56 protein-coding genes, 1 other RNA gene and 1 pseudogene (2 of these 58 cut by a window edge) are annotated in these 57,671 nt (G+C 40.3%); 28 read left to right on the top strand and 30 right to left on the bottom strand.

All coding sequences use genetic code 11. From position 1 onward, the window contains the following. The 6 genes from A9J31_RS12095 to A9J31_RS12070 form a co-directional block, all read left to right on the top strand. Positions 1-364, top strand: partial view of an acyltransferase gene (locus A9J31_RS12095; RefSeq protein ID WP_067766183.1) — the end only. 560 nt of this gene lie to the left of the window's left edge; 364 of the gene's 924 nt are visible here — the last part of the coding sequence; its start codon lies beyond the left edge, outside the window; it ends in the stop codon at positions 362-364. 17 nt (positions 365-381) lie between these two features. Next, on the top strand, positions 382-1,446 hold the full coding sequence (locus A9J31_RS12090; RefSeq protein ID WP_067766181.1) for a hypothetical protein: 1,065 nt from the start codon (positions 382-384) through the stop codon (positions 1,444-1,446). A 125-nt stretch (positions 1,447-1,571) separates the two neighbouring features. Beyond that, positions 1,572-2,288 carry a septum site-determining protein MinC gene (gene minC / locus A9J31_RS12085; RefSeq protein WP_067766172.1) on the top strand — a complete coding sequence of 239 codons (717 nt, stop codon included), beginning with the start codon at positions 1,572-1,574 and terminating at the stop codon, positions 2,286-2,288. 65 nt (positions 2,289-2,353) lie between these two features. After that, a complete protein-coding gene (gene minD / locus A9J31_RS12080) occupies positions 2,354-3,166 on the top strand; it encodes a septum site-determining protein MinD (protein ID WP_067766170.1) in 813 nt (270 codons plus the stop codon). Positions 3,167-3,168: 2 nt separating this feature from the next. Next, positions 3,169-3,441, top strand: coding sequence for a cell division topological specificity factor MinE (gene minE, locus A9J31_RS12075; RefSeq protein WP_067766168.1), 273 nt, complete (start codon positions 3,169-3,171; stop codon positions 3,439-3,441). Positions 3,442-3,788: 347 nt separating this feature from the next. Beyond that, positions 3,789-4,076: a PA4642 family protein gene (locus A9J31_RS12070; RefSeq protein ID WP_067766167.1), complete on the top strand. Its 288-nt coding sequence runs from the start codon at positions 3,789-3,791 to the stop codon at positions 4,074-4,076. Between the two features lie 85 nt (positions 4,077-4,161). Here the strand turns inward: A9J31_RS12070 and A9J31_RS12065 are convergent, their stop codons facing one another. Next, on the bottom strand, positions 4,162-5,064 hold the full coding sequence (locus A9J31_RS12065; RefSeq protein ID WP_067766165.1) for an AEC family transporter: 903 nt from the start codon (positions 5,062-5,064) through the stop codon (positions 4,162-4,164). Positions 5,065-5,170: 106 nt separating this feature from the next. On the opposite strand from A9J31_RS12065, the gene A9J31_RS12060 reads away from it, so the two are divergent. Beyond that, a complete protein-coding gene (locus A9J31_RS12060) occupies positions 5,171-6,058 on the top strand; it encodes a LysR family transcriptional regulator (RefSeq protein WP_067766326.1) in 888 nt (295 codons plus the stop codon). A gap of 56 nt (positions 6,059-6,114) precedes the next feature. On the opposite strand, the gene A9J31_RS12055 is transcribed toward A9J31_RS12060, so the two are convergent. Then, complete coding sequence (locus A9J31_RS12055) at positions 6,115-9,204, bottom strand: DNA translocase FtsK (protein ID WP_067766163.1); 3,090 nt, start codon at positions 9,202-9,204, stop codon at positions 6,115-6,117. Positions 9,205-9,458: 254 nt separating this feature from the next. On the opposite strand from A9J31_RS12055, the gene trxB reads away from it, so the two are divergent. The 3 genes from trxB (at position 9,459) to A9J31_RS12040 (ending at position 12,094) form a co-directional block, all read left to right on the top strand. Then, positions 9,459-10,412, top strand: coding sequence for a thioredoxin-disulfide reductase (gene trxB / locus A9J31_RS12050; protein ID WP_067766160.1), 954 nt, complete (start codon positions 9,459-9,461; stop codon positions 10,410-10,412). A gap of 113 nt (positions 10,413-10,525) precedes the next feature. Further along, entirely contained in the window at positions 10,526-11,257 is a 732-nt protein-coding gene (aat, locus tag A9J31_RS12045) for a leucyl/phenylalanyl-tRNA--protein transferase (RefSeq protein WP_067766157.1), read from the top strand. A gap of 21 nt (positions 11,258-11,278) precedes the next feature. After that, positions 11,279-12,094: an arginyltransferase gene (locus tag A9J31_RS12040; protein WP_067766154.1), complete on the top strand. Its 816-nt coding sequence runs from the start codon at positions 11,279-11,281 to the stop codon at positions 12,092-12,094. A 92-nt stretch (positions 12,095-12,186) separates the two neighbouring features. On the opposite strand, the gene rimI is transcribed toward A9J31_RS12040, so the two are convergent. The 7 genes from rimI to A9J31_RS12005 all read right to left on the bottom strand — a co-directional run bounded on the left by rimI (position 12,187) and on the right by A9J31_RS12005 (position 20,055). Next, positions 12,187-12,645, bottom strand: a complete 459-nt coding sequence (rimI, locus tag A9J31_RS12035; protein ID WP_067766151.1) for a ribosomal protein S18-alanine N-acetyltransferase — start codon at positions 12,643-12,645, stop codon at positions 12,187-12,189. Positions 12,646-12,762: 117 nt separating this feature from the next. Next, positions 12,763-13,644, bottom strand: coding sequence for a metal-dependent hydrolase (locus A9J31_RS12030; RefSeq protein ID WP_067766148.1), 882 nt, complete (start codon positions 13,642-13,644; stop codon positions 12,763-12,765). A gap of 217 nt (positions 13,645-13,861) precedes the next feature. Then, the gene (tuf, locus tag A9J31_RS12025; protein WP_067761367.1) at positions 13,862-15,052 is read right to left on the bottom strand and encodes an elongation factor Tu; all 1,191 of its coding nucleotides are present in this window, start codon (positions 15,050-15,052) and stop codon (positions 13,862-13,864) included. A 93-nt stretch (positions 15,053-15,145) separates the two neighbouring features. Next, positions 15,146-17,281: an elongation factor G gene (gene fusA / locus A9J31_RS12020; protein ID WP_067766323.1), complete on the bottom strand. Its 2,136-nt coding sequence runs from the start codon at positions 17,279-17,281 to the stop codon at positions 15,146-15,148. Positions 17,282-17,411: 130 nt separating this feature from the next. Next, positions 17,412-17,882, bottom strand: coding sequence for a 30S ribosomal protein S7 (rpsG, locus tag A9J31_RS12015; RefSeq protein ID WP_067728659.1), 471 nt, complete (start codon positions 17,880-17,882; stop codon positions 17,412-17,414). A 179-nt stretch (positions 17,883-18,061) separates the two neighbouring features. Continuing rightward, a complete protein-coding gene (gene rpsL, locus A9J31_RS12010) occupies positions 18,062-18,436 on the bottom strand; it encodes a 30S ribosomal protein S12 (RefSeq protein ID WP_004648013.1) in 375 nt (124 codons plus the stop codon). Between the two features lie 161 nt (positions 18,437-18,597). Continuing rightward, a complete protein-coding gene (locus A9J31_RS12005; protein ID WP_067766145.1) occupies positions 18,598-20,055 on the bottom strand; it encodes an EcsC family protein in 1,458 nt (485 codons plus the stop codon). Positions 20,056-20,328: 273 nt separating this feature from the next. On the opposite strand from A9J31_RS12005, the gene A9J31_RS12000 reads away from it, so the two are divergent. After that, positions 20,329-21,558, top strand: coding sequence for a beta-ketoacyl synthase N-terminal-like domain-containing protein (locus tag A9J31_RS12000; protein ID WP_067766142.1), 1,230 nt, complete (start codon positions 20,329-20,331; stop codon positions 21,556-21,558). Between the two features lie 23 nt (positions 21,559-21,581). Next, complete coding sequence (gene hemJ / locus A9J31_RS11995) at positions 21,582-22,034, top strand: protoporphyrinogen oxidase HemJ (RefSeq protein WP_067766139.1); 453 nt, start codon at positions 21,582-21,584, stop codon at positions 22,032-22,034. A 289-nt stretch (positions 22,035-22,323) separates the two neighbouring features. Here hemJ and lysM read toward each other — a convergent pair whose 3' ends face one another. The 6 genes from lysM to A9J31_RS11965 all read right to left on the bottom strand — a co-directional run bounded on the left by lysM (position 22,324) and on the right by A9J31_RS11965 (position 26,046). Further along, positions 22,324-22,797, bottom strand: coding sequence for a peptidoglycan-binding protein LysM (gene lysM / locus A9J31_RS11990; protein WP_067766136.1), 474 nt, complete (start codon positions 22,795-22,797; stop codon positions 22,324-22,326). Between the two features lie 199 nt (positions 22,798-22,996). Next, complete coding sequence (acpP, locus tag A9J31_RS11985) at positions 22,997-23,233, bottom strand: acyl carrier protein (protein WP_067766132.1); 237 nt, start codon at positions 23,231-23,233, stop codon at positions 22,997-22,999. Positions 23,234-23,318: 85 nt separating this feature from the next. Continuing rightward, entirely contained in the window at positions 23,319-24,053 is a 735-nt protein-coding gene (fabG, locus tag A9J31_RS11980) for a 3-oxoacyl-ACP reductase FabG (RefSeq protein WP_067766129.1), read from the bottom strand. Continuing rightward, the gene (gene fabD, locus A9J31_RS11975; RefSeq protein WP_067766126.1) at positions 24,050-25,024 is read right to left on the bottom strand and encodes an ACP S-malonyltransferase; all 975 of its coding nucleotides are present in this window, start codon (positions 25,022-25,024) and stop codon (positions 24,050-24,052) included. The genes fabG and fabD overlap by 4 nt, the downstream gene beginning before the upstream one ends. A gap of 204 nt (positions 25,025-25,228) precedes the next feature. Then, the gene (gene rpmF, locus A9J31_RS11970; protein ID WP_004279227.1) at positions 25,229-25,411 is read right to left on the bottom strand and encodes a 50S ribosomal protein L32; all 183 of its coding nucleotides are present in this window, start codon (positions 25,409-25,411) and stop codon (positions 25,229-25,231) included. A gap of 77 nt (positions 25,412-25,488) precedes the next feature. Continuing rightward, positions 25,489-26,046 carry a YceD family protein gene (locus tag A9J31_RS11965; protein WP_067766123.1) on the bottom strand — a complete coding sequence of 186 codons (558 nt, stop codon included), beginning with the start codon at positions 26,044-26,046 and terminating at the stop codon, positions 25,489-25,491. A 97-nt stretch (positions 26,047-26,143) separates the two neighbouring features. Between A9J31_RS11965 and A9J31_RS11960 the strand changes: the two genes are divergently transcribed. Both A9J31_RS11960 and A9J31_RS11955 read left to right on the top strand, forming a co-directional pair. Continuing rightward, positions 26,144-26,806: an elongation factor P hydroxylase gene (locus A9J31_RS11960; RefSeq protein WP_067766120.1), complete on the top strand. Its 663-nt coding sequence runs from the start codon at positions 26,144-26,146 to the stop codon at positions 26,804-26,806. Positions 26,807-26,895: 89 nt separating this feature from the next. Further along, entirely contained in the window at positions 26,896-27,513 is a 618-nt protein-coding gene (locus A9J31_RS11955; RefSeq protein WP_067766117.1) for an L-threonylcarbamoyladenylate synthase, read from the top strand. 21 nt (positions 27,514-27,534) lie between these two features. Here the strand turns inward: A9J31_RS11955 and A9J31_RS11950 are convergent, their stop codons facing one another. Then, a complete protein-coding gene (locus A9J31_RS11950; protein WP_067766320.1) occupies positions 27,535-28,260 on the bottom strand; it encodes a GNAT family N-acetyltransferase in 726 nt (241 codons plus the stop codon). A 302-nt stretch (positions 28,261-28,562) separates the two neighbouring features. Between A9J31_RS11950 and A9J31_RS11945 the strand changes: the two genes are divergently transcribed. The 3 genes and pseudogenes from A9J31_RS11945 to rluB all read left to right on the top strand — a co-directional run. Then, a complete protein-coding gene (locus A9J31_RS11945) occupies positions 28,563-29,357 on the top strand; it encodes a segregation and condensation protein A (RefSeq protein WP_067766113.1) in 795 nt (264 codons plus the stop codon). Beyond that, positions 29,354-29,950 carry an SMC-Scp complex subunit ScpB gene (gene scpB, locus A9J31_RS11940; RefSeq protein WP_067766111.1) on the top strand — a complete coding sequence of 199 codons (597 nt, stop codon included), beginning with the start codon at positions 29,354-29,356 and terminating at the stop codon, positions 29,948-29,950. The genes A9J31_RS11945 and scpB overlap by 4 nt, the downstream gene beginning before the upstream one ends. 41 nt (positions 29,951-29,991) lie before the next feature. Then, positions 29,992-30,894: pseudogene (gene rluB, locus A9J31_RS11935) on the top strand (23S rRNA pseudouridine(2605) synthase RluB); the annotation flags it as partial. 317 nt (positions 30,895-31,211) lie between these two features. Here the strand turns inward: rluB and A9J31_RS11930 are convergent. From A9J31_RS11930 to A9J31_RS11905, 6 genes are read right to left on the bottom strand one after another with little or no spacing between them, the layout of a single operon-like run. After that, complete coding sequence (locus A9J31_RS11930) at positions 31,212-32,951, bottom strand: ABC transporter ATP-binding protein (protein WP_067766108.1); 1,740 nt, start codon at positions 32,949-32,951, stop codon at positions 31,212-31,214. 10 nt (positions 32,952-32,961) lie between these two features. Beyond that, entirely contained in the window at positions 32,962-34,098 is a 1,137-nt protein-coding gene (locus tag A9J31_RS11925) for an ABC transporter permease (protein WP_067766104.1), read from the bottom strand. Positions 34,099-34,105: 7 nt separating this feature from the next. Then, entirely contained in the window at positions 34,106-35,044 is a 939-nt protein-coding gene (locus A9J31_RS11920; protein ID WP_067766101.1) for an ABC transporter permease, read from the bottom strand. Positions 35,045-35,055: 11 nt separating this feature from the next. Further along, on the bottom strand, positions 35,056-37,071 hold the full coding sequence (locus tag A9J31_RS11915; protein WP_067766098.1) for a M3 family metallopeptidase: 2,016 nt from the start codon (positions 37,069-37,071) through the stop codon (positions 35,056-35,058). Between the two features lie 23 nt (positions 37,072-37,094). Continuing rightward, positions 37,095-38,906 (bottom strand): ABC transporter substrate-binding protein, encoded by a 1,812-nt coding sequence (locus tag A9J31_RS11910; protein ID WP_067766095.1) that lies wholly within the window; start codon positions 38,904-38,906, stop codon positions 37,095-37,097. Positions 38,907-38,924: 18 nt separating this feature from the next. Then, the gene (locus tag A9J31_RS11905) at positions 38,925-40,646 is read right to left on the bottom strand and encodes an ABC transporter substrate-binding protein (RefSeq protein ID WP_067766092.1); all 1,722 of its coding nucleotides are present in this window, start codon (positions 40,644-40,646) and stop codon (positions 38,925-38,927) included. A 215-nt stretch (positions 40,647-40,861) separates the two neighbouring features. Here A9J31_RS11905 and A9J31_RS11900 point away from each other — a divergent pair, with 215 nt between their 5' ends. Then, on the top strand, positions 40,862-41,794 hold the full coding sequence (locus A9J31_RS11900; RefSeq protein ID WP_067766089.1) for an IS5 family transposase: 933 nt from the start codon (positions 40,862-40,864) through the stop codon (positions 41,792-41,794). A 135-nt stretch (positions 41,795-41,929) separates the two neighbouring features. Here A9J31_RS11900 and ssrS read toward each other — a convergent pair. The 3 genes from ssrS to A9J31_RS11885 form a co-directional block, all read right to left on the bottom strand. Further along, a non-coding RNA gene (gene ssrS / locus A9J31_RS11895) (6S RNA) lies at positions 41,930-42,112 on the bottom strand. Between the two features lie 99 nt (positions 42,113-42,211). Continuing rightward, positions 42,212-42,499: a cell division protein ZapA gene (locus A9J31_RS11890; RefSeq protein ID WP_067766086.1), complete on the bottom strand. Its 288-nt coding sequence runs from the start codon at positions 42,497-42,499 to the stop codon at positions 42,212-42,214. A 2-nt stretch (positions 42,500-42,501) separates the two neighbouring features. Beyond that, positions 42,502-43,053 (bottom strand): hypothetical protein, encoded by a 552-nt coding sequence (locus A9J31_RS11885; protein WP_067766083.1) that lies wholly within the window; start codon positions 43,051-43,053, stop codon positions 42,502-42,504. Between the two features lie 64 nt (positions 43,054-43,117). On the opposite strand from A9J31_RS11885, the gene A9J31_RS11880 reads away from it, so the two are divergent. The 6 genes from A9J31_RS11880 to A9J31_RS11855 all read left to right on the top strand — a co-directional run bounded on the left by A9J31_RS11880 (position 43,118) and on the right by A9J31_RS11855 (position 49,797). Beyond that, positions 43,118-43,738: a UPF0149 family protein gene (locus A9J31_RS11880; protein ID WP_067766080.1), complete on the top strand. Its 621-nt coding sequence runs from the start codon at positions 43,118-43,120 to the stop codon at positions 43,736-43,738. Positions 43,739-43,869: 131 nt separating this feature from the next. Beyond that, complete coding sequence (pepP, locus tag A9J31_RS11875) at positions 43,870-45,192, top strand: Xaa-Pro aminopeptidase (protein ID WP_067766077.1); 1,323 nt, start codon at positions 43,870-43,872, stop codon at positions 45,190-45,192. A 74-nt stretch (positions 45,193-45,266) separates the two neighbouring features. Beyond that, entirely contained in the window at positions 45,267-46,484 is a 1,218-nt protein-coding gene (locus A9J31_RS11870; protein WP_067766074.1) for a hypothetical protein, read from the top strand. Between the two features lie 440 nt (positions 46,485-46,924). Continuing rightward, positions 46,925-48,133 (top strand): 2-octaprenyl-6-methoxyphenyl hydroxylase, encoded by a 1,209-nt coding sequence (ubiH, locus tag A9J31_RS11865; RefSeq protein WP_067766071.1) that lies wholly within the window; start codon positions 46,925-46,927, stop codon positions 48,131-48,133. Then, complete coding sequence (locus tag A9J31_RS11860) at positions 48,130-49,371, top strand: FAD-dependent monooxygenase (RefSeq protein WP_067766068.1); 1,242 nt, start codon at positions 48,130-48,132, stop codon at positions 49,369-49,371. The genes ubiH and A9J31_RS11860 overlap by 4 nt, the downstream gene beginning before the upstream one ends. A 177-nt stretch (positions 49,372-49,548) precedes the next feature. Then, the gene (locus tag A9J31_RS11855) at positions 49,549-49,797 is read left to right on the top strand and encodes a hypothetical protein (RefSeq protein ID WP_067766065.1); all 249 of its coding nucleotides are present in this window, start codon (positions 49,549-49,551) and stop codon (positions 49,795-49,797) included. 103 nt (positions 49,798-49,900) lie between these two features. On the opposite strand, the gene A9J31_RS11850 is transcribed toward A9J31_RS11855, so the two are convergent. Beyond that, the gene (locus A9J31_RS11850) at positions 49,901-50,323 is read right to left on the bottom strand and encodes a hypothetical protein (protein ID WP_067766062.1); all 423 of its coding nucleotides are present in this window, start codon (positions 50,321-50,323) and stop codon (positions 49,901-49,903) included. Positions 50,324-50,428: 105 nt separating this feature from the next. After that, complete coding sequence (rsmI, locus tag A9J31_RS11845; protein ID WP_067766317.1) at positions 50,429-51,271, bottom strand: 16S rRNA (cytidine(1402)-2'-O)-methyltransferase; 843 nt, start codon at positions 51,269-51,271, stop codon at positions 50,429-50,431. A 10-nt stretch (positions 51,272-51,281) separates the two neighbouring features. Here rsmI and A9J31_RS11840 point away from each other — a divergent pair, with 10 nt between their 5' ends. From A9J31_RS11840 to A9J31_RS11825, 4 genes are all read left to right on the top strand, one after another. Next, entirely contained in the window at positions 51,282-52,226 is a 945-nt protein-coding gene (locus tag A9J31_RS11840; RefSeq protein ID WP_067766059.1) for a penicillin-binding protein activator, read from the top strand. A gap of 31 nt (positions 52,227-52,257) precedes the next feature. Beyond that, on the top strand, positions 52,258-52,665 hold the full coding sequence (locus A9J31_RS11835) for a YraN family protein (protein WP_067766314.1): 408 nt from the start codon (positions 52,258-52,260) through the stop codon (positions 52,663-52,665). A gap of 62 nt (positions 52,666-52,727) precedes the next feature. After that, positions 52,728-53,429 carry a BON domain-containing protein gene (locus tag A9J31_RS11830; protein ID WP_067766056.1) on the top strand — a complete coding sequence of 234 codons (702 nt, stop codon included), beginning with the start codon at positions 52,728-52,730 and terminating at the stop codon, positions 53,427-53,429. A 27-nt stretch (positions 53,430-53,456) separates the two neighbouring features. Further along, positions 53,457-54,344, top strand: coding sequence for an alpha/beta hydrolase (locus A9J31_RS11825; RefSeq protein WP_067766053.1), 888 nt, complete (start codon positions 53,457-53,459; stop codon positions 54,342-54,344). 74 nt (positions 54,345-54,418) lie between these two features. On the opposite strand, the gene nudC is transcribed toward A9J31_RS11825, so the two are convergent. From nudC to dnaQ, 3 genes are all read right to left on the bottom strand, one after another. Then, entirely contained in the window at positions 54,419-55,192 is a 774-nt protein-coding gene (gene nudC / locus A9J31_RS11820; protein WP_067766050.1) for an NAD(+) diphosphatase, read from the bottom strand. Further along, complete coding sequence (locus tag A9J31_RS11815; RefSeq protein ID WP_067766047.1) at positions 55,192-56,838, bottom strand: chemotaxis protein; 1,647 nt, start codon at positions 56,836-56,838, stop codon at positions 55,192-55,194. The genes nudC and A9J31_RS11815 overlap by 1 nt, the downstream gene beginning before the upstream one ends. A gap of 128 nt (positions 56,839-56,966) precedes the next feature. After that, positions 56,967-57,671 carry the 3' end of a DNA polymerase III subunit epsilon gene (gene dnaQ / locus A9J31_RS11810; protein ID WP_067766044.1) on the bottom strand. The gene runs 759 nt beyond the window's last position, so the window shows 705 of its 1,464 coding nt (coding positions 760-1,464); the start codon falls outside the window, past its right edge; it ends in the stop codon at positions 56,967-56,969.

The following is a 57,671-nucleotide window of genomic DNA, read 5'->3' as shown; positions in this document are numbered from 1 at the left end:
AGGTACGCGTTTTACGCCGGAAAAGCATGCTCAGCAACAATCTCCTTACAAAAATCTGCTTAAACCCAAAGCAGGTGGATTGGCACTTGCACTGAATATTTTAGGTGATCAAATTGATGCACTCGTTGATATGACCATCATCTATCCGAATGGTGCCCCAGGTTACGGTGAGTTTTGGCTTGGTGACGTCCCGCGTATTGCCGTTGATTTGCGAAAGATTGAAATCCCTGAGTGGGTACTTGGCGGTAATTATGAAGATGATGCTGAATTCCGTGAAAAATTCCAAAACTGGGTAGATCAACTTTGGACCGAAAAGGATCAGTTAATTGATCGTTTAAAAGCTCAGTATCAAGTGAATAAATAATTAAGAAGAAACTTTATATGACGCAGAACACACAGCAACAAAACAAAAAGTCGAAATACCATCGGGTCAATCCAAATAGCTGGTCGTTTAAGCTGTTCTTGGTCTATGACACTTTTATGGTGTTCATTATTGTTTTTAACTTGTTCTGCCTGTGCATGAACTTTTTCTTAATGAGCAATTTAGGCAGTTGGTTCTTTAATAGCATCCATCTGCCAGATGTGCTTAGTTTTTACCGCGAGCATTTACATCCTTGGGTTATAACCACTGAAGCGTGGTTTATCATCTTCTTGATTGTAGAATTAGTGGTGCGTTGGGCCTATGCCATTATCAACAAACATCATCAACGTTGGTTTTTCTTCCCATTTATTCATTGGTATGAAATTTTAGCCATTATCCCCCACCTACGCTTTTTACGATTATTCCGTGCAGGTGTCATCGCTTATCGTTTGTATGAAATGGGCTACCAAATCATCCCTTCGTCTATTCAAAAGAAAGCCTTATTTTATTATCGCGTGATTATGGAAGAACTCTCTGATCGTGTGGTATTAACGGTACTCGATGGGATTAAGCATGAGCTGAATACCAGTACCACACATAAAGATTTGATTAGCAATGTGGTACAGCACCATCGTGATTTGTTTACACAAGTTTTGGCCGAAATTTTACAAGAAAATTTAACCAAAGAATTACGTGCCGAGCGAGACCTAATTGCGAAAAATGTGGGACAAATTGTCAGTCAAGCAATTGAAGATACTCCAGAACTGACTCAGTTACTTCGACTCATTCCGATTGTGGGTAGTCGTATTGAACAGCAAATTCAAAGTATTGGTCAGCGTTTGGGAGAAAACATTACTGAAGGTTTGATTTCACCATTGGCTTATCCAAATCAATCGACGCAAAGTAAACCTAACTTTTATTTAGATATTTCGAATCGAATCACTCGTATTGAAATTGAAAATAATGAAAAATTAGATGAATTGGTTCGTTCAGCTGTTTTTGAAAGTTTAGAAGCCATTCGCAAACAAGTTAAAGTCAAACAATGGCAGCAAATTATGCAAGAACAAGACCAAGCTACAGAATAAACACTCAGTCAAAAATAATTAGCAACATCTCTAGAGTATTGCTGGAAATTGTTCTAGGATTTGCTCTATTTACAACATAACTACTTCGGCACAATAGCAATAGTTAGAAGTCTCAAGGATTCAATATGGCTGATATACGGATAAAAGGCAAAATGGTCAATGCGATTCGCATTCACCTCGATACCAATGATCATGATGCGATCCGCCAGCAACTCACTCCAATGTTCCAAAAAGCATTTCCACCTGGAACACTCGCTGTTATTGAAAGTACTGTTGATCAAGAGTTGATTGCGCTCATTCAGCTTTTAATTAGCCTAGATATACAGCCTATTGGTGTGACAGAAGGTCCTTTATCGGAACAAGCACGTGCGATTCAGTTCCCTGTTGTTCCAGCAGACCGTCAACTTCAACAAGTGAAGCCAACACGTGAACAAGTGGTTGAAGAACCTGTTGCTGCGCCTGTAACTGAAGATCAGCCGGTTGTTACCGCAGCACCTGCAATTCGTCATATCACCTCTTATCACAATGAAATATTGCGTACTGGTCAATGTATCGTTCAAGATCATGGCGATATCATTATCAATGCAGGTATAAACAGCGGCTCTGAAGCAATTGCTTCAGGAAATATACATATTTATGGTAGCGCGCGTGGTAGAGTCATTGCCGGAGCGGGTGGCAACCATGCGGCACGCATTTTCTGTCACTCTTTAGAAGCAGAATTAGTTTCTATTGCAGGGACATATTGCGTGGCAGATGATATTCCACCCCATGTGGTAAAACAGCCAGTTCATATTTATTTGAATGACCAGCAAGAGCTAGTATTTGAAGCTTTGCAATTTTAATGTATAAATAAGCACCAAACCCCTATTAAAAAAAGGGGATTTAAACCATAACAGGAGTGGATTCGGTGGCGAAAATTGTTGTCGTAACATCAGGTAAAGGTGGCGTAGGTAAAACAACTACAAGCGCATCTTTTGCAACAGGTCTTGCCCTACGTGGCCACAAAACTGTTGTGATCGACTTTGATGTGGGTTTACGTAACCTTGACTTAATCATGGGCTGTGAACGCCGCGTTGTATATGACTTTGTGAACGTATTAAATAACGAAGCTCGATTACAACAAGCGCTTATCCGCGATAAAGATATTGAAAATCTCTACATTCTTCCTGCATCACAAACACGTGACAAAGATGCGTTAACTGATGAAGGTGTAGCACGTGTAATGGACGAACTTTCTCAAGAGTTTGATTACATTATCTGTGACTCACCAGCAGGTATTGAGCGTGGTGCAATTTTGGCGATGTACCATGCCGATGAAGCAATCATTGTGACCAACCCTGAAATTTCTTCAGTACGTGACTCTGACCGTATCATTGGTATGCTTGATAGCAAAACCAAAAAAGTAGAAAACAACGAAGGTCGTATCCGTAAACACCTATGTATCACACGTTTCAACCCTGAACGTGCAGATAAGCAAGAAATGTTGACGATTGATGACATTTCAAAAGATATTTTACGCGTACCAACTTTGGGTGTAATTCCTGAATGTAAGAGCGTGCTTCAAGCATCAAACGAAGGTAAACCTGTAATTCTCTTTACTGAAGAGTCAGCGGGTCAAGCCTACGATGACTTAGTGGCTCGCTTCTTAGGTGAAGAGCGCCCTTACCGTCATATTACGGTAAAACCTAAAGGTTGGTTAGCACGTCTATTTGGAGCGTAATCATGGCAGGATTTTGGAGTAAACTTTTTAGCAACGACGAAAAACCGTCTAGTGCACAAACGGCAAAAGATCGTTTAAAAGTCATCGTAGCATCTGAAAATGGTTTAGGTAAACGCCTGAGCCCTGAAAAGATTGACATGATGAAAAAAGAAATCATGCAAGTGGTTAACCGCTATGTTCGTGGTGTAGATGAACAACATATTCAAATGTCTGTTCGTTCAGAAGCGAATATAGAAATGCTTGAAATGAATATCAATTTGCCTGAAGAACGTTAATCTGAATTCTGATTAGTCAAGCATATTGAATCAAGGCAAAATATGAGGCTGGATCAGTAAAGCGCTGCTTTACCCAGCCGTAAGACGAGAAGCTTTGCTTCGAAGTAGCTGAATCATTAGTTTCTACTTTACCCAGCCGCAAGACGAGAAGCTATCCTTCGAGTTGGCTGGATTAGTTTTATTCCTTTGTGAGATCAAAAGCTTTGCTTCGAGTAAACGGGATAACTAAGTATAACTTTTGATCCAACCCTAAAATGAGTCGCTTAACTTAGAGATGGCGAATAAAACCATTTTACTTGCGTACTCATTTTTGCCTTTTTTATGATTAAACCAGCAAGGAGATTGCGATGGCATTATCTCAGCCAGCAACGTTCAATGAAGAATGGTCAGACGAGCGTGTATTTGCCTACTTAACTCAGCTTCCTCCTGAAGGAGTGAATGGCGACTTTCACGTACTCTACCATGCATTCAAACATATGCGTCCGAATGACTATGAACGTCTTTTGACTCAGTTTGTTGCCGATGGCCGTGATGTAAATGCAACCAATCCTGAAGGTCAGCGCATCCATGATGTGATTGCACAGTACCCACGTCAAAGTGCGGGTTTCCTTGAAGTATTGGCAAAATTTGCTTAGCTGCGAATCTTGCAACAAGCCTGCATCATGCAGGCTTTTTTATTAACTCTTTTATTAAATCTAGCACTCTCTACCCTTTTTTCAGTTAATGCACAATCAACATTAAAACTGGGAAAATCAAGCCAAAACCAATAGTCTGCACGCTAATAATCGCAGCCATTAGTTGCGCATCCCCTTGATAGTAGCGCGTTAAAATATAGGATGATGATGCAGTCGGCAAAGCAAAAAATACCACTAAAATTATCCGTTCAAAATCAGTTAAACCCAGACAACTACTTATCACATAAGCCAAACTCGGCATTAAAACTAATCGCCCAATCGTATTTAAACTCAGACGACGTACATCTGCACGCATCTGCTGAAACTGTAATGCCGCTCCCACAGACAATAAACCCAAAGGCAAACTCATTCCCGCCAATATTTTTAGCAGCTCGGTTAAACCATTAAATAAGGTGAGACCTGATAAATTAAATAGAACACTGACTACACAACCTAGAATGAGCGGATTTTTCGCGATAGAAATACAGGTTTGTCCAAGCTGTTTAACGCTGATATTGGAAAAAGACAGGACAGAAATGATATTCACCAAAGGAACAGCCACAGCAATCAACATCGCAAACATTTGCATGCCTTCTGAGCCAAACAGCGCCCCCATTAATGACAAGCCAATATAGGTATTAAAACGAATATGACTTTGTACATAAACACCAAAACGTTGTACTGGGATATGTGTAAATTGCTTAATACCCCAAAGTACTGCACTTGCGATTAATGTACCTAGCACTAAAACAGTGAGCATGCGCGATACAGTTTGCATATCCAGTTGTACCGCAGATACATTTAAAAAAAGCAGCACAGGAAACATAATAAAATAATTCAGTTTCTCAGAATTGGCCCAAAATTCATCTTTAACAAACTGAGTCCTTTTTAGCACATGTCCCATCGCAATTAATGCCACCAAAGGGAATAATGCCACCACAATATTCATGCTTTTTTTGCCTTGAAATAGCGGATCTATTTCATCTTTAACCGTTCATGGTGCACAATATAATCCTCATCATAATTCATACCAAAATGAGTGATTCCTCATGGCAATGACATTCTCTCAACTCGAAATATTTGTCAAAGTCGCAGAGCAACATAGTTTTACGCTCGCGGCGCGCCAACTTGGTATTACTCAATCTGCGGTATCGCATGCTTTAAAATGCTTAGAGCAACATTGGAATGTCAGCTTATTTAGCCGTGAGCAAGGCGCTATTGCCCTAACACATATCGGCCAACAACTTCTACTACACGCAAAGGAAGTACTCAATACAACACAAATCATGCAGCAGGAAGTAAATGCCGCTCATGGTATCCAACAAGGAACTTTAAGAATTGGTTCTTTTGGCTCCTCTAGCTCAATCCACCTTTTACCTGAACTTTTAAAAGCCTATCGTGAACGCTATCCACATATTGAAATTTTTGTCGAGGAAGGCACCGATGCGGAAGTATCTCAGTGGATTGCGGAGCGACAAGTTGATGTCGGTTTTGCTGTTCTTCCAAAATCGCAACTGGTCACATTCCCACTGATAAAAGACATCTTTATTGCGCTCATTCCGGATTCATTTGAAGTCGCGCAACAAGCTAAACTGAATATTCAAGATATTCAAAACTACCCTTTTATTATGACCCGTGCAGGTAGTCAGTCTCATGTGGAAAAGTTACTGCAACAACATCAAATTCAACCCAAAATCACCTATCAAATGTCGCAACTTTTAACCATTTTAAATATGGTGAATTTACAAGAAGGTATCGCTATCGTTGCAGATATGGCTATGCCCAAAGAATTATTAGCTTTACATCCGCATGTGGTGAAACGTCCACTTTCACCTAATACGCAACGACAGATTGGACTCGCAGTTAAAAATCAACAATTAATAAGTCCAGCATGCAAAGCCTTCATTGAATTAGCTCAGCAAAAATTTTATCAATCAAATTAATTCAGTACTAAAAAACCTGCCGAAGCAGGTTTTAGAGAAAGATCTAATCCAATTGATTAAACCAAAATATCACGCTTACCATTTGGTCCCATACTACTTACGATACCATTTTCTTCCATTTGGTCGATGATACGTGCAGCACGGTTATAACCGAGGCTAAATTTACGTTGCAGCGAAGAAGTAGAAGCTTTACGAGTTTCCAGTACAAAGCTAACGCATTGGTCATACAAAGCATCTCGATCTGAGCCACCGTCCCCATCCTCAAAGCCGCGAGAAGTTGGTTCTTCGTCGTATGGCGTCAGAATCTCATCCACATAGTTTGGCTCGCCACGTTCACGCCATGCATCACAAATACGGTTTACTTCATCGTCTGAAATAAACGCACCGTGCACACGTTCTGGCTCAATCTTACCTGGCCCAAGGAATAACATATCCCCATGACCAAGTAAGTCCTCTGCACCGCCGGCATCCAAAATGGTCCGTGAATCCAATTTACTATTTACCCGCAAAGCTGCACGCGTTGGGATATTAGCTTTAATCAAACCTGTCACCACATCTACAGTTGGACGCTGTGTCGCTAACAACAAATGAATCCCTGCAGCACGTGATTTTTGAGCCAAACGCGTAATCATTTCTTCTGCTTTTTTACCCACTTGCATGATCATGTCAGCAAATTCGTCGGCAACAATCACAATCAACGGCATCGTTTGTAAACGAGGTGCACGACTTTGTGTAGCAGAATCATCTGGCTTCCACGTTGGATCAATCAGATCTTCACCATTGGCGATCGCTTCTTCAATCTTACGATTATAATCTGTCAGCTTACGCACTTTCATCAAAGACATGAGCTTATAACGACGCTCCATTTCATTCACACACCAATTCAATGCACTAACTGCATCTTTCATGTCGGTCACGACTGGTGTCAATAAATGTGGAATATCGTTATAGTTGGCAAGTTCTAATTGTTTTGGGTCAATCATAATCAAGCGCAGCTGCTCCGGCGTGTATTTCAACAGCATCGAAAGCAACATCGCATTTACAGCCACTGATTTACCAGAACCTGTTGTCCCTGCTACAAGCATATGTGGTGCTTTAGCTAAATCGGCCAAGACTGGATTACCCGAAATATCTTTACCCATTGCCATACTCAGTAAGGCATTTGGATCACGATAAGCAGGTGTTTCTAATAGTTCAATGAGGCGAACCATTTCACGTGAGCTATTCGGCACTTCAATCCCGATATAGGGTTTACCCGGAATGACCTCAACCACACGCACAGAAGCCATGGACATTGAACGTGCCAAATCACGCGAAATATTGGTGACTTTAGAGGCTTTCACACCCGGTGCTAAATCAAGTTCGAAACGTGTGACTACCGGCCCTGGCTGTGCTTCAACCACTTTGGCTTTGACGTTAAATTCTTGTAGTTTAATTTCTAAAAGTTCAGATAATCGAGCCAATTGTTCAGCGGTAAAATTCACTTTTTTATTTGGATCAACTTTATCCAGTATCTCGAGCCCCGGCAAAGTAGGTAAATCTAAACGTTTTTGCGCAACCTGCATAGCGCGTGACATCGGACGACCTGCTGCATCCGTTAATGGTGCATCTAGATCGAAATCTTCTTCAAGATCTAATTCGTCAGGCTTACCAGCAGTTTCTTGCCATACTTCACGGAATACATCTTTATTTGAACTGATTAGGGCTTTTTCATCTTCAGTGACAAAAGTTTGAGGCTGGGTATTAATTTCAGCACGTACTAATGGACTAGATTGAGCATAGCTGCTGGCTGTGCGTACAGGCTGTTCTGTAACTGGATTTGAACGTGCTGCTACCACATCATCTTCAACCAATAAATCATCTAAACCATCAAAATCAGTTTCTAAAGCGATATTCTTTGGTTGCGCTGAATTAAATGTTGCAGTTTGAGTCACTGCTGAAGCAGCTGCTACTGTACTTGTAGGCATATTAGGAGCTGACACATCCGCTTCAGAAATATTGAATGGACTATGCACATCAGTTGCTGTTTTACTATTCGGAACAGCAGCTAACAGCTCATCAAATATTTCATCATCATCCCAGTCCACCGCTTTTTGGTTTTGGACAGGCTTTTCAGCAAAAGATTGCTGTAAATTCGGCTGTGTTTCAACCACATTGTGAAAATGTGCGGTTTGTGACACAGGCTGCTCTTCTTCAGCAGCTTTTAGCAGTGCGTCGATATCTTGTTTATGACGTTGATCTTCATTTGAATTCAATGCACGCCAAACTTCACCTGAAGAGACAACACGCTTACTGTCTTGCTCTAGCTGATGAGCTTTCGCAATCGCTTGTTCTAATTCTTCATCATCTTGCTCATCAACAAAACTTTCTTGCTGTTGCTGTGCATTCAATTCTTTATCAGCAATATCATCAAATAATCGCTCTGCAACACGATCTCGCACAATCGGATCGACATCTACGCCATGATGTTCATTTGCTGCTGTTACCGATGCAACTGTTTGTTTTGGTGTACTTGTTACCACATCTTTTTTAGCCGTAGGAACAGTACGATCAAATGCTGTGTCCCCTTCAGGCACATTGCGATAGAACAAATCTTGCAAATATGCAGGCGTTGCTTTCAGCGTTACCCAAGTTTTGTTCCACTTAATACCAAAAGCAAGTGTGAACAGCATGATCCAAAATGCGATCAGGAAGATTGCAGCACCATAGACAGTGAGGATTTGCTCTAAACTTTGCCCAAGTTCATAGCCAATAATACCGCCAGAAGCATTTTCAAGCGTATCTTCAGGAACCGTCCAAAATAAGAACAATAAGCTTGACGTAGCTAACAGAATAAAGAATTGCGCAGCATAACGAAACGGTCGGTTTAGAAAGCTACGTGGCCACCACACTTGTATCGCTTCTATAAACAGATACAACGGAATCAACAGGCTGGCCCAGCCTAAAAATCCAAAGAGTAAATCAGCAATCCACGCCCCTGCGACACCACTGGCGTTGGACACTTGCTGAGTATCACTGGATAAATGCATCCAACCTGGATCAAATGGTGTGTATGTTACTGTTGCAAGGAACAGATATATCCCAAATGAGACAAGGAATAATGTCATTATTAAGCGCTGTGCATAAGCACCCGACACCGCTGTCATATACGATCCTGTAACCAATTCTTCATAAATGTTTTTGTCATTAGCCACAATATAAGTGGGCTGAATCTGAACCCAATATTATGCACCTGTTCAGTTAAAAAAGATGCAAGATAATTTAGGTATAGTTGTTAACTCTATTCTATATAGCTCAAAACGATTTCAATGATCAATAATATCGACTTTAATCGCACACAAACGTTCTAAACTTTGACGTATAATTCCACAAATTATCATATAAAAAAAGGATTCTACCGATGAGCGCTCGTCACTCACGTTTGATTATTTTAGGTTCTGGCCCTGCAGGTTACAGTGCTGCAGTATATGCTGCACGTGCTAACCTAAAACCGACTCTGATCGCGGGCATTCAATTGGGTGGTCAACTTACCACAACAACTGAAGTAGATAACTGGCCAGGTGGTGCAGAAGGCTTAACAGGTCCTGCCCTTATGGAACAGATGCAAGCGCACGCAGAACGTTTTGGTACTGAAATCGTATATGATCATATCAATGAAGTTGACTTAAATGTCCGTCCATTCGTCCTTAAAGGTGATATGGAAGAATTTACATGTGATGCTTTAATTATTTGTACTGGTGCAACTGCACAATATTTAGGTCTTGAATCTGAAGCTGCCTTTATGGGTCAAGGTGTAAGTGCTTGCGCAACTTGTGATGGTTTCTTCTACAAAAACCAAAAAGTAATGGTTGTTGGTGGTGGTAACACCGCGGTGGAAGAAGCACTCTATCTTTCCAATATCGCTTCACACGTAACTTTGGTTCACCGTCGTGACACATTACGTTCTGAAAAAATTCTTCAAGATCATCTTTTTGCTAAAGAAAAAGAAGGCAAAATCAGCATCATTTGGAATCACCAAGTGGATGAAGTGATTGGCGACAATACTGGTGTGACTTCTGTGCGTATCAAATCAACACAAGATGGCTCAACTCAAGATGTTGATGTGACTGGTATGTTTGTTGCAATTGGTCATAAGCCAAATAGCGGTATTTTTGAAGGCCAATTAAACTTACGTGATGGTTATATCCAAGTTCAAAGTGGCACAGCGGGTAACGCAACACAAACCTCAATTGAAGGTGTTTATGCTGCGGGTGACATTGCAGACAGTATTTACCGTCAAGCCATTACATCTGCAGGTTCTGGTTGTATGGCAGCATTGGATGCTGAGAAATATCTTGATGCTCTAGGCAAATAATTTCAGCATTAAGTTAATCTTTCGCAGATCAAACTTAAGACCAAGAAGCCGACCATCAGGTCGGCTTTTTTATGTATGATAAAAATACCTGTACACAACTGAGTAGAGTTTTCATGCAGATTCTCCCACCTTCAGAATTCATTTTTCCCGATCCCATTGACGTTGATCCCGAAGGTGAAGGTTTAATCTGCATTGGTGCTGACCTATCTCCTGCCACATTGTTTGAAGCCTATCGAAATGGTTTATTTCCTTGGTTTTCAGAAGGTGAACCCATTTGTTGGTGGAGCCCTGAACCACGCTGCATTATCCACCCCGAAGATTATTATCCGAGTAAATCACTGCTGCGTAACATGAAAAAGTTGGATTATAAAATTACTGTAAATCATGCGTTTGAAACAGTTATTCGTTCTTGTGCCTTACCACGCAGCTACGCCAATGAAACGTGGATATCAGAAGATATTATTCAAGGTTATTGCGCCATGTTTAAGGCAGGTTATGGCTACAGCATAGAAGTTTGGGAAAATGATATGGTCATTGGTGGCTTATATGGTATCAATATCGGCAAAGGATGTTTTGGCGAATCAATGTTCAGTACCCGAACAGATGTCTCTAAAATGGCATTTTATACGCTCATGTTGATCGGACAAGAAAATCAGTTGCCTTGGATTGACTGTCAATTGGTGAATGATCACCTATTAAGCTTAGGTGCGAGTACACTTTCTCGCCAACAGTACCTTAATTCGTTACAAGATGTTGTAAAACAACCTGCTATCGATTGGAAAAAGTATCAGGACAGTGTATTTTCAAGTAAAACAATAGCGCAATGGGCTCGGCTCAGCGAATGAAAATAAAAGAGGGATACTGCGATGAACTCATATCAGCCCAAATCCCTGCTGAATGAATTACAGTACTACATCACGCCTCCGCATGATTGTAGTTACCTTGAAAATAAATCGGCACGGATGGTTTTTCTTGACCCTGTCCATCGCATTGACGTGGTCACATTATCTGAATTATCCCGAATGGGCTTTCGTCGAAGTGGCGATTTTGTCTATCGTCCTGAATGTCATCTTTGTCGCCAATGCTTATCTTCTCGTGTTCCTGTAGATGAATTTGAAATGAACAGCGTGCAAAAAAAAGCATGGAAACGTAACCAAGATTTAACTGTAAAGATTAGCAAACCGAAAGATGCAAGTGATCTGCATTATGCTTTATATGAACGCTATATCAACGAGCGTCATGCCGATGGTGACATGTACCCACCTAGTCAAGATCAATTTGAAAAATTCCTGATTAACAGCTGTACAGACAGTTTCTTCTTGGAATTGTGGAAAGATGATCTTTTAATTAGTGTTTCAACCTGTGATCCTTTGGATGATGGCCTCTCTGCGGTATATACCTTTTTTGATCCCGATGAAGGTCGCCGCTCACTAGGTACATTTGCCATTCTCAAACAAATTGAGCATGCCAAAAAATTAGGCTTACAATATGTGTATCTCGGCTACTGGGTGCCCGATTCACAAAAAATGAATTACAAGTCGCAATACATTCCTTTAGAGCTTCTACTTGATGGGCAATGGCGTCGACTCAATCGCCCATTAACCCAAGACGAGATAAGTCAATTGGGGGATTCCCTGATGACGACCTTACCTTCAGGTTGGAATAACCCCATTATCAAGTAAAATGATTTTCATTTTAAGTTAAAAAAATCACGGCATGCTCAATACATGACCGTGATTTTTTTAACTTAACCCAATTAAGGCTTCTTCAATAATTATTTAAATAATGCGGCAAAGTCATCACTACAAGCCCGAACCATAATAATGGCATGCTCACGTGTTCCATCCGGATTGGGATAGTAATTCTTTCTTAGGTCGATCTGATGGAAATCAGATTTTTCATACAGTCTTACAGCTGCAACATTACTTTCACGTACTTCTAAAAATATCTGTACAGGATTATTTTTTAATAAAGCAATCGACTCATCCAGTAATTGATAACCTAGACCCTTCCCTTGCTGTGAAGGATGAATGGCCATTAGGAGCAAATTTGCTTCATCCACTACGGGTTGCAAAATACAAAATCCGACCACTTGACCTTGTCGTTCGATCACTGTGCTTTGATATGAATCAATCGATTCTTCAAACTGCTTCAATGTCCAAGGATGGCTCTGCACCAGCTTTTCTATTTCAAATACTTGCTGCACATCGCTATGCTGCATCAAACGAATCATCTTCGTTTATCTTTCATCAATTGCGGAAGTCGCATTATAGGAACTTTGTTCATAAAGTCGAATAAAAAAAAGAGCGATCTTCATCGCTCTTCACAAAAAGTTACCACAGCGCTGTGATTAAAGTCCCAAATATGCTTTCCATGTTTTTAGCAAACCATGTGTATCAATATCATTTGGGTGAAAACCAGGTTTAAAGTACATCAACATTTCTTTGCCCATACCCGTAATAATGCCTTTTGATGGACTATAACCATAGGTATAAATATCTTTCAAAGCAGCGAAATTTAGTTGCTTATCTTCTTTAAGCAAACGTGCCACAAAATAGCTCTGTACAAAGAATAACGTGACCATTGCGCCAACTAATGAACCCGTGCGTAAGGCATAAGCCTTGAAACCTTTACCAAATACGCCTTCAAAGACATCGTACGCAACAGCTTTATGTTCATTCTCTTCAATTGCATGCCATAACCACATATTTTTCATGGTTTCATCTGCCATCAATTCCTGGATGTGTTTATTCACCAATAATTGAGATGCAATCGTTGCTGTAAAATGCTCCAAAGCAGTGGTTGCTGTTAAATCCACCATTTCTTGGGTAATTCCAACGGGTTTACCAATACGTGCAAATACTTTACGTACACCTTGGATTACACGACCTGTGGCTTTATCAAGCGTTTCTACATCATGACCATATTTCTGAGCCGAAGCATTGAAGCCTTCATGTTCTTGTGTATGCATCGCTTCTTGACCAATGAACGCACTGATCTCTTTTTGCAATACCTCATTGTTTTTAATGGCTGGGTGCTGTCTCACAGCACGAACACTGTCAATAAAGAACATTTCACCCGCTGGAAATAATGCAGATAAAGCAGTCATAAAATGCGTTAAACCCGCAGACCCATTCATCCAATATTCAGGCACAGCATCGAAATCAAAATTCATACGACGAACTGGAAAGCTCGCACCTGCGCGATTGGTAATCTTTACTTTAGCATTCATGCAAAAACTCCTACTGAGTGAATACATCACTCATTTATTATTTGTTTTGATGTTTTTTATATTAAGGAATTATTGAATGTTTATTTGTGCAGATAAGGACAGTGAATTATCAGTTAAGGACAGCTTTTAGAATTATTGTTAGACAATCTTTATATTTAATTGAATTTGAATAAAAAAAAAGCGCCTCAAAGAGGCGCCTTTTTTACACAATCAGCGATTATGCAGTTACTTTAGCAACTACACCAGCACCAACTGTACGACCGCCTTCACGGATCGCAAAACGTAGACCTGGATCCATTGCGATTGGGTGGATAAGCTCTACTGACATTTCAACGTTGTCACCAGGCATTACCATTTCCACGCCTTCTTTAAGCGCGATCGCACCAGTTACGTCCGTAGTACGGAAGTAGAACTGTGGACGGTAACCGTTAAGGAATGGAGTATGACGACCACCTTCTTCTTTAGAAAGTACGTATACTTCAGCGTCGAATTTAGTATGCGGTTTGATTGCACCTGGTTTAGCAAGTACTTGACCACGTTGAACGTCTTCACGTTTAGTACCACGTAGAAGAACACCACAGTTCTCGCCCGCACGGCCTTCGTCAAGAAGTTTACGGAACATTTCTACGCCAGTTACAGTTGTTTTAACTGTATCTTTGATACCAACGATTTCAACTTCTTCGCCTACTTTAACGATACCAGTCTCAACACGGCCAGTTACTACTGTACCACGACCTGAGATAGAGAATACGTCTTCGATTGGCATAAGGAATGGAAGATCGATAGCTCGTTCTGGCTCTGGAATGTAAGAGTCAAGCGCTTCAACAAGAGCAACAACAGCTGGCTCGCCGTATTGACCTTGGTCACCGTTAAGAGCTGCAAGAGCAGAACCACGGATAACTGGAGTGTCATCACCTGGGAAGTCATAAGTAGAAAGAAGTTCACGAACTTCCATTTCTACTAATTCAAGAAGCTCTTCGTCGTCTACAAGGTCGCATTTGTTTAAGAATACAACGATGTAAGGTACACCTACCTGACGAGAAAGAAGGATGTGTTCACGAGTTTGTGGCATTGGACCATCAGTCGCAGCACATACAAGGATCGCGCCGTCCATCTGAGCAGCACCAGTAATCATGTTTTTAACATAATCGGCGTGGCCCGGGCAGTCTACGTGAGCGTAGTGACGAATAGTTGAATCGTATTCTACGTGTGAAGTATTAATTGTAATACCACGTGCTTTTTCTTCAGGTGCAGAGTCAATTGCAGCGTAGTCTTTCGCTTCGCCACCAAAAGTTTTTGCACATACAGTTGCAATTGCAGCTGTTAAAGTTGTTTTACCATGGTCGACGTGACCAATTGTACCCACGTTAACGTGTGGCTTATTACGTTCGAACTTAGCCTTAGCCATGAGATCTTCCTTTTTAAACTACTCATGCAGGGATACTGCATGAGCACTTGGTTTTTAACTATGAATTAGTTTGGGCTTATAGTAATCGAAAGATTACTCGTCGTCACCTTTTTTACCGCCAGCTTGGAACTTAGAAATGATGCCTTCAGCCACGTTACGTGGAGTTTCAGCATATTTAGCAAATTCCATAGAGTATGTCGCACGACCTTGAGACATAGAACGCATATGAGTTGCGTAACCAAACATCTCAGCAAGTGGAACTTCAGCACGGATCGCTTTAGTACCGCCAGGAAGATCGTCCATACCTTGAACCATACCACGACGACGGTTTAAGTCACCCATGATATCGCCCATGTAGTCTTCTGGAGTTTCTACTTCAACTTTCATGATTGGTTCAAGAAGGATAGGATCCGCTTTCATGAAACCGTCACGGAACGCGTAAGAACCTGCCATTTTGAACGACAATTCGTCAGAGTCGACATCATGGTAAGAACCGTCGAACAATGTCGCTTTAATGCCAACTACTGGGTAGCCAGCTAAAACGCCGTTCTTCATACGTTCTTGAATACCTTTGTCAACCGCGCCGAAGAATTCTTTAGGTACAACACCACCTACAACTTCTTCAACGAATTCGTAGTCTTTACCAGCATCTTCAGCAAGCGGTTCTAGACGTACGTATACGTGACCGAATTTACCTTTACCACCAGTTTGACGTACGAATTTACCTTCTTGCTCAACCGATTTTTTGATCGTTTCGCGGTAAGATACCATTGGTTTACCAATGTTCGCTTCAACACCGAATTCACGCTTCATACGGTCAACAATGATGTCAAGGTGAAGCTCACCCATACCAGCAATAATTGTTTGACCTGATTCTTCATCAGTACGTACACGGAATGATGGATCTTCTTTTGCCAAACGACCTAAAGCTACTGACATTTTTTCTTGGTCAGCTTTAGTCTTAGGTTCAACTGCAAGTGCAATTACTGGCTCAGGGAATTCCATACGCTCTAGTGTAATTACGTGGTTTTCATCACATAATGTATCACCAGTAGTCGTGTCTTTCAGACCTACACACGCCGCGATGTCGCCCGCACGAATCTCTTCGATATCTTTACGGTCATTCGCATGCATCTGTACGATACGGCCTACACGCTCACGCTTCATTTTCACTGGGTTATAACACGGGCTACCCGCTTTAAGAACACCAGAGTAAACACGTACGAAGGTTAAGTTACCTACGAATTTGTCGTTCATGATTTTGAACGCAAGTGCAGAGAACGGTGCATCATCAGACGCTTCACGCGAACCTTCAGATTCGTCTTTGTCGTCTAAGATACCTTTGATCGCTTCTACGTCAGTTGGCGCTGGTAAGAATTCAATAACCGCATCCAACATACGTTGAACACCTTTGTTTTTGAACGCAGAACCACAAAGCATTGGTTGAATTTCATTCAACAATGTACGTGAACGGATACCAGCAACGATTTCTTCTTTCGTTAACTCGCCTTCTTCTAGGTACTTGTCCATGAGTTCTTCTGATGCTTCCGCAGCAGCTTCAACCATGTTTGTACGCCATTCTTGAGCAAGCTCAACTAGGTCAGCTGGGATCTCACCGTATTCAAACTTCATACCTTGAGATGCTTCATCCCAGATAATCGCTTTCATTTCGATAAGGTCAACAACACCTTGGAAGTTTTCTTCAGCACCGATTGGAACAACGATTGGCACTGGATTACCGCCAAGACGTGTTTTAACTTGTTCAACAGCACGGAAGAAGTTAGCGCCAGTACGGTCCATTTTGTTAACGAACGCGATACGTGGAACTTTATATTTATTAGCTTGACGCCATACAGTTTCAGACTGAGGTTGTACACCACCTACAGCACAGTAAACCATGCACGCACCGTCAAGAACACGCATAGAACGCTCAACTTCAATCGTGAAGTCAACGTGTCCCGGTGTGTCAATTACGTTAATACGGTGTTGTTCGAACTGGTTGCCCATACCTTTCCAGAAGCATGTTACAGCTGCTGAGGTAATAGTAATACCACGTTCTTGCTCTTGTTCCATCCAGTCAGTTGTAGCTGAACCTTCGTGAGTTTCACCTAACTTGTGGCTCTCACCTGTGTAGAACAAAATACGTTCAGACGTAGTTGTTTTACCAGCATCAATGTGCGCTGAGATACCAATGTTACGGTAACGAGAAATTGGGGTTTGACGAGCCATGATTTCTTGCATTCCTAAATTTTGTTGTTTAAAACAGGACGCTTTAAGTTGCTAGCAACTTAAAGCGTTTTAATGACAAATTGGTGACAACCAACCTGTCAACTTCCTGATTAGGGCCTGTTTTATTTGCTTAGAAACGGTAGTGAGAGAATGCTTTGTTGGCTTCAGCCATACGATGCACGTCTTCACGTTTTTTAACCGCTGCGCCTTTACCTTCAGCTGCATCAAGCAACTCACCAGCAAGACGCAAAGCCATAGTTTTTTCAGAACGCTTAGCAGCAGCATCTACTAACCAACGCATAGCCAAGGCAGTACGACGGGATGGGCGCACTTCCATAGGAACTTGGTATGTAGCACCACCAACACGGCGTGCTTTTACTTCGACCATAGGACGAACTTTTTCAAGCGTAGCTTCAAAAAATTCAACTGGGTCTACTTTTGATTTTTCTTGAACGCGGTCTAAAGCACCGTAAACGATACTTTCAGCAATAGATTTTTTACCATCTTGCATTACGTGGTTCATGAATTTAGCGATTGTTTGGCTGCTGAATTTAGGATCCGGAAGGATTTCTCGAGCAGCGACTACGCGACGTCTTGGCATTTTAAACTACCTATAAATATGACACTTCAGGTTTATCCAGCATGAGTACAAAGTGTCGTGTACATTTCGCTGGCCTTACTACACGTCGCTTGAATTTCACAAAATTAAATGCAGAAATCAGACAAGCGAGACGATAAAGGATTGCGGTCTTGCGTTCTTAAGAAGTTAATCTAAAAAGATTATTTCTTAGGACGTTTAGTACCGTATTTAGAACGAGACTGGTTACGATCTTTAACACCAGCGCAGTCTAAAGAACCACGAACGGTATGGTAACGTACACCTGGTAAGTCTTTAACACGACCACCACGGATAAGAACAACACTGTGCTCTTGTAGGTTATGGCCTTCACCACCGATGTAGCTAGAAACTTCGAAACCTGAAGTTAAGCGAACACGGCAAACTTTACGCATTGCTGAGTTAGGTTTTTTAGGTGTAGTTGTGTAAACACGTGTACAAACACCACGACGTTGTGGACAAGCCTTCAACGCAGGAACTTTTGATTTTTCAATCAAAGTTGTACGACCCTTACGGATCAACTGATTTGTTGTTGCCATTTGGCAAATCTCCCGTTAATTAAAAGCCCCAAAAAATACTACTTTTTGAGGGCATGCAATTGTAAGCGAAGACTTAATTTTGGTCAACATTTCAGTGCCATTGAAATCTAAGTGTTTACACCTATTGCACACTTATTCGCCTGCAAATAAGTGGTTTAATTTTAAACAGGTTCATCTGGTTTTTTTGTAACTGAATCTTCTTGTTTCACTTTGGCTTTTTGTGCTTTTGCTTTAGGCTTTGGCTCAACCTCAGCTAACACTTGCTCTTCTTCAAGATCTAAATCCGCAGTAAATTCTTCACTTTCACTAAGAGCTGGCTTTTGCGCTGCAACAGGTTGATGCGGCTCAACCACTTTTTTTGCCAGTGCATCCAAACCTTCAAACACTCGATCTTCCTGATTCGACTGATCATCAACAGCTTTTATGTGGGTCTTTTTAGTGACTTTAACATTACGAATACTGTCATGCCCTTCTACTTCAACCACTTGATCCAATACAGGTTCAGCACCACCTAAGCTTTTCGCTTTAATAGTTTCGATACCTTCTAATAATTTAGGTGTCGCCTGTGCCAACAATTCAATTGAACGCTCATAGGCATGTAAAGGCGGAAGTGTCAGATCTTGGTGCTGAATAATGTACTGACGTGCATTCGAGAAAACTTGTTGTGCTTTTTGATTCACTTCATCAACCAAACGGCGACTATAAACCGCACTGATCCCCGCGCTTGCAACAGGCGATAATCGTGTAATTTGATTCAACAGTGAAACCTTAGGTAATTGGTTCAGCCATGCCCATTTGAATTGACCCTGCTCATCCAGCACGTACTTTTTCAGTGCCGCAGCATCAGTATCTGAACCCAACATTTGTTGCAATTGGCTAAGATCATTGGTTTGCAAGGTATTGGTTAATGCTTTAACAGCCATTAACAATGTTTGCTTTTCAGCAATTAAACTTAGATCAACCTGCTTAAAAATAAACTGCACAATGTCTTGATCTGTTTCTTTGCTCAAATCAAAGCCATAAGAACGTCCAACCTGATAGATCACCCGAAGTGTCATTAACAAAGATGCAGGGATATCAATTGTTGAACCCAGCAAACCTGTAGCACCCGTGATTGCACCTTGTATAGAAGCAATCCATTTGTTTTGTTCAGCCAGTGCCTGACTAATGCGATGAGAACGATCTACATCTTGGGTTAAGACTTCTAAGTCTCGTACACCCGCTTCATCAAGTACCGCATCCACAGAAGACAATTCAGAGCTAAAATGATTCAACTGATCAAATAAATAGTCAGAAATTTTATCGGTAAATTGTGGTGCGACAAAATTCGCTACATTATTAACAGTACTAAAATGACGACCAAGCAGTTGCCTAGAAACATTCGGCACATGTTCACGTAAAATTTGTTGCGGATTGTCATATTTTTTAACATCAAACAAGCCTGTTTGATGTGACTGCCCTTCTAAAGTTTGTCCATTTTTTTGCGGCTGTATAACCTTTGTTACCGACTCTGGTGCCACATGATTAATAATTGACACCCCTGTAGAACTGAGCTTTTTAGCCACTCCAAAGGCATTTGAGAGCAAACTATTGGTTGGTTTATTATTCGATTTCGCCATTCCCGACCCCATTCTAACTATTCTTGAAATTCTTGATAAATACTAGGTGTAGTCAAACTTTATCACAACTTGAATATGTATCTTTTAGTTAAGATTTTCATAACAGCACAGTAAAAGTACATAGACAAAAATTGGCATAGGATTTGCCATAAGAATTCAAAATGCTTTCTGCTATTATTATTCCATTCAAAATACATGAGTCAGACTGTGTAGATGCCCTCTCCTAAAGGCTATTCCACATCTCACTCACTACTCGCTATAAAGGATCTGTAGATGAAACGTGTTGTAATCACTGGTATGGGCATCAACTCATGCATTGGTAATACATTAGAAGATGTTACTCATTCTTTGCAAAACGGGATTTCTGGAACACGTTTCAACCCAACTTATGCAGAACTCAATTTTAAGAGCCACGTAAGCGCTGCAGCCGAACAAAATTTTGACGGAATTGACCGTCGTTTAAAACGTTTTATGGGCGTTTGCGCAATGTATGCATATAACGCGGCTGTTGCTGCTGTTGAAAATGCAGGCTTGACTGCTGAACAACTTGCAGGTAATCCACGTTATGGTATTACTGGGGGTTCAGGTGGTGGTTCAACCGCTTCTGTCATCGAAATGAATGAACTATTACAAACGAAAGGTGCACGTAAAGTTGGCCCTTTCTTTGTACCGCGTAACATGACAAACACGATCACTGCAAACGTGGGTGTAGCCTTTAAATTACAAGGTATTGCTCATACCATTACCAGTGCTTGTGCAACATCTGCTGATGCCATTGGTTATGCATACAATATGATTCAACTTGGCAAGCAAGATTTAATGCTTGCGGGTGGCGGTGAAGAAGATCATTGGTCTCAAAGCCTGCTGTTTGATGCAATGGGGGCATTGTGCTCTAAATACAATGAAACGCCGGAAACTGCATCACGCCCATACTCTGCTGACCGCGACGGTTTTGTGATTGCTGGTGGTGGTGGTTTTGTAGTGCTTGAATCACTTGAACACGCTCAAGCACGTGGCGCAAACATCCTTGCTGAAGTTGTCGGTTATGCTGCAAACTCCGATGGCGCAGACATGGTTGCACCAAGTGGCGAAGGCGCAACACGTTGCGTACTTATGGCGCTTGAAGAAGCAAAACAACATGGTGTAGACAAAATTGATTATGTAAACACCCACGGTACATCTACACCTGCTGGCGATATTACTGAACTTAAAGCAATGGAAAATGCGTTTGGTGTAGGTAATGTACCACCACTTAGCTCAACCAAATCTATGACAGGTCACAGCTTAGGTGCGGCAGGCGTACAAGAAGCCATTTATTCTGTATTGATGATGCAAAATGACTTCATTGCACCAAACATCAACGTAACTGAGCTTGATGAAGGTGCAAAACCTTTTGATATCGTACTTGAAAAACGTAACACAAAACTGAATACTGTGATGAGTAACAGTTTCGGTTTCGGCGGTGTAAATGCCTGCCTCGTTTTCAAAAAATGGGAAGGCTAATCCGCCCAAGATAGGGTGATTTAATGGATGCTCCTTCTGATGCTTTCTTGTGGTTAAAAGCATTACATATTATTGCTGTGGTGTGTTGGTTCGCTGCGTTGTTCTACCTACCACGGCTCTATGTTTATCATGCGATGAGTGATGATGCTACCAGTCACCAGCGCTTCCAGATTATGGAACGCAAGTTGTACCGAGGTATAATGTGGCCAGCGATGATCGCCACACTCATCACAGCCCATTTTTTAGTTGATTGGGGGGATGCAACCCGCCATTACCACGAAGCTTTATGGTTCTACCTTAAAGTTGGCTTAGTTGGTCTTTTAGTAATTTATCACTTTGTATGTGGTTATTACCGTAAAAAGCTGATCGAGAATGCACACTATAAGTCACATAAATTTTGGCGTTACTTTAATGAAATGCCAACATTAATTCTTTTTGCAGTTGTAATTTTAGTGGTTGTTAAACCTACCTTCTAAATTTATTCTCCGCAAAAAACCTCCAAATTGGAGGTTTTTTTATACCTATCAAGACTAAATTTATAAAAATTAAATTCAAGCTCTTTTCATATCGATTTCGCATTCCAATACATCAACATTAATACCCAATCAAGTCACTACGTTGAACACCCTAAAAAGCACAAAATTCAAGATCTTCAACTTTGATGATTATTTGTCATACCAATTACATGTTCACCGATTATGTCTATCACAAATTATTCATACAAAAAAAACCGCTGACTCAGCAGCGGTTTTCACTCACCAACAATTAAGCAGGAATACGAAGCACTTGACCTGGAAAAATGTCATCTGCATTCTTTAACAGCGGACGATTCGCTTCAAAAATTTTATTATATTGATTTGCATCACCATAAAATTCTTTTGAGATTTTCGATAAGCTATCACCTGATTTCACAGTATAAAATTTGCTTTCAGGCTCTGGACTTGCAACTGTGAGTTGATCATCAACTTGCGCCACATGATCAATATTACCCACCGCAAGAATAATTTTTTCACGATCGGCTTGGCTCTGCACTTGACCCTTAACCGTTGCCAAGTCAGATGTACCGTTATAACTCACAGATAAACCTGTAACAGGTAAACCTAAGCTCTTGACGTGCCCCAATAGCTTATTTGCGATTTCTTGAGCAGAAGGCTCTGATGGTGTTGCAGGAGCAGCTTGTGGCTCTGCTGGTGCTGTATTCTTTTTACCAATACCTTTTACAAAATCAAAAAGACCCATGTTTTTCTCCGTTGTTTTACTGTTTTTCAAGATTAAATTATTTATGAAACATTCTTTTTATAGCTAAAAAATAACCTGTTTTGAGTTGCCATTGGTGACATAAACGTAAGTTAATGTAAAAAAACATCTTAAAAAAATATAGGTATAAAAAAAGCTGCCAAATGGCAGCTTTTTAAATCAGCATCGCTGAAATCTTAAATTAACCTAGTTTTTTAGAAACGTAGTCAATTGCAGATTGCACAGTAGTGATTTCGTTTGAATCTTCATCAGGAATAGTAATGTCGAAATCGTTTTCGAAAGACATAACTAATTCAACTAGGTCAAGAGAATCTGCACCTAGATCATCCATGAAAGAAGCTTCGTTTTTGATCTCGTCTGCTTTAAGACCAAGTTGTTCAGCTACTGCTTGTTTTACGCGTAGTTCGATATCGCTCACAGGAATTCTCCTCATTGCTTGTGGCGTTTTTAATGCCGTTAGTTTAATTGAATCTAAATCGTTTTGAAAGTTTATACTTAAGCGCTTAGCTCATGTATAAACCACCATTTACATGTAATACAGTCCCAGTAATGTAACTTGCCTTTTCGGAAGCCAAGAAACTTACGGCATTTGCGATATCTTGCGGCTCACCCAAACGGTTTAAAGCCACTTGATCACTCATTTTTTTACGAATTTCTTCGCTCAACTGTTCTGTCATTTCTGTTGCAATAAAGCCCGGAGCCACTGCATTTACAGTGATTTGGCGGCTTCCCATTTCTTTTGCAAGACTGCGACCAAAGGCCTCAATCCCCGCTTTCGCAGCAGAATAATTTGCTTGCCCAGGGTTAGCAAAATGCGCAACCACAGAACTAATATTAATAATTCGGCCAAAACGTGCTTTAGTCATACCCTTTAAAACACGTTTAGAAAGTCGATAAACGGCTTTTAAATGAATATTGAGAATGTCATCCCAATCATCTTCCGACATACGAAGTAACAAATTATCTTTGGTTATACCCGCATTATTGACTAAAACCAGTACTGAACCATAGTTCTGCTCGATGTCAGACACAAGTGCATCAATCGCAGTTGCATCACGCACATCTAAAACTTTACCGGCACCATTTTCAGCAAAAGCAGCAGAGAGTTTTTCTGCACCTGCCTCTGAAGTAGCCGTACCAACAACAAAATAACCGTCTTGAATTAATTGCTGAGCAATTGCAGCCCCAATCCCTCGGCTCGCACCTGTGACTAAAGCAACTTTGCGTTCTTGTGTCATGCAATTTTCCCTTCTGCCACTAAAATGGCATTCAGCGCATCTTCCATACGAACTTTAGTGTCCAGTGGAAATGCTTTTTCAATATTTGGTAAACGTTTTGCGAGATTCGCAAGGACATTACCTGGACCACATTCAGCAATATACTGAATTCCCTGATCTTGCAGATACTGCATGGTCTTTGTCCACTGCACAGATTGATACAATTGTGCAGTTAACGCCTGACGTAATTGCGCTACATCTGTCGCGATTTCAGCGCCTACATTTTGTATTACAGGTATAGTCGGCATCTCAATGGCAGTTTGTTCCAATGCTGTTGCGAACTGTTCTGCAGCAGGCTTCATCAATGCGCAATGTGATGGCACTGAAACAGGAAGTGCAATTGCTTTACCCCCATTTTCCTTTGCCGATGCCATAACTGCCTCAACCGCATCTTTGTCGCCTGCAATAACCACTTGGCCTTGCGCATTATAATTTGCAGCATCAACAGAGCCTTCAACTTGGGCGCAAAGCTCAATCACTTTAGCATCTTCAAGTCCAAGAATGGCAGCCATTGCACCCTGACCTGCAGGGACAGCACTTTGCATCAACTGACCGCGCAAATGTACCAATTTCACTGCATCACCCAAGCTCATCGCACCTGATGCAACTAAAGCGCTGTATTCACCCAAAGAATGGCCTGCCAAGTACTTCGGCGCAACGCCGCCCAGCTCTAACCATACACGCCATAACGCAATACTTGCAGTTAATAATACGGGTTGAGTAAATTCAGTTTGATTTAAACCTTCGCCACTTTGTGCAATATGCCAAAGATCAAAACCGACAGCTTGAGATGCTTCTGCAAAAGTTTCTTGCACACCACTAAACTGTTCCGCAAGCTCTGCGAGCATGCCGACTTTTTGTGAACCCTGCCCTGGGAATACAAAGGCAGTTTTAGTAGCTTGAGCTGCTTGCTCGAGTTGTTTAGCAGACATAAAAAATCCTTTATCAAGATGGCTTATTTTGTGTCGTTTGGACATAAAACAAACACAATCTCATGTACGCTTATTTCAGGGACGGAAATTTAACACTTAATTTTTGACTTGGTAATTGCCAAATGCAACAAAAACACGATACAAAAAAAGGGAGCTTAACGCTCCCATTTTTTCTACTAAGCTTGACGCTTAATACATCATCAATTATTCAGCAGATGCTTTAGCGAATAATTGACGACCACGGTAGATACCATCTTTAGATACGTGGTGACGACGATGAGTTTCACCAGTAGCTTGGTCTACAGTTAATGCATTCTCAGTTAAAGCGTCATGTGAACGGCGCATGTCACGGCGAGAGCGACTTTTACGGTTTTGCTGAACGGCCATGATGGCTCCTTACAAATATCGAAAAAATGGATCAGAACAAATTCAGTTGTCTTATACTTCACAGTATAACACAAAAATTAGTTAAGTTTACCCTTCAAACCTGCCAAAACATCAAACGGGTTATCCCGTTTTTCTTCAACAAGCTCTTCTACGGCAGGTTGATGCTTATGTTCACAAAACTCATGTTTCGGAGACAACGGCATCAACAATAACAATTCATCTTCTATGAGTGCGAGTAAATTAGCAGTCGCAGGCGCATCAAAGCTTCCTTTAACTGTTGCTTCACTTTCACCTAGAACAATGAAATCAGCATCCTCATCCAAGCGCTCTATCAGTGACTCATCATCCACAAGAGCTAGATGAAAATCTGAAACAAGTTCAAGTTCTACAGTATCCAGACAACGCTGGCATTCTACAGGCACTTTTGTTTCAACGTGACCATCTAGCCATACAACGCGATGATATGCATCCATTGATAGCTTACAGTCTATGTTAATCAATTGATCATCAATTGATCCAACAGCTTCACGGGATATTCGAACAAAGCGTGATAATGGCAGTTGACCTGTCCATTTGAAGCCCTGTTCGGCCCATTTAAACGGCTCTATCTGTGCCGGAAAGGTATTTGCTGACATAATTAAGGCGGCAATTCTACAAATTCATCAGTACTCTGTCAAAGATTAAGATACAATTTTGTACTTATTTAGACAGACCTATTGGGTAAATTAAGTCATGCATCTGTTGCAGCCGCAAACAGAAGTGAATATTTCATCACTTGTTAGCACAATTTCAACCATCGATTCTGACATTTCAACCGACCAAGTGCAACTCTTGGACTGGGAGAAACTTTCTACAGAAGCAGAACAAGTTGATTGGCTCATCTTACACTTTAATTCTTGGTTTTCCCACCTGAATGTGACATTAGTCAAAGGTGATTTTGAACCCGAATATTTCCCAGCGAGTGAACACGCTCCTGCACGTATTCAATTTGCCCATGGCTTTTTCAATAGTGCCTTGCATGAGATTAGCCATTGGACCATTGCGGGTGATAAACGTCGCTTACTTCCAGATTTAGGCTATTGGTATGCACCCGATGGCCGTACAGCCGAACAACAAGCCTTATTTGAACAAGTTGAAATTAAACCGCAAGCCATTGAATGGTTATTCGCCCAAGCCTTTGGTAGAAAGTTTCGTGTTTCTTTAGATAACTTGACGGGTGAAGGTGGCAATGGCAGCAGTTTCAAAGACAATGTATATGCTCAACTTCAGCAATATTTTAGTGGTGAAGCAAAATTACCACGTGACGCACAACACTTCATTTCGTGTATTTGTGCTGCAACGCGCGCTGGCAAAATGTTACAAGCGAATGAATTTAAGCGTGAAATGCTTGATTAAATTATACAAATTGGCACTTTTTCAGATTGCACAATGCAGATCGACAAAGACATAATGGCATGAGCACCCAATAATAAGAGGAAAACGATATGTTACATTTGAGAATACATCCGGAAAATCCTCAACCACGCTTAATTACTCAAGCAGTGGAACGCATTCGCGCTGGCGATGTAGTGGTTTACCCTACCGATGCCGCTTATGCCATCGGTTGCCAAATTGGCAACAAGAGCGCTATGGAGCGCATTGCCCAAATTCGTCAACTTGATGCTAAACATCAATACGCCATTATTTGCGCCGATTTATCTGACATTGCCACTTATGCCAAAGTCGACAATGCCATGTATCGTTTATTGAAAAATAATACGCCTGCAGTGACCACGTTTATTTTGCCTGCGACCAGTGAAGTACCTCGCCGTTTAATGCATCCCAAAAAGAAAACCATTGGTTTGCGTATTCCAAGTAATCCGATATGCCAGTTGTTGCTGAAAGAGCTAGATGAACCACTTCTTACATCTACCCTCATCCTACCTGGGCAAAGTGAACCGATTGACGATCCTTATGAAATTGAAATGCAGATTGGTAAGCGTATTGATGTATTGATTGATGGCGGCTTAGGTACACTGAACACTACAAGCATTGTTAATTTGGCTGGCGATTACCCAGAAGTAATTCGTCGCGGTGTCGGTGATGTGAGTGCTTTTGAATAAGCACTCCACGTTTGCCTTACCTTATACAGCGTAAAGTTGCATAAAGTCTTTTAAATGAATTTTCTGTTGCCCATCACCATCGAAATTGTCGGGTTTTAGCCACGCCTGATAGGCTTGGAGAATATCATTCCACTGATGGTCGAGCATCGAAAACCATGCTGTATCGCGGTTTCGACCTTTCACGATCACATGTTGGCGAAATAAGCCTTCATATTCAAAACCGAAACGTAATGCTGCCTTTTTTGATGGCATATTTAAATCATCACATTTCCATTCTACCCGTCGATAACCCGCCGCAAAACACGCTGCAAGCAGAAGGTAAACGGTTTCAGTGGCAGCCGTTGAACGTTTCATAAAATTTGAAAAATAGACATTGCCAATTTCAACAACAGCGTGATGTGGTCGCAGATTTAACAAAGCGATCCAACCTACAACCTCATCATTAATCTGAATGACGTAATGAATCGCCCCTTCAAAATAAAATGCGTTTTGGAAATAATCTTGTAATTGCTGCAAATTTTGCATTTGTTCATATGGCAAATAAGTCCAGCAACTTGCATCTGGCTCCTTTTGCACGGATTGCCACAATTTCTTGATGAGCTGATTATCCAGTTGATTAGGCAACATTGGAATCAATTGCACCGTTCGCCCAACTTCAGGCTGAATCGTAAGCTGACAAGGCTCAATAAAATTTAGCGCTGCCCCCACTTCTTGTCCGAATTGATTTTGTTGTATAAATCTTTGCATCATTTTTCTTTCTATTCATTTTGCCATTTGAATGATTGTAGCCTGTAGATATTTAGATCTCTGTAATAAATCCCAAAGAAAAACTGAATAATTTTAAAGCAATAAAAACCCTCAAATGTTAACCCTGTCACTGTTCACAGATTATTTTTAGTTTTTTAAGCAATTCAACCGTTGAGTAATTTCTTTAAAGCCAAATTTCCTTTACACTATTCCCTATAAACTGTGTGCTTTTACTTTTCGATGTGAGATCGAAGCAAAAGCTGTCTGCATGCCTTTGAAAATTCGCGTGGCCTATAATTGCAATGAACCCTACTGTCCATAATTCTATGGAAGATGCCCCACACATTCGTGTTTTGGATGAGTGGCAAGAAGCTATTCCAGAAGATTTGTACATACCGCCTTCTGCATTTGAAATCCTGCTTGAGCATTTCGAAGGACCACTCGACTTCCTAATTTATCTAATCCAAAAAAACGGTTTTGACTTATTACAAGTTGATATAGCGCCAATTGCTGCTCAATATTTATCGTATATGGATGCGATGAAGTCATTGAATATCGAGCTAACAGCCGACTATATGGTCATGGCAGCTTTACTTGCAGATTTAAAATCACGCCTCCTGTTACCTAAACCTAAATCTGTCTCTGCGCATGAGCAAGACCCAAAACAAGAATTGATTGACCGTCTTGAAACCTATTTACGGATTAAACAAGCGGCCGAACGTTTAGGACAAATGTCTGTCCTTGACCGAGACACATTTGATACCAATGTCAGTTTAGGTACAGTCATTGAAAGTAATGATGGTTATGACATTAATTTGCTTCGTGATGCCATGCTCTGCGTGTTTAACCGACCAGAGCCTGTTACTCATCAAATCTTACAAGAGCCTGTGCTGCTTGAAGAGCGTATTGCATTTATTGAAAGTAGGCTTGAATCGGGCGAAGTTTTAGATTTTGCTGATTTGCTCAAGCCAAGCCAAGGTCGTATGGGTGTTGTGGTGACGTTTATGGCCATTTTAGAACTGACACGCCAACAAAAAGTACAGATTGTCGCATCAGGTGTAGAAGCACCGCTTGCAATTCAAGGAGCACGTGCATGAACACTGAATCGACTCAAATGACAGCCATGTCATCTGAAGATAATCTACATGAAATTTTGATGCAGCTTGAGGCTATTATTTTTGCGAGCGATGCTGCAGTAAGCATTGCACGCTTAAAAGAAGCCTTCCAAGACCGTTTTACCAAAACAGAATTACGCCAATACTTGCAACAACTATCCATGTTGCAACATGGCAGATCAATTGAACTTGTTGAAACCATTCAAGGTTTCCGTTTTCAAGTACGTGCAAAATATCGTAATATTATTGCACAAACCTGGCCTGAACGACCGACTCGTTTATCGCCATCCTTGCTCGAAACGCTTTCTGTCATTGCTTATCATCAACCGGTAACACGTGCAGATATTGAGCAAATTCGAGGAGTAACCAATAACAGTCAAATTTTACGTACTTTATTTGATTGGAACTGGATTAAAGAGTCTGGTTTTCGTGAACTCCCAGGAAGACCCGCGTTGTTAGTCACAACGTCACAATTTTTAAATGCTTTTGGTCTAACCACTTTAGGCCAATTGCCTCCCCTGCAGGATGCCAAGGAAGCTTTTATGACGCTCGATGCAAATGCACCGAAGTCATAAATAGGTGAACTGTTGATGATAATTTCTAAGGTTATGCTGTCATGAGTGAAAAATTGCAAAAGGTGCTTGCACGCGTTGGTTTGGGTTCTCGCCGTTATATGGAAGAAGTCATTGCCGCTGGTCGTGTAAGCGTAAATGGGCAAGTTGCCCAAGTGGGTGAACGTATCGAACCAACTGATGAGCTTCGCATCGACGGTCGTAAAGTTCAGTTCCAAATTGAAGATGAAATTCGTCGTCGTGTGTTGATTTACTATAAGCCAGAAGGTGAAATCTGCTCGCGTAACGATCCTGAAAATCGTCCAACTGTATTTGAACAATTACCACAAATTACTGGTGATCGTTGGGTGATGGTTGGTCGTCTAGACATTAACTCGACTGGTCTTTTGTTATTCACTAACGATGGTGAATTAGCAAACCGCCTAATGCATCCTTCTAGCGAAATTGAGCGTGAATATGCTGTTCGTGTTATGGGTGAAGTAACGCCTCAACTAAAAAACAACATGCTACAAGGTGTGGTGTTAGATGATGGCCCAGCGAAGTTTGAATCATTCTCTGAAATTGGCGGTGAAGGTATTAACCGTTGGTTCCAAGTCGTGGTAAAAGAAGGTCGTAACCGTGAAGTACGTCGTATCTTTGAATCACAAGGTTTAAAAGTAAGTCGCCTTCTACGTACTCGTTATGGTTCGGTTATTCTGCCACGTGAACTTCGTACAGGCCGCTGGATTGAACTTGATAAACAAGATATTGACAACTTAACCAAATCTGTAGAGCTAAAACCACGTCAAGGTACAGGCCTGTTTGGTATGGCAAAACGTCGTACTGAACGTATGCAAGACAAACCAATGGCTGCTCGTCGTGGTGGTTATTTACGTCAACAACGTCGTGATACCGATGAAAATCAACCACAAGTAACTGGTCAACAGTTCAACCGTGGTGAACGCCGTAATGATGGTGCTCAAGGCAATAGCTTCAATCGTGGTGAGCGCCGTGAAGGTTTCCAGGGCAATGGTTCTAACCGTAGCGAGCGTCGTAATGATAGCTTCCAAGGTAATAGCGCAAACCGTGGTGAACGTCGTAATGATGGCTTCCAAGGTAATAGCGCAAACCGTGGTGAACGTCGCAACGACAATTTTGGTAATCGTGAACGTCGTGAAGACTCAGTACCAAGCCGTGCATTTGGTGCAAATAAAGGCTTTAAGAAATTTTAATTTTAAGCCATAAAAAAAACCGCTCTTTTGAGCGGTTTTTTTATTTAAGACATTTAGGAAAATTGTTCTGTCGCCTGTGGAATTACATTTAACAAACGCTTGGTATATTCATGTTGCGGACTCTGATACAAGACATCAGAGTTAGCAATTTCAACAATATCACCATGATTCATTACCATAATTTGATCTGAAATATATTTCACTACAGATAAATCATGCGAGATAAATATATAACTTAAGCCAAATTCATCTTGTAAATCTTGCAGTAAATTCAAAACTTGCGCCTGTACTGATACATCAAGTGCAGAGACAGATTCATCACAAATCAAAATTTCAGGTTTTAAAGTTAAACAACGCGCAATCGCAATCCGCTGACGTTGCCCACCTGAAAATTCATGCGGATAACGATAAAAAGCTTGTGCTGGTAAACTCACACGTTCGAGTAAATCAAAAGCCATTCGCTCACGTTCAGCATCATCTTTACCAATGTTATGAACCAACATCGGCTCCATCAGTATTTGGCCCACTGTAAAGCGAGGGTTTAATGATGCATATGGATTTTGGAAGATAATTTGTATCTTGCGCTGATACTGATTAAATTCTTTCTCACTCATCGACAGAATATCTTTGCCTTCAAACAACGCCTGTCCACCTGTCGCTTCTTGCAAACGCATCAACAATAAGCCAATCGTAGTTTTTCCTGAACCAGACTCACCAACCAAACCTAGAGTTTTACCTTTCGCAAGCTGAAAAGAAACGCCTTTGACTGCTTGAAATTCGTCTTTACCAAACAGACCTTTACGACTATAAAACGATTTTTTTAGATCTTTAACATCTAAAATAATCTGCTCATCTCCTGTTAAACCACGACTGCGTTGACGTTTAGTATCATCTGAAAGATGCACATCTTCTATCAACTGATCACCATCTTGACGCATGAAATCACTAATCATCGGCAGCTTAAAAGGTCGTTCTGACATTTGTGGGCGGCACTTGAGTAAGGCACGAGTATAAATATCTTGTGGATTTTCTAACACTTCCGTGACAGTGCCTTGTTCACGAATTTCACCATGCCGCATTACAATGACTTGATCTGCAATTTCACCTACTAACGCCAAATCATGTGTAATGAACAGCATCGACATTTCACGCTTTTTTTGCAGGGTTTCAAGTAAATCTAAAATTTGTTTTTGGATTGTCACATCAAGTGCCGTGGTTGGTTCATCTGCAATGAGTAACTTCGGTTCACATGCAATTGCCATTGCAATCATGACACGCTGTTGCTGTCCTCCCGACATTTGACTTGGATAAGCATCAATTTTTGTTTCAGGTGAAGGAATACCCACTTCTTTTAACAGTTCTAAAGTTCGAGTACGTGCCTGCTTACGCCCCATACCCAAATGCAAACGTAGAACCTCTGCAATTTGATCACCAACCGTAAATACCGGATTTAATGAAGACATGGGTTCTTGGAAAATCATCGCAATATCCTTACCACAGATAGCGCGCATCTCACGTGGTGACAAACTCAGTAAATCTTTTCCCTCAAACAGAATTTTACTCGATTCATCAATACGGCTTTGCTCTTTGGGTAACAGACCCATTGTCGCCAAAGAAGTGACCGATTTACCACTACCTGACTCACCAACGAGCGCTACTGTGGTATTAGCAGGAATATCAAAAGAAATTCCTTTTACAGTCTCAATATAGGTTTTATTTTCGCCCTTAAAACTCACTTTGAGGTTTTTTACACTCAGGAGTGTCGGCTTAACAGATTGATTTTGCTCAGTCATCCTCTACCCCTTATTTTATTTTTGGATCCAATGCATCACGTAATGCATCAGTAAACATTGAAAAAGCGGTAACCAATACAGCCATCGCTACCGAAGCAGCAATCAATTGCCACCACTTACCTAAAATCAGCTCACTTTGGGCTTCATTGAGCATACTCCCCCAAGACACTACGCCTACAGGAACACCAAAACCCAAGAAGCTTAAAATGACTTCAGACTTAATAAATGCCACAACCAAAATTGAAATTTGTACTAATGCAATATGACTAACGTTCGGGAAAATATGCACAAAGATACGTCTAAAATGACTTACCCCAATAGCTTTCGCGGCAAGTACATATTCACGCGATGTGTGTTTCATGTACTCAGCGCGAATTAAACGATACACCCCAGTCCATCCAGTGAGTCCCAAAATCAACACAATCGACATAATGCCCTTCTGTTGTAGGACAGCTGCAATAGCCAATACCAACAGTAGATATGGAATAGACGTGAAAATGTTGTAAAACCAGTTCAATATGTCGTCGACCCAACCACCAAAATAACCGGAAATTGCACCAAGTATCGTCCCAATCACGACTGCCAATAACGCAGCAACAACCCCAACAATAATCGAGGTTTCAGCTCCTTTAATGGTCTTTTGTAGAACGTCTTGTCCCCACTTATCTGCACCAAAAGGTAACGTCTGCTTCAACTCACTTTGTTGATCTAATAAATGCCCACCCAGTTGCTGATCTATCGCTTTCATATCTTCAGCTAACGGGTCTACAACACCATAATAATCAATTGCTGATGATTCACCCTTTCCCGCAGCGATTTCAGCATTCAATTCGGCAATCACATCTTTCAATGGATCTACAGGGTTTTCAGGTAATGCCTGTGCTGCTGTTGTTTCAACTTTTTTTGCAGCTTCTTGCGGTGCTCCCATAAATGTTGGTGGTGCGTAACTCTCAGCAACTTCTTTATTCCAGTTCGATGCAACTAAACCTGTCATCGACAAAACCAAAACAACGAAATAGCACAGCACAACAAATAGTGAAATCATGGCAATTCGATCCGCTTTTAAGCGACGCATTGCCAATTTCCACAAGCCCGTAGATGATGAAGGTTTAGATACTTCTTTTCTTTTAATTAACGTCCCTAGCATATGTCACCTACTTCAACTGAACGCGAGGATCGACAATTTTATAAATCAAATCCGCTAGTAAGTTAAAAATCATGGTGGCTGCTGCAACATAAACCGTGATCGCTTTAATCACTGGGAAATCACTACGCTCTACCGCAATAATGACTTCACGACCAATTCCAGGAATACCAAAAAAACGTTCAATAAGAAAAGCACCAATCAATAATGCAGGCAAACTAGACATCACATCAGTGATAATTGGAATTGAGGCATTTCTTAAGACATGTACACCCAAGATGCGACTTTCACCTACACCTTTGGCTCGCGCTGTCCGTACATAATCTTGATTTACTTCATCCAAAACAAAACTACGGTACAAACGTAAGGTTGGCGCAATACTCACGACCAACATAATTAAAATTGGCAGCAAGGCGTACTTAAAGAGGTTTTCACCAAAATTATCGCTCCAACCCTGTACCGGAAACCAACTCAATTGATATGCAAATACATATTGAAAAACAATGATATAAACCAAAATACTAATGGACATACCAATGGTGCAAAGCATCATGATCATACGGTCAGTCAAACTGCCTCGTACCGATGCCACAGCTAAAGCTAAGCCAATTGAAATAATGGTTTGCAAAATAGTAAGTGGAATAAGAATCGTCAGTGAAGGACCCAATCGGGTCAGAATAATATCTGACACAGACTCGCCTGTACTCCAACTTAAACCATAGTCAAAAGTCAAAATTTGCTTAATAAAAATCCACAATTGCACGTAATAGGGTTGATCGACGCCCAATTGTTGACGGATATTTTCAATTTGTTCGGGGTTCGACATTTTACCTGCCAAAATATATGCAGGATCGCCCCCAACCCAGTTAAATAGGAAGAATATAAGCAGAACGACACCCAACATTGTTGGGATCATCTGCCATATCCGTCGAATAATATATGCCAGCATAAGCGTCGTCCCTACTTAACTCGTTGACCTGTAATTTCGTCAAAGAAAGCTTTGTTATCGGGTTTACGACCTAAGAAGTCATGTACGATTTTTTCAGCTTCATATTGGCCACCTTGGGATAAAATCGTCTTGCGATAACGCTGACCAACTTCTGGATTATTGAGGTTGTCACCAAATGCAGAAAGCATGTCTAGAGCCATCACCTCAGACCACATATAACCGTAGTAACCCACCTGATAGCCGCCCATAATGTGGTTAAATTGCCCAGGGAATTCAGTCGTAGGCACGTATCCTAAAGCAGTTGCACCTTCCATCTTTTTCCAAACTTCTAAAGGTTGAACTTTTAAAGCATCGGTAGAATGTAAAGCCATATCAAACTGTGCGTATAAAGTTTGACGGGCATAATGCAAACCACGACCATAACTATGCACTGCATTTAATTTACTGATTAAAGCGTCATCAACACGAGGACATGCGGGTTTACAGTAGTTTGCCAATGTCGATAATGTTTCTTTGCGGCGTGCCCACTCTTCATACATCTGAGATGGTGCTTCAACAAAATCACGCTCTACAGAGGTGCCTGATTGAGATGCAAAACGTGTATTTGACAAGATGCCATGCAGTGCGTGCCCAAATTCATGTACAAAAGTTTCCAACTCATCACTATTTAACCCTTTACGGTTAAAGTTGGTTACCAATGCAGAAATTGGTTTACGATTGGTTAGTGTACTGCCACCTTTAACACCCCAAACTGCAGCATGACCATATTTGCCTTTGCGTGGATATTTATCGATATACAACCCACCTAGCATTTCACCCGTTTTTTTGTCTTTTACATCATAATATTCAACTTCATCTTGCCAGACATCGACTTTCGCCGGTTGGAAATCAATACCATATAAGTCAGATGAAATTGCAAAAATCCATTCCTGTGAAGCTTGTGTTGGGAAATAGTCACGAAGTTTCTCTTGATCTACTTCATACTTTTCTTTGCGAAGCTTTTCACTCCAATATGCTTCGCTCCAACGATTAATTTCAGCCTTTTCTACAGGTATTTTTAAAGTCTTCGCTTTGAATTCACGTAAGGTTTGTACTTCTTTTTTCTCAAGTGGAGCAACCGTTGCATGTACTTCAGAAAGGAATTTATTTACCGTTGCAGGGTCTTTGGCCATGCGATGTTGTAACACCCACTCTGCATAGCTTTTCTTACCGAATAATTGTGCAATTTCATAGCGTAAATCCATCGCTTGTTTTAATAAGCCAAGATTTTTTTCAGTACCACGGCGTGTAAATGCTGTTTGATAACGCTTACGCGCATCATCACTTTCAGCCAGTTCCATAAAAGGACGGTATTCAGGATACTCAAATCCTAATAAGTAATTGCCTTTTTCATTTTTCTTTAAACCTGAGATATAACTGTCAGGTAAACCCTTTAATTCGGCAGGTGTAAATTCAAGTTTTTCAGCATTATCACGTACATTACGCGCATATTCTTGTTCAATTTTCGCTAATTCATCAAAAATCGCTTTTAAGCGAGCACGCTTTTCTGCTGTTAACTGAACGCCAGTATTTTCAAAACTATCTAAAATATCCTGACGATATTTTTTTTCAATTTCATCATTTGTTTTTAATTTTTTAATTTGCTCATAAAGCTTTGGATTTTGAAAAACTGATGTTTGGAATTCACTGATTTTAATTTCGCAATCTTCAGCGGCCTTACGTAAAGCTTCATCAGGATCAACATTACTATAAAGTCCAATCGGTCCGTAAAAATCTTCAAACTTTGAAAAGACTTGATCCCATTCGGCAAGAACTGGAGCCGCTTTTGCATTTTTCTTAATATTTTTTTGTTCAAAAGCACTTAAGTCATTTTGAATTTTTTTAATATTTGCATCACATAAAGCAGGAATATCTTTGGCTTGGAATTTTGGCAAAGTACTACGTGTTGTCTCTGCTGCATGAACGAGCTGACTACCACCCATCATTAACACACTCAGCGTGGTCAATTGCATAAAGTTGCTTTTCATAATTTCTCCAGTTTTATTCCATTTTATTTCTTAGGGTCAATATCGATGTACATCCATTCTGTTACTAGAACAGGATGCTTTTTATAGCCAATAACACGCGGTTGAGACAAAACTGTTCTGTAACGTGCATAGTTAATTTGTACAGGCATGTATACTTCTAAAATTCGAGACATTCTGCGATAAACAGCATCCCTTTCAGGGCCGGGCTTCATGCGCTGTGTTTGTTCATATAAACGATCGTATTCAGGTATTTTTGAACAACCATTGTTTGTCACGTTGATATTTTTGCCATAGAACAACTGCATAAAGTTGTCAGCATCAGGATAATCTGCAATCCAAGCCGAGGCTTTAAACATCGTTTTACATTGTTTTTCGGCTTTTAATGCTTCAGCAAAAGGCATAGATTTTGTGGTCATTTTGATGTTAATGCCATCTAATGTTTTCTTCCAAAACTCACCAAGTTGCTGACTACGACTACTATTTCCTGACAGCGTCATCTCGATAATCAATGGTTTACCATTCGGCAATGTCCGCCATCCATCAGCACCCACTTTGTAGTTATAACGGTCCAACAATAAATTTGCGGCTTTAACAGAATAAGGAATGCTCGACTTATAATGTGGATCAAAACCAGCAACGCCTAAAGGAATTGGCGCTTGTAATTTTTGTGCATCACCATTCATCAATACTTTAATTTGATTATCTGCCGAATAGGCCATTGCCATGGCACGACGTAAGGCAATTTTTTCTTTGCTGAAGCCACCAACAATCGGATTTTGCATATTCCAATAATGGTAATCAATGGATGGATCAGAGATTCGTGACATCTGGATGCCTTTCTTCTCTAACTCAGGCTTCAACTGCCCATCCTTTAAGGCTTGAACGGATAAATCTCCATCTAAAACAAGTAGGTCTGCCTCGTTTTTTGCAAAGGTTAACCATCGAGACTGGGATTCTTCCATGACTTGTATATCAACGACACCAATTTGAGGCATTTGCTTGCCTTTCATTGCATCGACAATTTTTTGGTCTTGTGCAGTTGATGCTTTAAAGTTCCAAACAAAACCACGATAGTTCGGGTTCGCTTTTAAAATGATCCGTGAGCCGGGTGTCCAACGCGTTAAAATATAAGGGCCTGTTCCAACTGGTCTCCCCATTACAAAGCCCGCTTTGTCTCGATATTTTTCAATAACTTCACGTGCCATAGCCGATGCAGGTTGATGCGCTAACAACATTGGAAAATTTTGATCTGGCGCCTTTAAACGAATAACCAATGTATAACGATCAGGGGTTTGAAGCCCAGAAACCGGAGCATCATAGTTAAACTTTCCTGTTTTTTTTGCTTGTTCGAGGACTGCATCCATCCCCTCAATACGCCCATCTAACAACCAACTGTTTGGAGAACGTAGATTAGGATCTAGTAAACGTTTAAATGAGTAAGCGTAGTCTGCGGCTGTTAATTCACGTTTTTTACCCTTAAAAACTGGATCGTCAGCAAAATAGATCCCTTTTTGTAAGCGAATGGTATAGGTCAGGCCATCTGCACTGACTTGTGGCATAGCTGTAGCAGTTTTGGGAACTAATTTTGCAGGCGATGCTAAATAGTCATACGTAAATAAAGTTTCAAAAATTGAAGTATTAACGTGCGCCGAATACAGGTCATGTACGCCTACTGGGTCAAAACCTGTTTCCGCCACTGGAAAGATATAGCGCAGAACTTTATTTGGATCAGCAGGATTTTTTGCTTGAGTAAAACTGGTCGCTGCAAGCAACATCCCCCCAACTAAAAATGTCGTACCGAACGCTTTTAAATTAAGTTTCAAATTTTGCTTCATTTTTATCCCGAAAAATTATTATTTAGTTGGCTGAATATCTAGATATTGCCAGCTCGTATTCATCATAGGATGTGTTTTATAGCCTTGTACTTCAGCATGAATAAGCCAATTGCGTAAACGGGTTGAATGAATAATCCAAGGATTATCTGCTTCAATTTGTCGATTCATCTTTTCATAAAGAGGTGTTCTTTGCTTTGGCTGTAATGCTGTCGCTTGCTTATATAAGGCATCATAAGCCTTAGATTGATAACAACTTAAATTACCTTGCCCTGAGTTCGGCCCATATAACAATTGGGCGAAATTCTCACCCTCAGGATAATCTGCAATCCAAGCACCGCCCCACATCATATATTTACACTGCATCGCTTCTTTTAAATTATCTGCAAAATTACTTACTTTAAATTCAACTCGAATCCCTATCGCATCTAAATTCTTTTTCCACAACTCAGACTGGATTACAGACTTTGAGCTATTTTCAGTATTAATTTTGAGGGTTAAAGGCTTGCCATTTGGCAAATTTCGGTATCCATCTGCGGCCTTCTTGTAACCAAAACGATCCAGTAACTTATTCGCTAACAATGGGTTATATCCAATACTGCTCTTATAATTTGGATTAAATCCACTGACCCCTTCAGGTAAGAACATTTCAGCTTTAACTGCTTGCCCTTGGTATAACTGTTTAATAGATTCTGCTTGGTTATAAGACATGCTAATTGCACGACGCAAAGCAATTTTTTCCAAACTTGTCCCACCTACAATAGGATCTTGCATATTGAACATGGTATAGGTGATTTCTGCATCTTTGTTTGGATAAAGTTTGATTCCCTGCTTTTGCATATCAGGTTTAAGCTTATTTCCATCTAAAGCCTGAGGTACTGCATTTGATGTCAATTTATCAAAATTTAGTTGGCCAGTTTTAAACGCCAACCAACGCGATTGCTCTTCCTCAATGATACTGACCGAAACTTTACCAATTTGTGGCATTTTTTTGCCTGACATTTCTTTGACTAATTGGTTATCCCATGCAGTACCGGTGGACTTAAAATTCCAAACAAAACCACGATAATTTGGATTGGCAATCAGCTCAATTTTGCTACGTGGTACATATTTACTGATTTGATAAGGCCCAGTACCTACAGGATGCTGCGCAATTTTATTGCCATAAAATGCAACGACTTCTTTCGCTGTCGCACCAAAAGTGACATAAGCTAAGATATATTGAAAATTATAATCAGGTCGTGTGAGTTTTATTTGTAAAGTATATGGATCTATCGCTTTAAGCCCAGCGATCTGAGCATCATAGTTAAACTTTCCAGTTTTTTTGGCATTAGCAACAGCTTCATCACCACCTAAAATTTTGCCATCAATGAATGAGTAAGTCGGTGATCGATTAGCTGGATCAAGTATACGTTGAATTGAATAAATATAGTCTTGCGCAACTAACTCGCGTTTCTTACCTTTAAATGCCGCATCATTGGAAAAGTGTATGCCACGCTTAATTTTAAAAGTATAAACCTTACCTTCCTGCTCAATTTTTGGCATAGCCTCAATTGTATTTGGCACAAGAACTACAGGTCTAGCAAGATAGTCATATTTAAGTAAAGGCTCAAAAATCGCCTCAGCGATATTACCGCTGTAGTAATTGTACGTTTTAACCATATCAAAGCCATCATCTGGAGCTTCGAAAGCAACATTTAAAACTTTGTTTGATTGTGCAGAAGCATTAACCTCCCCAATCATCCCTGTTGAAATTAATAATGCAAGGATCGCTATTTTAAATTTTCTAGTTTCCAAACCTTTTCCTTTCCGATGATTTTTTAATAATACAAAGCCGCAAGCTGACTTTAAACAAAGCCACCTTTACTAAAATAAATCTACCCAGTTTAAATTAAGTTTTAAACGGCTTTGTTGCACAAATCTATCTGTAAAGGCTTTTTCAGCGATATAATTTTCAAATGAAGAAGCCTACACACAAAATCTACCGCACAACCAATTGGCCCGCATATAACCGAGCACTCATGAGTCGCGGAAATATTGCCCTTTGGTTTGATCCTGCTACGCAATGGTATGCTCCATCAAAAGGCAAACAAGGGCGAAATCAAACCTACTCCGACGCAGCTATCCAATGCTGCTTAATGATTAAATCCTTATTCCGTCTGTCTTTACGTATGGTTACTGGCTTTGTGCAAAGTCTGATTAAACTTTGCGGATTAAATTGGACCGCACCAGATTACACCACGCTTTGTAGAAGACAAAAGCATATTGATATTGTAATCAGCTACCAAAAAAGTAGCGATGGGCTGCATCTACTCATGGACTCTACAGGCATGAAGTTTCTAGGTGAGGGCGAATGGAAACGCAAGAAACATGGACCTGAATATCGTCGCCAATGGCGTAAACTACATATTGGTATAGATGCCAAAACCCTACAAATACGAGCAGTTCAGCTTACAACCAATAATGTCAGTGATTCACAGGTGCTTGGTGATTTACTTAATCAGATTCCACAAGATGAGCAGATTGACTCTGTTTATACCGATGGAGCTTATGACACCAAGCAATGCCGTCAGGTCATTGCAGATCGGCAAGGGCATGCGGTGATTCCACCTAGAAAAAATGCGAAACCATGGAAAGATACAAAGAGTAGCTCGCTAGAGCGAAATGAATTACTTCGAACAGTTAAGCGTTTAGGCAGGACACTATGGAAAAAATGGTCAGGCTATCATCGGCGAAGTTTGGTTGAAACTAAGATGCATTGCATCAAATTATTAGGAGATAAACTCAGTGCAAGGAGTTTTGATAGCCAAGTGAATGAGATCCATGCACGTGTAGCAGTTCTTAACAGATTTACGGAATTAGGTCGACCACTTACCCAAGTTACGCCTTAAATTTGGCTCAATTAGGGGCGCTTTGCATTTCAAATCTTTGTGCAACAAAGCCAGTGAAAAAGGTAAAACTTAGAAAAAGAGATAAAAAGACAATTTAATTTTTTGATTATAGTTATTTAAATAAAAGAACAAATAAACACTCCGAAGATGCCGCTGCAAATGTCGTGACCCTGAACCCGATGAGTTCAAGGTGGACGCGACGTACACTCGCTGGGTTTCCCACACAAGGAGGGCATACGCTCAGAATATACAGAACACATCCATAAGTTTAAGTATCGGCAGGGGATTAGACCTAGCTGGCGAACACCTCAGAGATGTGCTCAGTATAACGAATTCAGTGTTTTTGGCAAATCACCAAACGCAGACAAAGCGTTTAAAATGAAGCAATCGGGCAAAGTATAATCACTAAACCACCGATTATTCAGTTAATTCTTCAACTTGTTCTAAAATATTTTGCAACAAAAGTTCGCAATTGGCATATTCCTGCAAGCTCTTATTCATCGACAGCACTTCTTGCATCAACTCAAGTGCGACCATAATGATGAGCTTGCTCGGTTCCATACGTGGTGCCTTACGGCGAAATTCATCGTACTTGTCATTTAGCAGTTGTGCAGCACGTTCTAAATCCGCTTGCTGATCTGAAGTGGTTGCAAGACGAAAGCTGTGGCCGAGTACTTTTAAATCTACTGCAATTTGTTCACTCATGCTCATGCTTCCTCATTGGTTTCAGTCGGATGCGCCAATTGCTGGATTTCCTGTGCGTGGTGATCCTGAGCGGTACCTAAAATGGCTAGACGCTGAATAATGGCTTCAACTTTTGCTTTTGCGTGTTCATTTTTTTGCAATAAACGTTCACGTTCTTGCTGCAAACCTTGAATTTCTTGTTGAGCATGACGCTGTTCGTTTTGCATCTTTTCTTTGATGATACGTAGCTCGTTACGTTCTGCCAAAATTTCCTGAAAACGATTTTTTAAATCTGTGCAGCTTTTTTCAAGGCGGCTATAACGATCTGCTAATGCGGTCGCATCAGTATTCAGTTGTTGAAGTTGAGCACGCGAATCAGTCAATTGCTCATTCAGGGTTTCAATTTCTTCTTGTTTCGAGGTGATAATGCCGTTCTTTTGCACAATTTGAGCATGATGCTGTTCATCTGATGAATTTTTTTGATCATTCAGAGCATCATTTTCACTTTCAAATTGCGCAAGTCGCGTTTTTAAAACGCTAATATGCGCCTGGAGACGCTGTAATTCTTCTAACATAACGTAGTCGCACAGTATTGCAAACAAAGGTAATATATACGAAGTATAGAGATTGGATAAACGAATGCAAGACGATATTTCAGGTTGGTCAGATTGGTCCCACAATTTTTCTAAAATTGAAGAAATTTCAAGCCCAAGTGAGTTACATGGATTACTCACAGGTATAGTTTGTGTGTCACAACCACCAAGCCGTGAAGAGTGGCAACAGATATTGGCGACACTCGATGTGCCAGAATTAAACGAAGAAGCGTTAGCTTTGTTAACTGAAGAAGCGGAAGATGTTGCTCACTCTCTTTCAGATGACGAATTAGACTATCTTCCTTTATTGCCAGACGATGAACACCTTTTACCAGAGCGTGTTGAGGCATTAGCGGACTGGTGTGCAGGTGTTGTGTTAGGTTTCGGTTTAGCTTCAGGTCATTTACGTGCCAATGAGCAAGAGTTAATTGAACACTTGCAAGATGTGGCAGCGGTTGAATTTGAAGATTCAGACAATGATGAAGAAGGTGAAGAAAGCTACCAAGAATTATACGAATTCGTTCGTTTAATCCCTGTGAGTTTGTCAATGGGCCGCACCAAAGTAGCTGTAGATGAAACACCTCTGCTACAAGTGGTGAGTAAAAAAGCCTCTGCGGTTGAGGCGAATAATGTGGTAGAAATGTTTACACCACATCGCCCAAGCTAAGGCATTAATTTTGCTTATATCTGTGTGAGGTATTAGGTGGTTTTATACATACCTCACATAGATTGACAGATTCATATTCAATTGAATCAAAATTTAAACAATATCAGCCAGCAGGTATAAGAAGTATTTAAATGAAGAAATTAACTCAAGCGGATTTTCAAGAACGTCGTGACATCCTTGCGGGTGAAATGGGACTACGTAGTATTGCAATTATTGCCACGAGCAAAGAAGCCATGCGTAACCGCGACGCAGATTATAAATTTCGAGCTGACAGTAGTTTCTTTTATTTAACAGGTTTTGCAGAACCTGAAGCGGTTGCTGTTATTGAAACATTTGATACGGAAGAAGAAGGATATAGCTACAGTTTATTCTGCCGTGAACGTGACCGTGAAATGGAAATTTGGAATGGTTATCGTGCGGGTGTAGATGGGGCAGTAGATGATTATGAAGCCGATGAAGCTTATGCAATTGATTTGCTTGATGAAGAAATTTTAGAAAAATTACAAAATAAAGATAAATTATTCTATCGAATAGGCCAGCAAGCTGATTTTGATGCACGGGTTGCTAAGTGGATTGCAACAGCGAGCGGTGAATCACGCAAAGGTGCGAGTGCGCCTGCACAAGTCATTCAACTCGATCGTATTATTGATGAAATGCGTCTGCATAAATCTGAAGACGAACTTGAAATGATGCAAATTGCATCGGATATTTCAGCAGAAGCACATACACGAGCTATGCAAACCGTTAAACCGGGCATGATGGAGTACGCTCTAGAAGCTGAATTGAATTATGTCTTTGGTAAAAATGGCTGTGTGCCGTCTTATAACAGCATTGTTGGCGGCGGTGAAAACGGCTGTATTTTACATTATGTTGAAAACAACAAAGAACTTAAAGATGGTGATTTAGTCTTAATTGATGCGGCTTGTGAATATCAGTTGTATGCGTCCGACATCACTCGTACTTTCCCTGTGAATGGCAAATTCAGTCCTGAACAAAAAGCTTTGTACAATGTGGTTTTAGATTCACAAATTGCTGCAATTAATGCAGTTCAAATTGGTAACTCTTATAAAGAACCACATAATGTTGCTGTACGTATTTTGGTTCAAGGTTTGCTTGATCTTGGCATTATGCAAGGCGATATTGACGAGATCATTGAAAAAGAAGCTTACCGTCAGTTTTATATGCACGGCACTGGTCACTGGTTGGGTATGGATGTGCATGATGTCGGTTCATACAAGCAAGACGGTGAATGGCGTGCCTATGAAGAAGGCATGGTCGTAACGGTTGAGCCGGGGCTTTATATTGCGCCAGATGATGAAACTGTAGATGAAAAATGGCGCGGTATTGGCATTCGTATTGAAGATGATGTGGTGGCAACGAAAAATGGCCCACGTGTGTTAACTGCTGCAGTGGTGAAGTCAGTTGAAGATATTGAAGCCTTGATGGCGCAGTAATTCGCAGTGAATAAAAAGCCGGTCAGATGATCGGCTTGTTTTAGAAAGAAAAATAAAAAAATAATGAGAAATTAATGAATATTAAAGAAATTTGGTTAGATAAAAATACACTATTTTATAAACAATTTGATCAGATCGAAACTGTGAATATAAGCTTGTTAAAATATGCTTATGTACAGATTTTAGGTAATGTCCCATTTCTATATATTTTTACAGATATGCAACATTATATATCGACAGAGTTGCTCGGCTTTGATTTGATATATCGTGAATTATCAAATATTTATAATTTTGATGATAAAGCATTTTTTGAGGCAAGTAAGGCCAATCTAGACGATACTAAAGTAAAAATTTGGGCAAAAAAGATTGGTCGAAACTATACAATTTTGGATGAGTATTTGGCTGATGGTGATTTAGGTTATGAAGTATATTCTGAACCTAAGCAGATGATATCTTGGGATACAACGTACGAGCAGTTAGAAAAACTAGGTTTGGTTGAAGCTTATTTTACTGAATATGGAACTCAATATTTACGGTTTATTTATAAAGTGAGAATAGAAGGAATTGTGGTTGATCAATTAGAGTTATATGCAGAAAATGTAATTTCTAATAGGCCAGTGCAAGAATTCTTTGTTGATTTATATGATAAAACTAATACCGATGCTAGTTATAAGGAACTACGTGAATTGTGGTTAGACGAGGATATTGATGTTGATCAGTATGGTTGGGAAAGGCAAGATCAATGTTATTTGAGATTTGTTTTTGCCAATGGTATCGATGCTTCAATTTGTTACACCTATGATGAAGAGTCTGGAGATGATGATGGCAGTACATCACTCCATTTTTACAATAATCGAACATATGAATATTTTTTAGAAAACAACGAATATGAAGAAAATATTGAGATTACTAAATTTATATTATTTAAAAAGAAAATTGATTTGAATGTGAATCATATTGAGCATGATGGAGTTAAGTATATTCCTAAGAAAGTAAAGGAGTTAATGGGTGAGAATAGTGGAATTTGGTTAGACTATTTGAATAAAAAAATAGGTTTTGTTGGTGTAGAACGTGCATTAATTTTAGATATTAATCAGATTAAAAACTTTTCATTTCAAAATATTTTACCAGCAAGAGGGCCTGGTTATTCTGATTTTATGGTCCAACTTAAAAAGGGTGATTATCTAACAGTTTTTATAGATGATACTTTTTATTTTGATCAATTTTCAGAGCAATTGAAAAAAATGACACAAAAAAACGTTCAAATACCGGAGGCATATCCTAACTGCTAGGCTAGGTTGTTTTATTGCATATTTTTTATATTTAAAGCTCACTTGTTCATCGAAAAGTCATGAACTCAGCAAAGTCATAAATACAATATGGTCGCAACGAATTGGATTAATCTATGTATTGGGTAATGGTGTAGATCTAGATTTAAAGATGGCAAAAAGGTGGTATCACTAGGCTGCAAATGCATTTAATGTCGATGCTCAAATACGCTTAGATAAATTAATCGAAGCTTTAAAAGCTTAAATTATTCACTTGAACAGAATGTATTCAAGAATTTGATTGTTCAGTTTTTTAGCTAATAGCATCATAGATATACGTATTAAAAGTAATGCTTAACAATGTAAAAATTCATAGCCTTGATGTAAGATAAAATCCATTACAGATTATACGTATTTCGAATGCCTCTCCTGAATTCGAATACAACATAAAAAAGGATCAAAGCATGCAGCAAGAAGTCATCATTGTGGGTGGTGGAATGGTCGGACTGAGTCTGGCTCTGATGTTGGCAAAAGCAAAGATTGGCGTAAAGCTACTCGAAGCAATCAAATACCCCAATTATGATGATGCAAACCTTGCCCCATATCACTCAAGTTTCGATGCGCGAAACAGTGCATTGTCACGCCGTACCGTGCAAATCTACCAAGAACTTGGCTTGTGGAGCGCTTTGCAAGAACATGCAACGCCTATTTTAGAAGTTAACATTACTGAACAGGGCAGCTTTGGTAAGGCGCGTTTAAAAGCAGATCAAGAAAAAGTCGAAAGCTTTGGGCAAGTGATTGAAAACGCATGGCTCGGTCGCGTATTGCTCACGGAAGTCAAAAAACAAACACTCATCGAGTTGATAGATGGTGTGCAAGTCACATCACTTACGCAAGATGCAGACCATGCCTATATCGAAGCACAGCGCGGTGAAGAACAACTCAAACTACAAGCAAAAATTGTGATTGCTGCAGATGGTCGTGATTCATTCTGCCGCAAAGCCTTAGGCATTGGCGCATCTGTGCATGACTATGACCAAGTTGCTATTGTGACCACAGTCCAAACCTCTAAACCGCATAATCATGTAGGTTTTGAACGCTTTAGCCATTTAGGGCCTCTGGCACTATTACCTTTACCGGGTGAATACCGTCGTTCTGTTGTTTGGCCTGTTGCTAAAGGGACTGAAGGAGAATGGTTGGGTGATGAAAATGATCAACATTTCCTTGATGCATTACAACAAACCTATGGCGACCGTGCAGGTAAGTTTCAAAAAACTGGTAAACGCTTTAGCTTTCCATTGTCACAAGTGCTTGCTGAGAAACAAGCAGTTGGACGTGTAGTGTTGATGGGTAATGCAGCACATACCATTCATCCAGTGGCAGGTCAGGGCTTCAATCTTTGTATGCGTGATGCCCATGTATTATTACGTTATTTAACAGAACAAGTGAGCAACAATGCAGATTTAGGCGATGCCGCAATGTTGTTAGATTACGAAAGATCACGTCTAACCGATCAACAGCGTGTGATCAAATTCTGTGATTCTGTCGTACGTGGTTTTAGCAATCGCAATCCATTGTTGAAGTTTATCCGTAATACTGGATTGGTGGCCTTTGATACCATTCCGGGCGTTAAACCACTGGTTGCTAACTACGCAATGGGGTTAAAAGCATGAGTGTAAATCAGTCTGATGTTTTAGATGTCGTAATTGTCGGTGGTGGCCTTGTTGGTGGTTTAACGGCTCTATTACTCGCTCAAGGTGGTGTGCAAGCGACGGTACTTGATGCAGCACCCATTTTAGATGCTGAAAAAACCAAAAGCGTCGCCAATCCACGTGTACTTGCTTTAAGCCAAGCGACGATTCACTTATTAAAAACAGTGCAAGTATGGGAAAAACTTGCACGTCAGCAGCCGTATACGGGTATGCAAGTTTGGAATAAAAATGGCTATGGTGAAATTAACTTTGGGCATGTTTCGGAGCAAACACCGAGTGTCGAGCAAGCTTTAGGCTCAATGGTCGAACCGAGTCTATTGAACTTGGCGATTCAACAACAATTGCTCGAACAATTGCAAGATTATCGTACCCAAGTCAAAGTGAATCGCGTTGAGCAAGGTGTAGGTGTGTGGATCATTCATCTTGCTGATGGCACGCAGCTGAAAACTAAATTAGTCATCGGTGCAGATGGCGCAAACTCCTTTGTACGTGAACAGGCTTTTATTGATTTAGATGTCCTAGATTACAAACAAGCAGGGGTGAGTTGTGCCATAAAAACCGCCCAACCGCATCAGCATGTGGCACGTCAAATTTTCTTGGAAACTGGGCCTTTGGCATTCTTGCCGATGGCAAGTTTAAAGCCGGAAGAAAGTGGTTATTGGCAGTCTATCGTTTGGACTTTGCCAGATGATTATGCCGATGAATATGTGGCTTTAAATGACACTGAATTCACTCAATTATTGACACGTGAAAGCCATCACATGTTAGGCGAAGTACTAGAAGCAACACCGCGTGCTAAGTTTCCGCTCAAAGCGCGTGCTGCACAGCAATACGTGCGTGATGGCTTGGCTTTAATTGGCGATGCTGCACATGTGATTCATCCATTAGCGGGGCAAGGTGTGAATATTGGTTGCTTAGATGCTGCGGTGTTATGTGATGTGCTCTTGAAGGATAAAAAGCGTGGTGTTTGGGCACATGAGCAAACTTTGAAACGTTATGAGCATCGTCGTAAAGGCCAAAATGATGCCATGATGCATAGCATGTCAGCAATTGGTTGGTTGGAAACCACGACTTTATCACCTGTGGTTTGGGCGCGTAATATTGGTCTCAAACAAGTTGAAAATCAGGCAGTTCTGAAAGATGCCTTCATGGCTCAGGCGAATGGCTTAAGTATTCTCAAAGACACGATCTATGCTTGATAATCGAAAAATAGATAATTTTTAAGCAATCGTTTATACAAGGTTACGATTTTGATTAAAAAAGATACGATTTTTTGATCTTAGGCACTATGCGAAAAGCTCAGAGATTGTTAAATTTCTTTTAATTTAAAACCAGCCATCCACTGGCAAACATAAGTCATTAGCGGGGAGAACACGATGACTGATATGAACGATTATGATGATGCTGAAGACTCAGTAGTCGACGAAGACGAAGCGCAAGCTGCTGAAAAAGGCGCGGGTGATGCAGCTGATTCTGCAACGGATGGCGACACTGCAGAAGCAGAAACGCTAACAGTGACTGCAAAGCTTAAACAGCGTCAAGCACTTGAAGATGAAGTTGCGGCATTCTTAGCTCGTGGTGGGCGTATTACTGAAGTACCTCCAGACGAGTCTGCAAAAGATTAAAATAAAAAACACCACATCAAGTGGTGTTTTTTTTGTGTTTTGCCCAAGAACTTGTTGTGACAGTTATTCTATTTTTGAACGTTCTCAATTTACTTATACAACTTTAATTTTTTTGCGGTTTCATATATTTTCGACTAATCGCATAGATTGGATAAAACACAAAATGTAGTAATAGTAGAAACATAGAATTGATAATAAATGCTGCCCAGTATGGCGGTGAATGCATAGCACCAATAAATGCAACAAAGCTTTGAAACATTAAAACAGTACTCAGAATCAAATAAGACAGGTAACGACGGCGCGGCCAGAATCCAGTGTACTTCATTATATTGCCAGCAATGAAATACAATGAAAGCAAGATCATGGTCATCAATACAGCATGCGGGTCAGCGCTGATCAGCTCTTCAAAGCGATAGTGACGATAAGGTTTTAGACCATAATAAAGAATATGCGCAAGCATGATGAACCAAACTAGATTAAATACAATCCACACAGCATTATTTTTGAGAGATTGTTTTATCGACATTTTATTCATCACTATTACATATTGTTTTTGAAGTTGTTTATTTAATTATATCGTTTATGGAATCCGAAGATTCCATAAGTTTATAAAGATGAAATAAATGTAAATTTAGTCGTTTGCTTGCGTTAACTCTAAAGCGCGTTGGTAAGCCACTTTCTTTTTAATACCTGTTAAATCTGCGGCCAATTGTGATGCAGCTTTGACTGATAAATCTTGAAGTAAGCGAGTTAATAATTTATCTAGCTTTTCCTGGTCTAAGTCTTTTTCAACCGTAGCACCACCAATCACCAGTACGATTTCACCTTTTTGTTGGTTGTGATCAGACTCTATAAACTGTACCAATTCACCCAAAGCCATTTTTTTAATGGTTTCAAATGTTTTGGTGATCTCACGTGCAAAACCGACAGGACGATCCGCACCAAAAACCTCAACCATATCTTTTAAGCTATCGACAATACGATGTGGCGCTTCATAGATAATCATGGTTTGAGTTTCATCTTTAAGTTTTTCTAGTGCCAATAAACGTTGTGATTGTTTAGAAGGTAAGAAACCTTCAAAACTAAAACGGTCACTAGGTAAGCCTACAGCACTCAGTGCGGCAATTGCGGCACATGCACCTGGAACTGGAATAACACGGATATTTTTTTCTTGTGCAGCACGGACTAATTTAAACCCTGGATCACTGATTAATGGCGTACCAGCATCACTGATTAACGCCATATTCTCACCATTTTCAAGACGTTCAATCAGTTGATCAATCTTGTTATTTTCATTGTGATCATGACATGCAGTTAAGGGGGTTGAGATACCAAAATGCTTAAGTAATTGTGCAGAAGTTCGTGTATCCTCAGCGGCAATAATTTTAACCGACTTCAAAACATCAATTGCACGATAACTAATATCATCTAAGTGCCCGATTGGAGTCGCAACAACAAATAACTGAGCACTCATAGGTTTCTCCATGTTGGATAATAAGAAAAAAATAATGGTTTTTTGCTTGCTAAGCAGTTTAATTTCAGCAGCACAAGCAAATGTATTGGTCATTCTACCCGAATCTGGCCCTATGGCGCGAGCCGCATCCAGTATTAAGCAAGGTTTCAACAGCGCATATAATTCATCCGACTATAAAGTACCCGTAAAATTTATTAATTCGGATCAAAAGCAGATAGCAGCTTTATTAAAAAAACACGTCAATAAAAAAACACAACTGGTCATTGGACCACTTGCACGTCAAGACGTCGAAGCCTTGGTCAAGGCCAAACCGAAAGTCCGTGTACTTGCATTAAATGAATCTTCAAATCAAATGGCCAATGTTTGGCAATATAGTTTGGCCAAACGTGATGATGCTGTAGCTTTAAAAAATGTTTTTGAAAAAGATCAATTAAAAGAAGTGATGGTGTTCAGGCAGCCAGGGACAGAGGATGAGCATGAACTGATGTTAATGGTGCTCATGAGTCAAACACCTCTGCCATTACATGTTATTGATCAATTGCCTGCAAAAATAAAGAAATATCAGGGGGTGTTATTGCTCGGTAATAATCAGTGGTTAAATAGTCAAAATAATTTACCTAAAAAGCAAATTTACACGTTGGCCAATGCAATTGAGGCCGATCAACCAGTACCAATGGGGGTGAAGTTTTGTGATGCACCAGCATTGTATGATGCGAAGTGGTCAGATGTAATGCGGGCTTATGAACATAATCCTGTTGCGATGCCATATCAACGTTTAATGGCTTTCGGTGGTGACGCGTGGCATATCGCGAAGCAATATTTACAAGAGCCCAAATTAAAAAGTTTAGAATTTCAGGGCAGGACAGGATTAATTAAAATCAGTGACAATCAAATTCACCGTATTCCACATTGCTATCAACGAACTAAAAAGGGTATTGAGCCGATTTCAATTTAATAGGAAAAGTTAGATTGAGGGTGTGGATATGATGAACTTAGGCCAGTGGGCAGAGCAGCAAGCGCTAACATGGGCACAGCAGCAAAATTATGTCTTGGTACAACGTAATTTACATAGTCGTTATGGCGAAATTGATTTGATCGTAGCTCGAGAAAAAGACTTGGTTTTTATTGAAGTTAAAGCGCGTTCAAATACCCAATATGCACAAGCGATAGAAACAATCTCGATTCACAAACAACGTAAAATGATGAAGACCGCGTTGCATTTTTTAAATGAACAGTCACATTTTTATGATTATTATTGTCGCTTTGATGTGATTTGTTTTGATTTTTATCAACACTTTGCAAAAACACTACAGCAAGACTTTTCAAAATACCCGTATGATCAGCAATGGATTGAAAATGCTTTTACTTTTGATCAAGAGTTGATTAATCTCTGATAAAAGAAACTGTGTAAATGCATAGAAAAATACCGGTGTAAAAATTTTAGGAGTTGTGCTGAGTGGTTAAGCGTATTGCAATGACGATGCTTTGTGTCGCGAGTTTATCAGGATGTGCGAGTTTTATTTCAAATGGTACAGGCTCAGCACCTGTAGGAACGGAAAGTGGTGCACGCTCTTTGGGGCAAGTATTTATTGACTCATCTATTGTTCGTACTGCAAAAATTAATTTATATAAATTAGACAGTCGTTTTAAACAATCTCGTGTCAATATTGAAAGCTTTCATGGCAATGTGTTGTTAACAGGCCAAGTGCCTGATAATCACTTAAAAGAATTGGCTGAAGAAAATGTTCGTTCAATGAGTGATGTTAAAAACGTACATAATTATATTACTGTGGGCAACCAAATTAGCTACAGCACTATTATGCAAGATACAGCTGTAACAGCTAATACCCGTGGGCTAATTATGAAAGCGCCTGTGGTATCTGACAGCAAAGTACACATTCATACTGAAGATGCTGTTCTTTATGTGATGGGCCGTTTAAACAGTGCGGAAATCACAGACTTAAATCAAATCTTGCAACAAGTGGGTAATGTAACGCGAATTGTCACTTTAATTGACAATGTTGAACAAAGCTCAAATCCACAAGAGCGTAGTATCAACTCGAGCTTTACCACACCAACTGTTAGTGATGTGCAACCTGAAGTACAAACGCCCGTTGCCATTGACCCAGATGCAGTTGATCCAAATTACGCACAATAAATCTCAATTATTTAGTATCGAAAATCTATGTCGAGCAAGTTTCAGCTTTGGTCACAACAGCTTCAACAAAAGGTGGAGCTGGCAAAATCACTTTATCGAGACTTTAGAATCTATGATTTTGGTAGTCTTGCACTCAATCGGCTCACACCTAAAAAAGGTTATAGCATCCAAAGTAATATTGCGTATGGCTTAAAAGCCCGTCATCGTTTGGATTTATATCGTACTGAGCAACCACGTCAAAAGCGCCCACTGATTGTATTTGTACATGGTGGCGCATGGATGCATGGTGATAAAAAAGACTATGGTTTTATTGGTGAAGCCTTTGCTAAAGAAGGTTTTGATGTTGCGGTTATAAACTATCAACTTGCACCAGAACATATTTTTCCTGCATCAATTGATGATTTGAGTCTAGCATTAAACTATTTGACGCAATCACAGCATAAGTTGCAGATCGAACTAGAAGATTTGGTGTTGATGGGGCATTCAGCAGGGGCATTTAATGTCATGTCTGCGCTGTACCATCCTCAGCCATATCAATTACAAATCCGTGAAAACATTCGTGCCATTGTCGGCTTGGCTGGGCCTTATCATTTTGACTATAAAGGTGACCCAATTTGTGCTGAGGCTTTCGATCAAGATGTCCCATATCAGCAAGTGATGCCGTATTATTTTGTTGAATCTAACAAAGTAAAACACTACTTATTTACTGCCGCGAATGACGATATTGTTGGGGTAAATAATAGTGAAGATTTAGACCGTCAATTAAAGGCATTGGGAAATCACAGTCAGTTAATAGAAATTCCTCGTGTCGGTCATATCACGATGATTGGGTCAGTATCGAGCTTATTTAGTCGTTTCTTTAAAACCAAAGCTGAAATTATGCGTGTTTTAGATGAAATTAGCCCGAAGGTTTAGAGAGCTGTTATTGGTATGAATAAACCGCAAATCTATTGCGGTTTATTTTTTTGTAAATACCTTTTGCTGCTTGATTAAAGCCAAGCCTCTGTATCATCAGCTACCGCTGTTCCATGTATCGCATGCATAATCATGGCGTGGGCAATACTACCTTTAAAGGGGATTTCTGGCAGATGATCAAACTTGAAAAATGCGGCATCCGCAATTTCTTCTTCTTGTAACTGTAATTCACCAGCTGCATATTCGGCTTTAAAAGCAATCATTAAATTACTCGGGAAAGGCCAAGGTTGGCTAGCTAAGTACTGGATATTTTTAACCTGTATGCCAACTTCTTCCAAGGTTTCGCGACGTACAGCTTCCTCTAAAGTTTCGCCAACTTCAACAAAACCGGCAATTAAGCCATACATTTGCCGTGCGTTACGCGCATTTTTTGCTAAGAGGATTTCGTCCTTGCCACGTGTAATAACGGTAATGACGCAGGGATTGACCCGTGGATATTGGTGATAGCCACAGGCAGGGCATACCATTGCATATTCAGTCGCGTGAACTTCAGTTGCTGTACCGCAATGGCTACAAAATTTATGATTACGACGCCATTCTAAAAGTTGAATTGCACGACTAGCTTGTTCAAACTCTTTGACATTCCAGAGTTGCAAAAGCTGACGTATTGGAATGAGTTGTAAGCCTTGAGGAATAGGCTCATCTTCGAGGAGGTCACGGGCAATCACTTGATCACCCGTACCTATATTTAAATCACTTGCGAGTTGCTCAACTTCTGGAAGTTGAAAGTTTTCATCGACCAACAATTGCTGTTGTTTAAAGATATAGGCAAGTGACAATTTAGACATTAGGCTGCTGCAGATTTCAGTTTTTCGCTACTGTCCAATGCTACCTTAAACATCGTGTGTAATACAGGTTGTTTGTTCTTTAAATTGTCAATGAGCATGTCAGCACTTGCGAGTGAATCGAGCGCTTGATTGATTTCCACTGCATTGATTGCAGTAGCTGTATCAACTCGAGCTTGAATAAATTTCGCTGTGGTATTTAATGCATTTTGTGCAGCATCCGCATTTAAGAACAACATTGCACCACCAATTTCACGTACTTGTGTCGCTGTGGTTGCAATATTTGTTACATCACCATCTTTCAAGTACTGCGCCAAAGATTGGCTGGCTGTATCAATTAAGACTTTGGTTTCGTTCAGCAATGCAGCATGGGCTTCATCTAAGCGATCAAGCGAGATGTTCATGTTATTCACACGCAGCTGCAGGCGGCTTGAGGTATGGTGACGCTCTAATACACCAATTGAGTTCATTGCTGAAAGAATGGTATTCATCAATTGCTGAGCAAAGTTTTCATCTTGCAGAATTGCAGTATTACCGAGAGAAGCTGCTTGACGTGATAAATCGTTATGCGCTTCATTCAGGTTGAGTACTTTGAAGATGTTCGCTAACTCATTCAATTTGGTTTGTAGTTCCTGAGTCTTTTCAGGTGTCATGTTTTGGTAGTTGAACTCAATGTCATTGCGAATTTGGGCCATCTCACTCGTCACTAACTCACCAATGGTATGCATGGTGTTAAAGTCAGGGCCATATAAATGACGGCTAAATACTTGTAGCTGTGTATCAGTTAATAGATCTTCGCCAATGTTGAGCTTGCCACGAATATGATGCGATATATCATCTTCTTGACTGATGCAAAGGCTCAGGACGTTGGCAAGATCTGCAATACTCGCTTTATAACGTTCTGGTGCATCAAAAAATTGAGCCATGTTGCGTTCAATGCTGATTAGCGTGCGTAAACGTGCATCGGTAATCAACAGTTGATCAATTTGATTGAGTGCAACAAAAACCAAGTTCCAATATTGTTTACTTGGGTGCTTTTCAGATAATCCAGCTAAATAAGCACCGACCAATTTCATCGCTTGTAGGTCAAGTTCGCTTTCTTCTTGCTTTATCAATTTATTCAGCGTGAGTTTGTATAAGCGATGAACATATTTAGATTTTTCTAAAGCAGGTGCTTGAGGTAATTCAAAATCAGGTGTAATGCAGTCGAGTAGTGACTCAATATGCTGACCTTCAGTTGTTACCGGCTTACCTAAAGCAAGTTCTAAGCGGTTTAAGCTGTCGAGCAGGAATTGTGGGATTTTAACTTCACGCAGACAGATAAATTCAATATAGCGTTTTAGCATGGTGGTGCCTTCGCTCAATGCGATGACATCTTGAGTATTAATTTGCGCTGGATTCCCCATGATCTTGCGCATTAATTCTGCTGAATATTGGGCAATCTTTGCCAAACTTGGCATATCGACCAATGCTAAAACTTGTGCACACTGTTCAAATTGAGTCAGTGCATCATCAATCCCGAAAGGTAATGTTTGATCTTCAACTAGGGTGCTGACTGCTGATTCGACTAATTTGATCGAGTTATCAACTTCATTTTTTATTATCAGCAAAGCCGTTGGATCAAAATGAATAGAGGTTTGGTAAGACATGTATCTGCACCTTTCCTTGATGTTATATCTTGTTTATAAACCGCCGGTTAAGGCGGTTCATGTTTATGGTTTTACTATAACGTATGTATGAATTGTTTAAATACAAAAAGTAACACGAAATTTAGTTTTTATTTGGCAAAAAGGCAAGGTGATCCATGTTTTTCTTCATATTGTTTGATCCATGTCTCATGTGCCTCAAGTTCATCTGCTGAAGGTAGAATGACAGGAAGTTCAATTTCTACTGCAGTTCGGGTTTGTGAACCATCAGCATTTTGGCTGTGGGTCAAGGCATCCATATCAAATGAAACCTGACCACCAGTCATCGCTAAGTAAACATCAGATAAAATTTCAGCATCGAGCAAGGCACCATGGAAGGTACGATCACGTTGTGGAATTTCATAACGACGCACTAAAGCATCAAGAGAGTTTTTCTGGCCAGGGTGTTTGGCTTTCGCCATTGCCAAGGTGTCAGTGACTTCACACACGTCCGAAAGCGCAACAAATCCTGCACGCTTGAACTCCATATTGAGGAAGTTCATATCGAAGGTAGCATTATGCGCAATAATTTCTGCCCCTTTTAAATAATCAAACAGCACATCGGCAATTTCACTATATAAGGGTTGGTCTTTAAGAAAGTCATCGCTGATACCATGGATATTTTCAGATTCACCGACGGGTTTTTGCGGATTGATATAAATGTGAATTGAGCTACCCGTCAATTTACGGTTAATCATTTCCACAGCGCCGACTTCAATAATTCGGTCACCATCTTGAAAATAGAAACCTGTCGTTTCCGTATCGAGAATCAGCTGACGTGGGCCTGTGACATCAAC

The sequence above is a fragment of the Acinetobacter gandensis genome (assembly GCF_001678755.1).
Lineage (GTDB): Bacteria > Pseudomonadota > Gammaproteobacteria > Pseudomonadales > Moraxellaceae > Acinetobacter > Acinetobacter gandensis.
The sequence above is the reverse complement of the archived record's forward strand: the minus strand, read 5'-3'. Positions and strand labels throughout refer to the sequence as shown.

Excerpts from the sequence above, each read along its gene's own strand:
- A9J31_RS12090 (WP_067766181.1), top strand. The coding sequence starts at position 382 with ATGACGCAGAACACACAGCAACAAAACAAAAAGTCGAAATACCATCGG.
- minC (WP_067766172.1), top strand. The coding sequence starts at position 1,572 with ATGGCTGATATACGGATAAAAGGCAAAATGGTCAATGCGATTCGCATT.
- minE (WP_067766168.1), top strand. The coding sequence starts at position 3,169 with ATGGCAGGATTTTGGAGTAAACTTTTTAGCAACGACGAAAAACCGTCT.
- A9J31_RS12070 (WP_067766167.1), top strand. The coding sequence starts at position 3,789 with ATGGCATTATCTCAGCCAGCAACGTTCAATGAAGAATGGTCAGACGAG.
- A9J31_RS12065 (WP_067766165.1), bottom strand. The coding sequence starts at position 5,064 with ATGAATATTGTGGTGGCATTATTCCCTTTGGTGGCATTAATTGCGATG.
- A9J31_RS12060 (WP_067766326.1), top strand. The coding sequence starts at position 5,171 with ATGACATTCTCTCAACTCGAAATATTTGTCAAAGTCGCAGAGCAACAT.
- A9J31_RS12055 (WP_067766163.1), bottom strand. The coding sequence starts at position 9,204 with ATGACAGCGGTGTCGGGTGCTTATGCACAGCGCTTAATAATGACATTA.
- trxB (WP_067766160.1), top strand. The coding sequence starts at position 9,459 with ATGAGCGCTCGTCACTCACGTTTGATTATTTTAGGTTCTGGCCCTGCA.
- aat (WP_067766157.1), top strand. The coding sequence starts at position 10,526 with ATGCAGATTCTCCCACCTTCAGAATTCATTTTTCCCGATCCCATTGAC.
- A9J31_RS12040 (WP_067766154.1), top strand. The coding sequence starts at position 11,279 with ATGAACTCATATCAGCCCAAATCCCTGCTGAATGAATTACAGTACTAC.
- rimI (WP_067766151.1), bottom strand. The coding sequence starts at position 12,645 with ATGATTCGTTTGATGCAGCATAGCGATGTGCAGCAAGTATTTGAAATA.
- A9J31_RS12030 (WP_067766148.1), bottom strand. The coding sequence starts at position 13,644 with ATGAATGCTAAAGTAAAGATTACCAATCGCGCAGGTGCGAGCTTTCCA.
- tuf (WP_067761367.1), bottom strand. The coding sequence starts at position 15,052 with ATGGCTAAGGCTAAGTTCGAACGTAATAAGCCACACGTTAACGTGGGT.
- fusA (WP_067766323.1), bottom strand. The coding sequence starts at position 17,281 with ATGGCTCGTCAAACCCCAATTTCTCGTTACCGTAACATTGGTATCTCA.
- rpsG (WP_067728659.1), bottom strand. The coding sequence starts at position 17,882 with ATGCCAAGACGTCGCGTAGTCGCTGCTCGAGAAATCCTTCCGGATCCT.
- rpsL (WP_004648013.1), bottom strand. The coding sequence starts at position 18,436 with ATGGCAACAACAAATCAGTTGATCCGTAAGGGTCGTACAACTTTGATT.
- A9J31_RS12005 (WP_067766145.1), bottom strand. The coding sequence starts at position 20,055 with ATGGCGAAATCGAATAATAAACCAACCAATAGTTTGCTCTCAAATGCC.
- A9J31_RS12000 (WP_067766142.1), top strand. The coding sequence starts at position 20,329 with ATGAAACGTGTTGTAATCACTGGTATGGGCATCAACTCATGCATTGGT.
- hemJ (WP_067766139.1), top strand. The coding sequence starts at position 21,582 with ATGGATGCTCCTTCTGATGCTTTCTTGTGGTTAAAAGCATTACATATT.
- lysM (WP_067766136.1), bottom strand. The coding sequence starts at position 22,797 with ATGGGTCTTTTTGATTTTGTAAAAGGTATTGGTAAAAAGAATACAGCA.
- fabG (WP_067766129.1), bottom strand. The coding sequence starts at position 24,053 with ATGACACAAGAACGCAAAGTTGCTTTAGTCACAGGTGCGAGCCGAGGG.
- fabD (WP_067766126.1), bottom strand. The coding sequence starts at position 25,024 with ATGTCTGCTAAACAACTCGAGCAAGCAGCTCAAGCTACTAAAACTGCC.
- rpmF (WP_004279227.1), bottom strand. The coding sequence starts at position 25,411 with ATGGCCGTTCAGCAAAACCGTAAAAGTCGCTCTCGCCGTGACATGCGC.
- A9J31_RS11965 (WP_067766123.1), bottom strand. The coding sequence starts at position 26,046 with ATGTCAGCAAATACCTTTCCGGCACAGATAGAGCCGTTTAAATGGGCC.
- A9J31_RS11960 (WP_067766120.1), top strand. The coding sequence starts at position 26,144 with ATGCATCTGTTGCAGCCGCAAACAGAAGTGAATATTTCATCACTTGTT.
- A9J31_RS11955 (WP_067766117.1), top strand. The coding sequence starts at position 26,896 with ATGTTACATTTGAGAATACATCCGGAAAATCCTCAACCACGCTTAATT.
- A9J31_RS11950 (WP_067766320.1), bottom strand. The coding sequence starts at position 28,260 with ATGCAAAGATTTATACAACAAAATCAATTCGGACAAGAAGTGGGGGCA.
- A9J31_RS11945 (WP_067766113.1), top strand. The coding sequence starts at position 28,563 with ATGAACCCTACTGTCCATAATTCTATGGAAGATGCCCCACACATTCGT.
- scpB (WP_067766111.1), top strand. The coding sequence starts at position 29,354 with ATGAACACTGAATCGACTCAAATGACAGCCATGTCATCTGAAGATAAT.
- A9J31_RS11930 (WP_067766108.1), bottom strand. The coding sequence starts at position 32,951 with ATGACTGAGCAAAATCAATCTGTTAAGCCGACACTCCTGAGTGTAAAA.
- A9J31_RS11925 (WP_067766104.1), bottom strand. The coding sequence starts at position 34,098 with ATGCTAGGGACGTTAATTAAAAGAAAAGAAGTATCTAAACCTTCATCA.
- A9J31_RS11920 (WP_067766101.1), bottom strand. The coding sequence starts at position 35,044 with ATGCTGGCATATATTATTCGACGGATATGGCAGATGATCCCAACAATG.
- A9J31_RS11915 (WP_067766098.1), bottom strand. The coding sequence starts at position 37,071 with ATGAAAAGCAACTTTATGCAATTGACCACGCTGAGTGTGTTAATGATG.
- A9J31_RS11910 (WP_067766095.1), bottom strand. The coding sequence starts at position 38,906 with ATGAAGCAAAATTTGAAACTTAATTTAAAAGCGTTCGGTACGACATTT.
- A9J31_RS11905 (WP_067766092.1), bottom strand. The coding sequence starts at position 40,646 with ATGATTGGGGAGGTTAATGCTTCTGCACAATCAAACAAAGTTTTAAAT.
- A9J31_RS11900 (WP_067766089.1), top strand. The coding sequence starts at position 40,862 with ATGAAGAAGCCTACACACAAAATCTACCGCACAACCAATTGGCCCGCA.
- A9J31_RS11890 (WP_067766086.1), bottom strand. The coding sequence starts at position 42,499 with ATGAGTGAACAAATTGCAGTAGATTTAAAAGTACTCGGCCACAGCTTT.
- A9J31_RS11885 (WP_067766083.1), bottom strand. The coding sequence starts at position 43,053 with ATGTTAGAAGAATTACAGCGTCTCCAGGCGCATATTAGCGTTTTAAAA.
- A9J31_RS11880 (WP_067766080.1), top strand. The coding sequence starts at position 43,118 with ATGCAAGACGATATTTCAGGTTGGTCAGATTGGTCCCACAATTTTTCT.
- pepP (WP_067766077.1), top strand. The coding sequence starts at position 43,870 with ATGAAGAAATTAACTCAAGCGGATTTTCAAGAACGTCGTGACATCCTT.
- A9J31_RS11870 (WP_067766074.1), top strand. The coding sequence starts at position 45,267 with ATGAATATTAAAGAAATTTGGTTAGATAAAAATACACTATTTTATAAA.
- ubiH (WP_067766071.1), top strand. The coding sequence starts at position 46,925 with ATGCAGCAAGAAGTCATCATTGTGGGTGGTGGAATGGTCGGACTGAGT.
- A9J31_RS11860 (WP_067766068.1), top strand. The coding sequence starts at position 48,130 with ATGAGTGTAAATCAGTCTGATGTTTTAGATGTCGTAATTGTCGGTGGT.
- A9J31_RS11855 (WP_067766065.1), top strand. The coding sequence starts at position 49,549 with ATGACTGATATGAACGATTATGATGATGCTGAAGACTCAGTAGTCGAC.
- A9J31_RS11850 (WP_067766062.1), bottom strand. The coding sequence starts at position 50,323 with ATGTCGATAAAACAATCTCTCAAAAATAATGCTGTGTGGATTGTATTT.
- rsmI (WP_067766317.1), bottom strand. The coding sequence starts at position 51,271 with ATGAGTGCTCAGTTATTTGTTGTTGCGACTCCAATCGGGCACTTAGAT.
- A9J31_RS11840 (WP_067766059.1), top strand. The coding sequence starts at position 51,282 with ATGTTGGATAATAAGAAAAAAATAATGGTTTTTTGCTTGCTAAGCAGT.
- A9J31_RS11835 (WP_067766314.1), top strand. The coding sequence starts at position 52,258 with ATGAACTTAGGCCAGTGGGCAGAGCAGCAAGCGCTAACATGGGCACAG.
- A9J31_RS11825 (WP_067766053.1), top strand. The coding sequence starts at position 53,457 with ATGTCGAGCAAGTTTCAGCTTTGGTCACAACAGCTTCAACAAAAGGTG.
- nudC (WP_067766050.1), bottom strand. The coding sequence starts at position 55,192 with ATGTCTAAATTGTCACTTGCCTATATCTTTAAACAACAGCAATTGTTG.
- A9J31_RS11815 (WP_067766047.1), bottom strand. The coding sequence starts at position 56,838 with ATGTCTTACCAAACCTCTATTCATTTTGATCCAACGGCTTTGCTGATA.